The following is a 48,517-nucleotide window of genomic DNA, read 5'->3' as shown; positions in this document are numbered from 1 at the left end:
TCATATCAGCTTAACAGAATCACTTTTTTCATTATATTATTATTAATCTTTAAGATATGGTAAGAATATGTTATTACACCAACGTTCCATTGATTTCTCAATCATGGCTGATTATAAATTTCTATTCATCTTTCATTATTAAGTAAATTATCACAAATAGTTTTTAAATCCTCAATATAATTCAAAAGTGTTATAGAATATTCCTTGAGTTTTTCAGGATTTTTTTCATATCCTTGTAGCAATGTATATTGTCGCTTATAATATTCCATCAATTTTTGAAAATTAGATGAATAGGTGCTTATCTCTTGAATCTTTTTATTAATAACTACGTATTCAATGTGTTGCATAATTTCAAGAAACTGGTCAGCAGAATATCCTACTGTTTTCTTAAAGTCACGTAATACCCATTGACGTTCAAAAACATTTCTTTTCATCCAACCATAATATTGTTCTTTATAAACTTTTACCACATTCAGAACAGTTGGAATAATGTTTTGATAATCATTACTTTTATTGTTTTCACTACTATCTAATTTTTGTAGTAAGCCAGAATCAGACAAAACCTGTATAGCACCAATTTCTTGACCGTTATATCTATCAGCCATTAAAATTGATATAGCAAATCCAGTGCCAGCCTCTTCAACTCCAAGTATGTGATCTTCATTCATTTCATAAAATTCTTCTGTTGTTATTCCCATATGAGATGACACAAGCTCTATTCCCTTCATTGCCGTTTCTGTTTTAACGAGTCCTGGACCGATAGTATATACTTTTATATTTGAACTTTCCAATTCTCCATATAGTGTATTAGACAATTCCACCTGTGCTGTTTTAAAGACTTCATATGCTCCCATAAAGGGTGCTGCACCAGAAGATGAAACAAAAGCAATTGTCCCAGAACTCTTTTGTTTCATGAGTGGCAAAACTAATTGTGTTAATAGTAATGGAGCTTTGAAATTAACGGCATAACTCTTATACCATACATCAATAGAAACTTCTTCTACTGTTCCCATAGTAGCTATGGTCGCATTATTAAATAAAACATCTATGCAACCATATTTATCTTTCACATGAGAAACTAGAGTATATATCTGATTTTCATCGGATAAATCAATTTCATAAAATTCTACAGAGTTTTTACCAAATATACTATCTAAAGCGCTTTGTGCGCATAATATTTTTCCTTTATCTATTTCAGCGATAATAACCTTTGCGCCCATATAAACTAATGCTTTTGCAGTTTCAAAACCTATCCCACCTCCAGCACCAGTTAAAAGTATAACTTTACCTTCCAATTTATTTTTAAAGAATTTATTTTTTTCTATAAACATCAGAATTTCCCTCTTTATAATTGTTGCCCAATTTCATTTTTGGTTTTAAATACTTATCTTTATAATAAGAAAGCAACTTAACTCGACTTCATATTATGTTTACCAATGAGTCCATATTTTAATACAATCAAATCCAAATAGCATTCATTCTCGTGGATTTGATACATAATCCAGCCAACCTTATTGCCCGTTTCGATATCCAAGATTATATAGTTTTCCTTACATGATAAAAGTTCGAATCGTTCTTTCCATTCGTCTTCAGACGTATTGTTTTCAGCAAAATATAGTTCATACTCCTCATTTGTAAATAAAGAACGTATAAATTCAACATCACTCACCGTAGTCACACTAAATATAATACACATTAACTTCCCCCTCATAAAATATAAATAATTTTCACCTTTGTTTACATATACGATTTAAACCCCTATCGTTATATCTTCAAACACCTTAAATGCCATATAACTACCTGCATCACGATTGCATAAAACAGTACACACACTTTTGTTATGTGGATAATAAGCGCTTCTGAAAGAGACTCCAGGGTCGCCACCCATAACATGAATTTTCATAACCACGTTATTACATGTATCTAACCATACACCATATCCATAGGCACTACCATTTTCTCCAGTTTTTATTTGTGGAGTACACATAGCTTGTACATTCTGAACCGATAGCAGTTTTCCATTTATCAAAGCATCCCAGAATAAATACATATCACTTGCAGTAGTATATGCCCCTCCATCTCCACCGCCAATTATAGGCACAGAATAAATATTAGACTTTAAGCCTCCCTTTCCATTATCTGTATAACCAATTGCAGTATCACATGGAAGATTGTCCATCGAAAAATAACCGCTATTACTCATCCCACATTTGTCAAAAATGTATTTCTGGATAAAAAGTGGAAAATCCACTCCTGAAACTTTTTCTATAATCATAGAAAGTATTACAAATCCACCGTTATTATATTTGAAGCGAGAACCAGGTTCAAACTCCATTTTTTTATTTTTAAGCAATCTCAAAAAATCACTTGGTGATTTCATGACATACATCGGAATATTCTCCCATACCTTAGCATAGTAAACATCAGATTCATTATCTTCTTCATCAAAATAGTCGCTAAATCCCGATGTATGGGTAAGTAGATGGCGAATTGTCACCGAATTATCCATATATGGGAAAAAGTTCGGCAAACAATCTGTAACCGAATCATCTAATGACAATTTTCCCATTTCAATTAATTTTAATATGGCAATAGCGGTAAAAATCTTACATCCAGATGCTGTTGGAAATCTCGTATTAATATGATTTTTAATGTGTTCACTTATATTAGCTTCCCCCATAGCTTCTTGTATAATTTTTTTCCACTAATCGAGAGGAATATGACTCCAGAAAAATCAGGGTTATTGTTTAATATTTGTGATTTAATAATATGAGCATCCAATATTTTCACACTCCACTTCAAATTTTACAATTATATTTATAGTATTTTACAGTTCAACCTCACCTATCCATATATAAATTTTACCATTGAATTTATAATTTTTCACCAAAGGCATATAAAACAGACTTTGTATGTGGTATGCCTCCTGCTTCTTTCATTTCTCTAAGTTTTTCAAAAACTTCTGATTTAAAGTCTTCAAGCATATCTTTTGGTATCTTTTCTAGTGTGCTTATAGCACCATGAGTCCAAAGTTTATCCCACCATTCTTGTTCATCTTTGTATATAAAAACTTTTTCTTCACTTATAGCTTGTATATTTTTAAATCCAGCCTGATTCAAAATTCTATACAAACCTTCTTCTGTATCAAATTCTGGGATATCCTCTGATTGATATTCATCTAATTCATCTTCAAATACAGGTAAATATTTATCAAATAATTCATTTAGCCATATAAATTTTTCATCTTTTTTTCTAAGAAATGTAGTGAATGAGAATCGACCACCACTTTTTAGAACTCTCATGAATTCATGAAAGGCAACTTTATAATTTGGTAAGAAGAATACTCCAAATCCACAGAGTATATGCTGAAAAGTTTCATTTGCAAATTCTAATTTTTCAGCATCCATTACCATTACATGTACATTTTTTACACCTCGGCGTTGCATTTCTAAATCAATTTCATTAACCATTCCTTCAGCTATATCAATACCTGTAACAACTCCACTCTTTCCAACTTTCTCTGCTGCTGAAAAAAGTGAAGCTCCTTTTCCTGATGCAACATCTAAAACTCTTTCGCCTTCCTTTACATCTGCAAATTCAACCAATCTCTCTCCAAAATATGTAAAGTATCTTGGACCACTACCATCAAAAACTGCTGATACCTTATTAAATATATTAGTTATATCTTTTTTTATTTCTATACTTTTGTCTTTCATAAATTTCTCTCCTACCAAATAAGTTAATCAATTATTTTTTAATACTAAATATAATAAACTCATACTATATGTTAACCCTATATATTCATGCTTTTTTTGTAGAAATTCTTCAGTATTTTCTCCTTTTACCACAACCCCTTTTGTATAATTATTAATTTTTAAGATATGGTAAAAATATGTCATTACACCAACGTTCCATTGATTTCTCAATCCATGGCTGATTATAAATTTTTTCATGTTGACAGATGATAAATAATAGTACCTGTAAGCTTAAACATGTTTGAATAGCTTTTTCATCAACCTTTATACTGCAATAGGATTCATAACCCTTCAAAATTTCTTTATTTAATTGGTCATTATTGATATGACTGAATATTGATGCTAAATCCATTTCTGGAAGACAATATCCTGACAATGAGAAATCAATTGGAACTATTGCTTCATTACATAAAAGGAGATTTGATTTCCCAAGATCAGCATGAACAAAAGAAAATCTATTTTTATCTTTATCCATCTTCATTTTAATTTTTAATAAAGTACCTATAATAATTGCTCCATGCTCCTTATCATAATGCTTAGCTGCTATTGCATACCTGGCCTCTTCCAATAATTTATCAATCATTTCTGCTCCATATATATATCTATTTTCTATCTTTACCTTACTCATAGATTTATGAATACTACCAATCATCCTTCCTAGCCTCAAGGCTAATTCATTGGTAATTTCCACATTTTCTAAAGTCTTACCCTTTACCCATTCCAAAGCAGTAACCAGACTTCCATCCCTTAAAGTGGTAATAGGTTCTCCACTTTTGTTTCTAAATACTTTTTGTGTCCCTAATTGAGAAGTATTTTCCAGATAAGTAAGTACTTCCATTTCACTTTCTACAAACTTATCATGTGCAACTCCAAGACGCAAAAAATCCACTGAAAAACCATTTGATGGTTTATGTATCCTGATAACAAATTGTCCATTATCATCAGTAATACAATATGTCATATTTTCATTATGACGAACAAATCTTGATGTTGGATTTACAAAATTGTATTTTTTTATTGCTTCTTCAATCATAATTTTTTCTCCTGAATATTCAGTATTTAAGGACGTTAATTATTTTATAATTGCTTAATGTTGTATGAATATTGCTAATCTTTATTAAATAATAATTTAGTGAACTAAAGTATACATCTATAGCATCTATATCTTTCTTTAATATCAAAACCTGCATTCAACACAAAATTTAATTCATCGCTATTATCTTCATCAACGAAATATAATATTTCTTTTACGGAACCAAATTCATTATATAATTCCATGAGCATTTCATTGATTAAAATACTTTCAATACCTTTATTTTTATATTCATTATCAATAAATAAACCAACAACGTCTGATAAGTCTTTGTTACCCTTAGTAAAAATGCTTCCATGAATCTCTTCGTCTTTTCTAAAAACAAGTACTTGAAAATAATCCATATCATTTTTCAAATTTGTGCTATTGTAATAAATTCCTAATGGAATAGCATGTTTATCATGAAATATAGCATATTCTTCAAAATTATCTTTAGTAATTTTATCTACGTTATCATGCCTTTGATTCCAATGAGTTTTTAAATTGTATAAGTTTGCCACTATACTAGATTCGATACATTCTATATTCTTTTTCTTAAAATATTGGTTTGCATTTTCGTTAGAAAATGGTACCCCTATAAATAGCTTATATCCAGACAATTCCTTACTTATGTAATGAATCATTTCATCTGCAACTTGTTGATAATCTTCTCTTATTAAAAACTGTAGTGTTTGTGCATATTTTTCATCAGGTATCCAAAAATAAGTGCATACGCTCCATAGTACATCATTTTGATAATAGGCTATTATATTACGATTCTTCTCATTTAGAGCCTTTTCAAGTTCTCCTTTAAGCTCCTCTATTGAGTTTATCCTTGGATAACTTGCATGTATATTGTCCTGACTTAATTCCCATATAAAATCAATTACTTCCTCAGATGTATAAACGTTTTTTATCATTTTTATCCCCCATTATTAATTATTTTGAAATCCTATTTAAATATATTTATTAATCTAAACTCTAATTTCCTATTAAAATGTCACATAAAAAATTGAGGTGTAAATTGCTTGTTACTTCACTTGTAATATTAATATAATAGTTTCACTAATTCATTATAAGATGAACTACCATCAAGTATATTCTTATATGTGCTTATCCAGTAAGGTATCAACCCAGCTCTATGAGCTACTGCTTGTGAGGCAATATTAGATGATGATGCACAGTATATGGGTAAAATGTTTTTGCTTAATATTTTATGCATTAAATGATTTACAAGTACTGTAGCCAAACCACCTGTTCTATAATTACCTTGTACATCTATACCCATTTCCCACATATTATTGTATTCCTTAGATGCACCAGCAAGTCCTATGATTTCTCCATCCTTCATAGCAAAAAATACAATTGCAGTAGATGCATTTCCACATTCATCAAACTCTAATGAATTATTAAATCCTTTAATTTCTCTTAATTTATTTATCTCATTTCCTTCTAAATAGAAATATTCGTATTGTGGTAATAAATCACATAACTTCATTTCTTTCATATCAGGAATATAATAAATTGATTGACCATATATTAAAGGACATTCAAATACCTCATCTCTTGATTTTCCAACTAATAAAGTCTTCACATTTCCCATAATTTCATCTGAAGCTGATACAATAATTGTTTTTTCAATGCTCGTAATTTCCAAAAATGGATTTTGTTGAAATTCATTTAATTTAATTGGTTTATAAAAAATTAATCCATTATGATCAAAGATTTCTTGTTCACAATTTAAATGTTTTCCAAGATTCTCTTTCACAATTTTTTTAATTTGCATCTTATTCATTTATCTCATCTCCTAAGTTTTATCTATCCATGTATTATTTAATAATCTTTACTTCACCTTACCTACACGCAGTGAATTATTAATTTCTAATTTTCAAATTTTTCAACATAGATATATTCTCATTTTTTTCATCTCTAACTTCATATTCTAAACTTTTATATAGTGAATAAGCAGGTTTATTGTATTTAAAAACGTTGAGTAATATTTTATTAAACCCCTTTTCTATTGCTTCTTTTTCAAGCATAAGTAAGGTCTGTTTTCCATAACCTTGTTTACGGTACTTTTCAAGTATTAAAAAATCGCAAATGAACCCTATATCTTCCTTATACTTTTGATACCAGATAAATCCCAAACTTTCATTGTCCTTATTTACAATCGCATAAATATAATTATCTTTTGTGCCCTTTCCTTGTGGGAGCAATTCATTAAAACTTTTTTTTGCATCCTCCAGTGCATTTTCTTCACTAGATAGACCCGCCTTTATTAAATCTTTGGAATAATCTAGAATATCCCACTGAGCAAATCTATCAAATTCAGCATCACTCATTTCTCTAAATTTTATATTGAAGCCTTCCATGTTCTTCCTCCTTAAGTATAGTTTTAATTATACTAATTATAACATGATTTACAATATATTAAATTTATATTTTAAATGATAAAAAATTCAATAATATTACAGGACAAAATACCGCATATCCAAAGTGAATAATACGGTATCATAAATAAACTATTTAATTATATATTTGTCATATCAATAAAATCTTCTAATATGAAAATGTCTGCAGTAGTAGTAGTCCAAAAATTACTACTCCTGCTATACCAGAAAATCTATAGAAAAAAACTTTAGGGTCATCCTTGTCTAACTCTTGTAAGATAAATAAAGTTCTAATAGTGTTCATAATTTTCAAAGGTTTGATAATTATAAATATACTTATTAATATCAATATAATACAAAGAATTTGATCTAATAACATAAATACACCCCCTATAATTTTCCAAGTATATAGAATGTGATGAAGATCATTAAAGCAATAGCAAGTACAATTCCTACAATAATATTCCACATTAAATCTTCACCGGCTGTTTTAGATTTCTTTGCTATATAAATACAAATATAATTTGTTATAAATACTACTACTAAAGTCACTAATGCAAATGGTAAAAACTCATTAAAGCTAAATAATGATTTTGTACCCATTTCATTCATTAACCTTATTTGCATAAATCCATTGAATCCTGTTAAACCAGTCAATATATAATAACTTATTATAGTAGTAATTCTCTTTTTTCTAATGAAGTCCCTGCCTTTTTCTTTGTATGCATTATATAACTTTGGGTTTACTAGTACTAAATACTTATTATAGTATTCTGCTTTAAAGGTAAATAATATAGCTAATGCAAAAAGCATTGTTGCTAATATTAGTATAGTTATACCTGGTCCTATGGTGCAGTACAATAAAGATATAATTAATAGTAGTAATATAAAAATGCTAACTTGATTTACACTCATTTAAATCCATCCCTCTCGATTTTCAAGTCTACTCTTTCACTTTTTTTATCCCCATTGTATTTATACGGTCTGCTTACTTAAATAATCTTGTTTAGTTAATTCAACAATTTCATCTGAAACTCTTTTAAACCCTACTTTATTAAACACTTTATCTGCTGATATTCTGGATTTTGGAAAATCATCGAATACCTTATCTGCTCCTAACTCATTGAATGCAACATCAACTAATAATCTTAAAGCTTGTTCACTAAATCCATTGCCTCTATGTCTTGCTTCGACTATTATATTAACGCTGTAAGACTTTTTTTCACTGACATATCTTAGAGCGACCTCACCAACAGGTAAATTTTCATCAATCTTAATAATATATGCATAATATCTTTCTGGAATATTATTAATCCATCGTAAAAACCAGTCTCTCCAAGTATTTTCCTTAAAATCTATACATCCTGTTCCATCAGTTTCTCCATATCCTATATTGTAAGTCATTGTTTCTTTATCTGATAAAAGTTTCCTTCTATAATCTAACTCTTCAAACTTAGGTGTCTTTAATTCCACTTTGTTATTTTCCATTTATGCCCCCCCATATTAGATAAATTAGTGTAAAGTTTTATGCACTTTTAATTTTATAAATTATTTGTATATTAATATTTTTAGAATTTTTTGTATGGTGTGAAAATTATACTTCTCTATTACTTCTTACAGACAGTACATCCTTAAAGAATATTGTGTATTAAGTTCAAAGTGAATCATATTTAAACTTATGCTTTTAAGAAATTATTTTCTATAAGCCAAATTATTGAACTTTCCATATCATTTATATTTGTTTCTATTCCCCAAATTGAGTTTGGAGCATATTCCTCTAAAGCGTTACAAATTTCTAAAAAATCAATTGTACCTTTTTCAAACCCTAAGTGCTCATCTTCTTGTCCATAATTGTTGTGTAAATGAACAAATCCTATTTGTTTATTAAGTTTTTTAACCCAATCTAAAACAGATGTTTTTGAATTGCAATGAGCATGACCTATATCAAGACATATATTCAAACGACTATCATTTACTGTTGATGCTACTTCAGAAATCAAATCAGGAGTATGCTCAAGCAAATTTTCTATATAAAAAACTGTTTCATCATCTTTATTTCTTAAAAAGTCATCCCAAAATATTTTACTTCTTTTAACCCAATTAGGGGGATAACTTGTTCCAGGTACATAACCATGGTGAAGAACTATGTTTTTACAACCTAATTTACGAGATATTTCATATGAATATTCAAATCTGTTTTTTGTAGCCTCTCTTATAAGACTATCTTTACTTCCAAAACACAAATCGGTAAAAGAACCATGTATTGAGCAGACTTTTATATTTTTATACCTTTCTAATTGTTTTTCTATTTCATTTGGATAAGTATTAAAATATTCAGGGTCACTAAATGCATCAATATTTACATTTACATTAAATTTTTCACATAAATCAGCAACTCTTAAATATTCGCCATTGTCACATAATAATATTTCTTTCATTGTAATTACCTCCTGTGAGAAAATGATTGTAAATGCTTTTCATAAAAGCATTTTCATTAGGTTTCTAATTTTATTGTCTGTAATATCTCTAATGTCACCTTCGTTCATGCAACCACCACCTCATAAGAAATAAGTATCCATTTCGCAATATTCTACACTTTCATTTGCAACATAGTTTCATATACTTATTGTAACATAATTACAATAAAATGTATGTATGTAAAAAAGCACCCCTATAAAGAGATGCTCTAAAATAAACAGCCCTGATTTTTAATCAAAGCCGTTAAATAATTTTATTCCTAAATAATCCTGACAATCTTCTAAAACATACATTGGGTCTACAGTATGATAGATTTTATAATTTCGTATTAAATGTTTAACTCCCTCTTCTCCTAAAGCAGCTGCGATTTCCTCACCTGTTACCTTTGCTCTATTGCTCCAATCTTGTAGACAATATCCCAACCAATACATCATTTCCTTTTCATAGGTTATTTCATCCTCATTGTAGACTCTTTCTTTAACCTTATTTTCTTCCATAAATTCTTCAAAGTAGTAATATTGACTTTGTGAATACCATTGAGGTTGATATATTTCAATACCTTGCTTATATTCACTATTTAAGGCAGTTAAAGTAAAATCTACTTCATCCATATTATATTCCACTGCTAACTTGAAGAATTGTCCAAGGTGTCTACAAGCCATTGAATATTCATCCATTAATATCAACTCCCTCTAACTCATCAAAATATTTGCCTACCTTACCAAACTTTTGTCTTATAAAAGTCATCTTTTTATTCATTATATCTTTTTTAGCTCTTACTTCTTTAGAATAATATGCTTTGTCTAATTCATCTAACTGAGTAGCACTACTAAATTCCACTGCATCTATACCAGCTTGAGTCTTTATATTATATTGAACATCTAAATCCATTGAGTTTAGAGCATGAAGACAATGATCTATAGTTATATTATTATTAAAAAATAAATTTAAAGTATCAAACATTTTATCATCTGCAGTAGGACCAATTATAACATCATACTCATGAATATTTTCATATTTTTTATTTAGTATATTATTAATCTCATCATTTAATATAAGTCCTCTATTATAAGCTATAAACAATATCCAATGAATATCTAAATCAAAAGTTAATGAATTAAGACCATCTACATTGAACATATACTTATTAACATAGGATGGTTTATCTTTTTTACGAGTAGCCCAACTCTTAGCCATTTCTATATTAGTAGTTGCATAAAATCCTCTTCCAAAATCGCTAAATTTTCTTCCACCCTCATAATTAGGTTTATCTATAATATTATCACTTCCATGATATATAATAAGTTTCATTTAATTCACTTCCTATTCACTGTAAATAACTTAGAATTACATTCCATTGTTTCCATTTGTACATTTATTGAAGTATGTCTGTAACAAACTGTGTAACTATTATAACATATAATACAAATTAAAGTTTCGATGTTTGGTTACTCTATTCTCAATATTGTATTTATCTAATACTGATTGTTAAATAAAATCCTATAAACTACAATAGTCTATATTAGGAAATCTATTAAGGAAGTTGCTAACTAACGTATTATTACATAAATAAGTCCATTTCAAATTCAATTTCGTGTTTTACGGGTATATCAAAGTCTCCAATCAAAGGAATTGTTGGTTTAAACTTTCTTGAAATATCTAATGCATTATGGTAAAGTTTTGCCATATCAAATCCAAGTTTTTGGTAGAAACGTAAGGCATTTATATTATCATTTGTTGTAATTAATTTTATTTTCATGCATTTATTCTCTCTTGCTGCTTCAATAACTTTATTTATTAGGGCAGTTCCAATTCCTTGCCTTTCCATCAAACTATCTAAAGACATAATTTCACATTCAGTACCACTAATTTTATATGTTACTAATCCAATAATTTTTTCACCTTCGTATACAACAAAACCATCTAAAATTGTCATATCAAACAATTCCCCTCTAACAACCATGACAGTAGAAAACCAATGAGACCTTATAAAATTATTAATTTGTTTTCTGTTTTCAGACGATATTGTTTTTATATCCATACTATTTTCTCCTTCTTATTTTAAATAAATGTTTGGCCGTATCTACAATTATTCATTTACAATCATAATTATAATACTTATTGTAGCTCATTTACTATAAAATGTATTAAGGTGCAAAAAGCACCTCTGTGGAGAGATGCTCTATTAAGAATATTATTCATTTAATCTGCTCTATAAATTGAAATTTATCAATATACATTTATTGTCATTTTGCATGTAAAATAAGTTTTTGAAGTGGATAGTCAAATTCTTTAATAAGTTCATCTTCAACAAATCCTAATTTTTTATATAGTTCTCTAGGCGCAATTCCTTTTTCATCATATTCTCTAAAAGTAGTTACTGTAATATCTTTTGTAATATCAAGTTTAGTAAACATCAGGGTTATCATTTGTCTGGCAATACTTCTTCGTCTATATCTTGGATGAACAGCCATACAAGAAATCATATTATGTTTTGTAGAAAAAAGTAATATTCCAACAACCTTACTATTTTCTTTCGCACAAATAGCACTTCGTCTATTAATATTTTTATGCAATGTTTTTTCATAGTCTAATATATTTTCTTCTATTTCTAGTCCTGGAAAATTCCAACTTACAAGTCGCACTAATTCCATCCAAGATAAAAAATCAGACATTGTAGCAAATTCGACTTCAAGCATTTTTACACCTCCAAAGCAGATTTTCATTATAAATAATCTTTAGCACATAATTTTACACAATAGGTATTTATATTTAATTCTATTACCTCATTTAAGAAGATTACGATTTTAAATATTATGTTTATTGCTTTACATTATTTGTTTCTATTTACTGACGCTTCAACTATTCTTTTGTTAATAGAATAATTACATCCAAAATTAGAATCATCAAACAATTCTATTCTCGATAGTAAATCAATATCTTTTATATTACTCCAGTTAATTTCGCTGCTTAATTCTTTTAATATAATTTCTGAATCAAACCCAAGATAACCCCTACTATAATAGTTTATAATTTTAGGTTCTACATAATTTGTTAAGCCTATAGAATTATGTTTCTCTATAATTTTAATGTATAAGTTACATAAAGCTGCTTCCCGTTCTTTTCTTTCAGGTGAAGCTATCACCGTCTCTATTAAAGCAGATATAGCACTCGATATTTCAAGCCTTTCGAAAGCAACTCCGAACCACTTGCTATAGGGATAATATTTTTTTTCATAATAAAAACATATCTTCATCAGCTTATTTACTATTCTATTCGTAATAATACTTTCACCTATTCTATCATCCTTTTCTGCACATCTACCTATAAAAGCTTGTTCCTCATTAATTGATTTCCATAGTATAAATAAACGTAAGAGTAAAACATTCCTTGGGAAAAATTGAATAACTTGTCTTGCTTTAGTTAAATCTCCAATTCCATCATAAAATACTTCTCCACTTGTTAGTTCTAGTAGATGCTGTATTGGAAAGGATATCCAGTCCTTAAAATCTATTTCCCTATGTTGATTAAATACTATATCATTGTTAAAAAAAGAATTTACCGTATTTATTTCTATAAAATGGTTAATAGGATAGGTATTCTTATATTGCATATAACCATTATTAGTCCATCCTTCGACAGCCTTATAGTTAGTTGGAAACCCATTATATTCAAAGGGCAGGTTATATTTGAAGAGGGTATCTAACTTAGTTTTTACATCATTAAAGTTTTCTTCCTCTAAAAAAATTTGTAATCTGGGCCCCCAGACATGGTCAGTGGATTTATAGTCATCAAACCCCAATACATCTGAGCAATGTCCAATAAGCGCTGCTGCATATCGAAGATCCGGATATTGCTTATCTATTAGTGGTTTTATAATATCAAAGTAAAATCCTTTATTTAATTTTAATCCTGGGATAAATTCCTTCTCACTTTTACATACAAAGATATCACTCATATTCCTACTCCTTTTATCAATTAGTGAATAATATTCTACAATTTTTCATTTGAAGCATAGTTGTATATACTTATTGTAGCATAATTACAATAAAATGTATGTATATAAAAAAGCACCCCTACATAGAGATGCTCTAAATATTACCTTTTACTATTTTTTATATTAAATAACTATTTTAGCTCTTCCATAACCTTCCTAATATCAAAATCCTTATCTTGGATTTTATAATATTTTTCCCAATATTTATCTTGTTCTCGAAAACCAATTACGTTATCATCATAAAATGTAATAGAAAATACATCTTTAATATAAGTAATATAATCATCTTCATCATAGCTTGCCATAAAATTAAGTCTAAATTTAGACGAATCCTTAGGTCTCCTAGCTTTTTTATAAGATAACTCATCAATTATACTGACTAACTTATCTACTTTGCCATTTTCAGTATTATCTATCCAAGTTGAATAATCTATTAAATCTGAATCTATTTCATTTTCTTGTGTATAGCTAGAGTCATATGCATTTACTTGTTTATAGGTGTAGTCATAATTGTTTTTTGATATTAAGTTATTTGTAGGAAAAATATATGGTATGTCAATCCATACAATTATAGCAAAGAAAATGAAAATAACTATACCCCAAATGATTTTTTTCTTATTCACAAATAATCCTCCTAATTTTAAAGCGTGTTGCAGATTTTTTTGCAATACGCTTTCTTTATGTTGATTATATATTAAACTATTTTTCACCAAAAGACATAGTATACTCTATCTCTTTTGTGTCCTCATGAATACGTTCATCTACAACTATAAAATCATTTTTATCATAGAAGTTTATTGCTCTTTTGTTTTTTTTAAAGACATCTAATAGGAGATATGGATACCTAGATTTACAATGATCTATCAGTTTCTGTCCTATCCCTTCTTTTTGATATTCTTTTTTCACAAAAATTCCTGCTATATAATTTTGTTCTACAATTCCTATAAAACCCTTTATTATATTATTTTCTTCATAAACATAAATATCAGCAGATGGCAACATTTGTTTCACCATATCAAAGTTTTTAATCCAGTATTCTTCCGGTATAAAACTGTGAGCGTTAATGTTAGTTTCAAGCCAGATTGCCATTACATCATCTAATTTACTTATATCAAATTTTTTAATCATTCTATTCTCCTTCATTTTTAAAATATTAAAAGTAAGAGTAGAATACACTCATGAAGTTCACCTTTCTATTGCTTTTCTAATAATATATTTTATACTATTAGAAAACTCTATTAAGCTAAATTAATCCTTGTATCTCATGAAATATGTCTTCTAAAATAGTATTTCTATTTTTATTATTTATTGAATAAATTTCAATTCCAGGAAGTTTTTTTATCTCATCTATATCAGGATGTTTCTCATAAAAAATTGTTCCTATAACACAATTAGTACTACTTAGAATATTGCATATTTGCTGTTTGAATTTTGTTGATAATAATTGAATAGGACCTATTTCATCAATAATGATTATTTTATTTCTATTAGAATAATTGCTAATAGTTTGTAATGCAAAATCCTCAAATGCTTTTATATTGATACCATATCTGCCTATTCTAACATCACTTGGCATATCAACATCCGCTATTCTTTGCCGTTTACCATCTAAACTTACGCAATCAAATCCAATTCTATCAAAATCATTTTTTACTTCCTCAGTATAAAAACCTATACAATTGCATTCTCCTATAATTTGAATAATCTTTTTTAATATTGTAGTTTTTCCGATTCTAGGTTCACCTGATAATAATACTTTAGTCCCCATTTTATTCTCCTTATTATTAAAAATAATAGTTCTCAAATAGTTTACTGTAATTTGGATAATTATCAGCTTTACAACTAAGTGTAAATACTCCATTTGTACTTTTGGGTTACTTTTTTATATTATATTTTTTAATATAATAGTTAACGCTTAATTTAATACTATTAGGATGTAATTATAACATATTTTGCAAATACCGCATATTCAGTTTGAATAGTACGGCATCCACTTTATATTTAATTTCATAGTATAAGAACATTGCGAAATAAAGCCTATGCTAATTTTTGATATAAGATTTGTCTTTAAAATATTTAACTATAAGAGGGGATTAGCCAGTAGGTTTTGGTGCATCATGATTATTAAAATAAGACCAACCAATTATCGTAGCACTATCTCTACCTTTTTGTTTATGCACCTCATTAAAAACTCTTGATATATTTTGGGATATACTACTATCAAATGTTAGCATTTCACATAATTGTTTGCCATTTTCAAATGTTCTATTTCCACATTCTAATACTCCGTCAGTAAGTAAATATATGTAGTTCTGACCTTCTCTTAATAATCTCGTTCCTGTTGTATAGCAAGGAATATCTAAGTCAAAAGTATTTACTTTTCCAACCCACTCATAGAATTGTCTTTGGTTAAGTGCGAATTGATTTAATTCTATAAGTTCTGGATGAAATAAATATACAAGATTATCTCCTATAGACATCCACCAAAGATATTGTTCTTTTTGAGCTACTATTAGGCATGCAGTCTCGCCTTTTATATACTTACACTTTTCTTTAAATTCTTTACTGTTAAATATATCAAAAAAGAATTTATGCAATTGTGTAAAAACATTCTGAATTGGCATATCTAAAATTTGCTCTAAATGATATTGTTCTTTTTTTATTGTTTCAAGAACTAAGTTAGCACTTTCGCTTGTTGCATGTGCATCAAGTAGCAAGGCAAATCGCCAAGCATTGTCACTGCTACAAAGCATCAATGCACCATCCTCATTTTTATATGCACCACTATCAGAATTACCTCCATAGTACCCAAGAGTTATTTCTCCACATATTCTAATTGTATGTTTATTGAGAGACATATCTTCATTTCCAAGCCAATAAAGCCTATTGTTATCAGTCACAAGTCCACCCCCTAAAAGAGAATACATAAATTATTTAGTATGTCATATTTTACAATTTTCATTTGCAAGCATAGTTGCATATACTTATTGTAGCATAATTACAATAAAATGTATGTATATAAAAAAGCACCCCTACATAGAGATGCTCTAAATATTATCTTTTACTATTTTTTATATTAAATAATTATTTTAACTCTTCCATAATCTTTTTAATATCAAAATCCTTATCCTGGATTTTATAATATTTTTCCTTATGTTGATCTTGTTCTTGAAAACCAATTACGTTATCATCATAAAATGTAATATAAAATACGCCTTTAGTATAAGTAGTATATTCATCTTCATCATAGCTAGCTACAAATTCAAGACTATATTTAGACCAATCCTTAGGTCTCCTAGCTTTTTTATAGGACAACTCATCAATTATACTGACTAACTTATCTACTTCGCCATCTTTATTATTATCTATCCTAATGAAATTATCTAGAAAATCTGAATCTATTTCATCTTCTTGTCTATAGGTATAATCATATGCACGTACTTGTTTATAGGTGTAATCATAGTCGGTTTTTGACATTAAGTTATTTTTAGGAAAAATATATGGTATGTCAATCCATACAATTATAGCAAAGAAAATTAAAATAACTATTCCCCCAAATGATTTCTTTCTTATTCACAAATAATCCTCCTAATTTAAAAGCGTGTTGCAGAATTTTTGCAACACGCCTCTTTATGTTGATTATATATTAAACTATTTTTCACCAAAAGACATAGTATACTCTATCTCTTTTGTGTCCTCATGAACACGTTCATCTACAACTATAAAATTGTTTTTATCATAGAAGTTTATTGCTCTTTTGTTTTCTCTAAAGACATCTAATAGGAGATATGGATACCTAGATTTGCAATGATCTATCAGTTTCTGTCCTATACCTTCTTTTTGATATTCTTTTTTCACAAAAATTCCTGCTATATAATTTTGCTCTACAATTCCTATAAAACCCTTTATAATATTATTTTCTTCATAAACATAAATATCAGCAGATGGCAACACCTGTTTCACCATATCATAATTTTTAATCCAGTATTCTTCCGGTATAAAGCTGTGAGCATTAATGTTAGTTTCAAGCCAGATTGCCATTACATCATCTAATTTACTTATATCAAATTTTTTAATCATTCTATTCTCCTTCATTTTTAAAATATTAAAAGTAAGAGTAGAATACACTCATGAAATTCACCCTTTCTATTGCTTTTCTAAATTTATGTTGTTCTATGGATATACATTCTTGTCAGATTTTTTTCACCCTCGGCTTGGACCATACACAGAAACTCCCAACCATGACGCTCATAAAAAGACGTGTGATCTGTAACAAGATAAAGTGTATCAATATTTTTTTCTCTCATATCATCACATACATAGTTCAGCATTTTACCAGCAATTCCTTGACAGCGATAATCATCTTCCACATAAACAGCACATACATTAGGAGTTAAATCTTTTCTGTTATGAAAATCATTTTCTATTACACCAAGTCCACCTACAATTTTATCTCCTATTATTACTATATACCATTGTGGAACAGGAGTTTTATTTTTCATACATTCATCTATGCTTTCAAGATATGCTTCAAGGGGAATATTCCACTTTTCATGAAACCAATTTGCCGCGTAGTTTTTCAATTCAGGGTGTTCCTGTATTTTTATAATTCTATAATTGCTCATTTTTCACTCCTCAAAAATTAATATTATTACAAGATATTTTTAAATACCACATTATTCAATTTTCAAAAAAGAACTCTTGTCATATATTTTCTTAGATATTTTCATGTATATGATTCATCACACATTATAATATCCTCAGGGGTTCCCGCTGTTACTATCTGACCACCATTTTCTCCTTCATCTAGGCCCATATCTATTATATAGTCTGCAGTTTTTATAAAATCCAAATTATGTTCAATTATCCTTTTTAGTGGCATATTATCTTATACTCATAGCTTATGTCAACATTACTTTTTACCATGTTCCAAACAGGGCATAACGACTCTTCCATCAGTTTTATAGTCCTCTCAATCTCATCAGTCTGTGCGTCCTTTGATGCAATTTCAAATATTAAATGTATACTTTTAAAATATGTAGGATAGGTTTCTCTTCTTTCACCTGAAGCAATTACTTTTAATTCAGATACAGTCTTGTTCATCTTCCTAATCAATAAAGCTAAGGTCATCCCACTGCAGGTTGCCAGACTCATAAGAAATAGCTCAAGTGGAGTATACCCATCGCCTTCCACGGAATCAATAATTATCTCCTTATTATAACGTGATACCCCTGAAAATTTCACCTTGTCATTTATAAGATCTGCTGTTACTGTCAAATTATTACTCACAATAAAACCTCCTAAAATTACATTTATACTATTTGAGAATATTTCGAATTACCTCAACGATAAATTTGGAATTTATTGTTGTAAATATCCTTTTTGATTGAAATAGTTTAAATAGCGTTTCTTCTGTGTTTCTATCATTTCTCCAGAGTTTACAAAAGAAATGAAATCTGTTTCATTTAACCATTTATATGACATAGTTTCTCCCTTTTGAAGTGTTATAGATGTTTTATCACAATCCGTAACGCACAAGAAAGTATAGAAAATACACTTATCATCATCGAAAACAAAATGGTCAACCTCTTTATTTATATTGGTTCAGTAACTAAAAACTTTAATTACAGCATATTCTAAAAATATTTATAATTTTAAGTTCGCACTTTTCTTACAATTTTCTATTTACAAACATGGTTTAATATGATTATTATAGCATAATTACAATAAAATGTATGTATATAAAAAGCCCCCCTATAAAGAGATGCTATGTTAAATTGTCTAGTAACTCTGAATCTATTTCATTTTCTAGGATATAGGTATAGTCAAATGCACGTACTTGTTTATAGGTGTAGTCATAGTTGGTTTTTGACATTAAGTTTTTTGTAGGAAAAATATATGGTATGTCAATCCATACAATTGTAGCAAAGAAAATGAAAATAACTATTCCCCAAATGATTTTTTTCTTATTCACAAATAATCCTCCTAATTTTAAAGCGTGTTGCAGATTTTTTTGCAACACGCTTCTTTATGTTGATTATATATTAAACTTGTCCACTTTTGTTTTAAATTTCTTTATCAAGCATTATTTTTAAATCTTTGGCAATCTCTTGTGAAAAATTATGTTTTTTATCACTAAATGTCCACCCAAATCCGTCTCCCTTATATCTTGGAAAAACATGCATATGGTAATGTCCAATATCATTAAATTCTCCACCATTTTGCATTANNGGAGAATACTTTTCTTTAATTACCTTAACAATTCTTTTAGATAATACCATCATAGACGTTACTACCTCAGTTGGAATTTCATCAGTATCTAAATAGTGGCTTTTAGGAATTATAAGTACATGGCCTTCATTTATTGGCTCTATAGTTAAGAAGCACATAATTAAATCATTCTCATATACTAAGTTACATGGTAAGTCACCTTTTACAATTTTACAAAATATACAATCCATAGTTACCTCCTTAATTATTCTTAAACTTTCGTATTATAATACAATTATGATTTAAACCCCTATTGCTATATACATATAATAGCATATATTCCATAACTAAACTATTTGATTTTCAAAGATAATTATATAAGAATGTAGTGTGGTACTACCAATTGGTTATTTCGCTATTTCCTTGAAGTGTGAAATAACTCAACTACACATTATGCTTACACTTCAAAGTTATTAATCCAAAACTTTTTTGTAATACTGAATTGTATAATATGTTTCGTATCCAATCGCTTTATAAAATTCTCTGCTTCCTCCTATCATATATGTTGCACCCATTTTAGCGGTTCTGTTTATTGCTTCATAAAGTAATGCTTTCGCCAAACCCTTGCGACGATATTGTGGCACAGTAGACAATGGCTCGAGAAAGGCGTAATGATTAACCTCATCCAGCCAAATCAATCCATAAGAGCAATAATCTCCATTATCTGCTTTTGCAATAAAAAGCAAATCTTTTCGAAAATTCGGCATATTCAAACCAAGCATATAGCCATCAAGATCGTTATCATCTTCATGATCAAACCCCTTCCAAACGGCATTTGCTGCTTTTTTATAATTGTTTTCTTCATCAAAAGTAATTATTCTGAAACCATCTGGTAATTCAACTTTTGGCAATCCTTTTGAATAATCATAAACCGTTAAATCATAGTCCCATGAATGAGTGTAGCCTTTTGATAATAGCAGCTTTTGAAATTCAGGTTCAACTGTAGAAGTCCTAACTTGCAAAATTTTCTTTCCATCATCATTTATAGCATATAAATTTTTTTCAGCGTATTCAAGAAGTTCAGGCTTCATGTATTCATAGCTGTTTGCAGTAAAAATGTATGCTTCTCCAAGCTTTGACTCATAAGAACATAATGCAACAATCTCATCATTATCTTGCCATATACCAATTTTATAATGCTTTACAAAATCAAACCATGGCAATCCTTGAGTGTACTCCCAAGTGGCTTCAGCCCAGTGTCCATTTCTTAGATATGGTACATAATTATTTCTAAAAAACATAGAAACTTTTTCGAAATCAGTAAACATACAATAATTTTTAAACGAGATACCCATTTTTATCCCTCCTTGTTTAAAATCATATGGTAATTAATAAGTTAAGTATAGGTAATAAACAATATAGAAATAACTTTTATCTCTTAGATTCTTACTATTGTTCATTATTACTCTCCATCTCTATTTTCTATTTCAATGATAGTCATGATAGCGTAATTGGCTAAATCTAATAGTGTATCAATAATGCTTTCATCTTTTACTTCAGCATCCTGCTTAATTAATTGCTTATATCTTCGCAATTTATCTTCTAATCTTATTGCAGGCATAGTCAAACCATACTCTTGAAATCCTTTTGTAAAACTATCTCCATAATCTTTATTCTTTGTGGTATGTATTTAATTTAATTTTCCACATATTTTCTTATGTTGATCAATTTTTTCCATATAAAACACTCCTTTCATATGATTCGTAATTTCATGCTATTATAATGTAATTATAACATATTTTTCAAATACCGTACTATTCAATTTTCAAAGATCAATATGTCTTAATTAGTTCGCAATATAAGAAAATTACACACTAACATCACTTCAAATTATGATTATTCTACATGGTAGGTATCGTCATTACCTGAGCATATTTCAATAAGGTTTCCTTCTGGATCTGCAACATAACAGATTCGCATACCATAAGATTCAGTAGTAGGTTTATAAACTGGCTTTGCTCCTGCATTTACAACACGTTGAAATTCTATATCTACATCAGAATAATTAGGAACATCAAAACAAAGCTCCATATTGCCATTTATGCCTTTATTCCAATGGTATACCTCAGGTATAGATTCTTCAAAACCTTCTCTTGTGCATAAAATAAAATGATGAATTTGTCCTTCCATTTCAATAGCTGTAAATCCACTGCCATCCCAATTTATATTTAATCCCATTATATCTTTATAAAATTTAACCATAGTTTCCATGTTATTGACATATAATCCAATTGCTCCAAATCTCATTGTTATACCTCCGTTAATTCAAATAATCTTTTAGTTCACCACAAATTATAATTATTCACTTACATTTACAGTTTTATATACTTATTGTAGCATAAATACTATATATTGTATTTTAATATTTGAAAAAATCACTTCTATAAAGAGGTGCTCTAAGTAGCGTATGATTAATTTTTCATATTATTTAAGTCACAAAATAAAAAATACCGCATAATTCACTTCTGAATAAGACGGTATTTAAAATAATATTATCTTCTAGGGTTTTCAAAGGAAGGTGGTGTTGGGTTTGGAGCTTCATGGGAAGGGCCTGGAGTTGATAAATCAAAATATAACTTAGAATCTTCAGTAACTCCAAAATCCTTATTTGAACCGCTCTTTTGAACTTTATTTAAAGCCTCTCTAAATAATGCGTTATGAGCTTCTTCTCTATTAAGTAAAAAATCTATTGTTGCTCTTACTTCTTTATCCTCTATCTGTCTATAGAGATATTCATAAACAACCTTTGCTCTTTGTTCAGATGCTATATTAGATAGTAAATCTGCAACTAAGTCTCCCGTAACAGTTACATAATCTGCTGTCCATGGAGCACCTGATGAGTTAATAAGTACAGGCGATAAACCACATTGTACATGTGTTTGAATTTCTCCATTACATACTTCAGTATTATTAACATCATGACCATTCAAAAGATTTATAGTTTGTGCAACCATTTCCATATGGCTAAGTTCCTCAGCTCCTATATCTAAGAATAAGTCCTTTATTTCAGGATCTTTTATTCTAAAGCTCTGAGAAATATACTGCATAGCTGCTTTTAACTCACCATTTCCTCCTCCTAGTTGTTCTTGCATTAGTACTGCATACTGAGGATTTGGTCTCTCTACTTTAACTTCATGTAACAATTGCTTTTTATGTTCAAACATTCTACTTCCTCCTAATAATATATTTTTATTAAATTTATTATTAGCAAAGTTTCAGTGTAATATTCTACACCTTTACCATAATACGGTATTAAAAATAATAATATTTGATTATATCTTTATTCATCATTGAAAGTATCTACTTTCGAAACCTAAACTACCTATAGAAATAGATGATTTATTAATTGGAAGGATGGTCAATGGCTTGAACATCTAATTCCAATGATTTCAATGATTTCATTCTCCTTTCTAAAAATGGTCTTTGCCATTTAAAATAATATCAGCTAAAGCCTCTGCATTTTTATAATAATAAGTGAAACCTTCATCTCTTTCAAGAGATTCATCATTTAATTCTCTTTCAATAAATTCAATACATTCATTTAGCCGTGAAAGTGTCACATCCCAAAGAAACTGTTTGTAATCAGGTTTATATAACAATTTATCATATATGCTTTTTAGGAAAATCTCTCTATATTCATCTGTCATATAAAATGGAAAAGGAAAAAACTTCTCTGATCCGTGGGATATTAAACGCGCAATATCCAAAGAATAAGGCATAATACCTGCAAATGCCCAGTCTATTAAAACAATACCTTCATTGCTTTCTATTGCATTACACTGCAAGAAATCCCCATTACATAAGGTGCGTGGACATACTAACTGTCTATCTAAAAAAACACCATATGCAGAAGATAGTTTCTGCTCATTTATAAGACATTTTGACCTTCTATTTATTCTTGTCCAATATCTTTCAAATCGGTTGTCCAACTCATTATCTTTAAAGTCATTTTCCTGCCAGTACATATTAAAAATACTAGAAAGACTGTCTGCACATCCATAAGCCATGTCTTCATTAAATATTCGTAAATCTGTTCCAGCTATATATTCAATTAATATCCACCTCACGTTGTTAATATAAGCCCATCCCTCAAGTTTTGGCACAGGTAGATTTTTATTCTCAAGAAACTTTTTATAAACTTCTACCTCATATTTATCTGACTTTTTCAAAATATATGTCTTATCATCTGACATTATTTTATAGACATTATATGCCCTGTCTACACCTTCTCCGTTATCGTGAAAACGTTCAATATTAATTTTCTGTGAAAGTGTTACATTAATTACATCAAGAACACTCTTCAACATGTTTATATGGTTTATATCTCTTATTTTTTCTGTATATACCCCTTTCATTGGATATCCCCCTTTTGTTCTATGAATACAATCTATAAAACCTAAACTACCTATGCTAAATGATTATTTTTTCGATTTTCTATTATCCCAGAAAATATTACAATTAATATACCCCAAAATAAAAATTTAGTAAGAAAGTCAGGGATTTTTTCACCTAGTAACATAAGCATAATTATTACAACAATATTTAAAACATATATAATTAAAGCAATTTTTGAAATTTTATTCATTCATATACCTCCTTGAAATAGCTGATTTATTCATTTGAATAATGGTCAATGGCTTGAATAGCAAACTCCAATGATTTAATTCTTCTTTCTAAAAGTGTTCTTTGAGGACTTCCAACCTTAGACTTAGCATAAACTCTTTCAATTGATGGGAGTAAACCAGTAAGAACATTTCCAGCTTCAACTAATTCTTTCTCATTGTAATGGTGGGGTATTTGATTCCAAACTTTCTCTAGCATGTCCAACCCAATGTGAAGAGCTTTAAGTCGTTTCTTTATTAAGGTAGTATTTGACCCTTTCTCTGTCATCTGAGCCAAGGCCTTTTCGGATTTACTGATAGTTGACTGGAAGGATTTTATTGATTCCAATTTACATTCATCTGATATATTTTCCATGTTAGTGCTCTCCTTTTTTCGTCTATTAATTATTTTGATTCACGAGGTTAAACCATATTTGGTAATTTTTATAATATGTATTTATATTTGATTATATTAGCTAATATATTTAAAATACGGCTTAACTACCTCTTATTTATACTTTATAATCTTAGTATTTACTTATAATCTGCAAATATCAGCTAAAGCATTAGTAAATAGTTTCGGTTGATCAAGCATCATAAAGTGACCAGCTTCTTTTATAATAAACATTTTTTTGTTTGGTGCATTAATTGAATTAAAATAACGACTTGCTATTGTATGCGGGGCTTGAAAATCTCTGTCTCCAAGAATATAAAAAACAGGTATTTCATAATCACGACTTTCTTCATATAAACTATGTGAAAATAAAAAATCCCAAAGTTTTTTATTACTACTCATCCCTTTAAATAAACTCACAATATCTGACAACCTGAAAATTGGGCTTTTAAGTAATGTTTTTATTATAAGAATAAAATTCATTCCAACCTTATACTTTCCTTGCAGTATTCTAATTCTTTGTAATTTCTTTATCATAGGCTTTTCGTAATTTTTTTCGGGATAAACCCCTATTTTTTCAAGACTGTCTAAATCCTTTTTATTGCCCGCTTTTATTATTAATTCCCTTACTCTTTCGTAACCAATCTTTTCATTCTCCACTATATCTATTACTTGTCCTGCACCGATGTAGTATAATACCTCTTGAGGATATTTCAGCACAAATAATGTTCCCAGTACACTTCCCCAAGAATGACCTAATATAACAATCTTCTCCTTGTTATATTTCTTTTTCAAATAATTAACTATTTCAAATAAATCATCTATTAATTCTTCACAAGAAGGATAGTTACTATTTCTTTTCGATTTGGTTAATGTTTTTCCTGCACCTCTTTGATCCCAATGAACAATGTTAAAAAAACTTGATAATTCTTTTTGAAAAGCATATGCGAATGTTGACTCTGGCATTCCTGGACCACCATGTAAAAATAAAAGGACAGGAAGTTCAGCACTGATGGTGTGGTGTAACAAGTATTGTTCTATTCCATTGATTTTGATATATTCTGAAGAATAATCGTTCTGTTTTTTCATAACTTACACCTCCTCTATAAAAATAATCTCTATTTCTGAACATACTGGTATTTCAACATTATTACTTATAGTTGTACAAATTTTATTTTACTACCTCACCATTATATCCACCAGTAATTTCAATAATGTTATCATCAGGGTCTTTTAATTGAAAATAATAATATGGTGTTCTGGAATAAAAATATTTTATATTAGTAATCTTCGTTGATATATTTAAACTTATAATCCTATCGTATTCCTTTTGCAAATCTTCAATCCAAAAATTTAAAACAAACTTATTTTTATTAGGTGCACTTGTTACACCAGTGAAATCAAATTCTTTATCATATTTGCCTATACTTATTATCTTATCAGGATTTTCTTCATCGAAGTGTGGATTAAGCATAGATATGTTGTGTCCTTCAAAGTGAAATTCTGCAAACCTATTTTGATTTCTACAACTTACTTCTATATCAAGCAATTTACTGTAGAAATCTATAGATTTATTAATATCTGCTACAACAAGATAAATGGAACCTAAATGTAACATAAAAAAATCCTCCTCTACTTCTTTTTCCAACGTTTCAAATTTGGCATATTTTTTTCTCCATAGTTAATCTCTCCTATCAATATTTAAATTGTTAATTATGTATTATTATACCATTTAAAAATTGACACCTGTATGTCAACTTTAAAAATAATTTTCATAAGCTTCTTTAAATCTATTTGCAACTTCACTTTTTAATGATTCAGGAGAAATAACTTTAGCATGATTCCCAAATGACATAATCATCCCATAAAGCCACTCATCTTTAGGATAATTCAATGATACAGTAAAAGCTCCATCCTCATTAGATTTTATTTCATGTTCTTCAAAATAATCAAATACTTGATATGCCATACATTTATCTATTTTCATAGAAAACGAAATTTTATTTTGCGGAGAATCTATATATTTATCAATTTCTTCTTTATCCTCTATGTTAAGCTCCTTCTTTTTAAAAGACTCATCAAGACATTCAACTCTTTTCATTCTTGACAATTTAAATACTCTAATAGCCTGTTTTTCTTGACAGTACCCTCTTAAATACCATGCATGTCCTTTAAACCAAAGCTGTATTGGCTCCACTTTACGAGTTGAAATATCTCCAATTCTACCGTAATAATCAAATTTTAAAACACGTGTTTTCACTATTGCAAATTTTACTCTTTGAAATAATTCTTGATGTTGATTACTCCAATCAGAAAAATCTATCGAAATCCAATTTGGATTTTTTATTTGAAATAGCCCAGATAATTTAACTAATAAATCATTAATAGTGCCTTTTTCTACCTCTTGTATACTTTGAATGGCTGCTAAAATTTGAATCTGTTCATCTTCAGATACAATACTTTTTTCAAAAACAAAATTATCAAGGATTGCAATTCCTCCATACTTTCCTTTTTTAGCGTATATAGGAATTCCAGCCATACTTAACGTTTCCACATCACGATAAATAGTTCGTACAGATACTTCAAAATGTTCTGCTAATTCACTAGCTTTTATACATTTTTTTTCTGATAGCAAATACATTATTTCAAATAATCGCTTCAATCAATCTCCCCCCAAAATGGTGTACAACTAATCAATTATCAACATTAAATCCTCTCCTGCAGGATATCTATATTGTACATATATTGAATAAAACTTACCACAATAGAATTATATGGTAAGCTTTGTATAAGGTATCTTCTCTATATATTTTGTCATAACAAAAATATTTTAACCGTGATTATAAGCTATATGTTCTGAACCGAAAAATTTAGGATTCTCACTACTTATCATTTCAAAAATATTATCATTTAAAAAACTAGGTAATAAATATATTTTCTTTAAGTTATTTATATCAATCCATTCACTTTTAAGTTGCATATCATCTATTTCTGTAGGATTAATAGTTTTGTCATTTTTTAATTTACATATAAAAATATGATATATTTTATGAATATAATCAGGATATAACTCTCGTGTTTTAGGGCTATCACATATTTCTTCATATAAAGCAGAAAATCTTATTGGTACAACATTGTATCCTGTTTCTTCAAGACATTCTCTTATAACAGCCTCATGTAAAGTTTCATATATATCTTGTCCTCCACCTGGCAATGAATAATAATTCCCATTATTCTCATCAAAGCACTTGTTTAATAAAATTTTATTGTTATCTATAATAATTGCTTTTGCTGCACTTCTAATGCTCATTTTTACCTCCATAAAAAACTAACCGGTTGTTAAAATACTTTTTGTCTGACACTTAAAAAGAACTTCATCTTTTCATTTTAATATCTCACATAACTTATAAGCAATATAAGAATATTGTGTATTAATATAACTTCTGATTATGATTATTTTGCGAGTGTTAGAGGAAACTTATTCATTGATGTATATTTTGATACTCGAAATCCGAGATTTTCATATAATGGTTTCCCTTTTTCAGTCGCCATTAAATCAACTGCGGCAACGCCTAATAGCTTTGCTTCCGATAAAAGTTCAGTCATAACTTTAGTTGCAATGCCTTTTCCTCTATATTGAGGGTATGTAAAAACATTGTATACCGTACCTACAAGATATGATGAAAACGCTATCATCGGAGGTCTTTCCACGATTGACATAAATGCAGTTGCTAATACTTCATTTTCATTCTCGGCAATGATAGCAATAAATCCCTTGTTAAGGTGTTGAGTAAAATATTCTTCTAACTTCGTTCTAATATCTTGCACCTCTTCCGAAGAATACACACCTTTTTCTGCAAACAGGTAATCCATACGAATATTTATGAGGAGGTCAATATCCTCTTTAACCATTTTTCTTACTTTCATGTTTTGCACCACCTTATATTTATAATCTTCAGTTCGCACTTTTCTTGAATTGCGAAATAAAAAATTATTTAATTTTATTTTGTATTAAATTAATATTGTTTAGTTATTTCTTCTTCTTTAAGTCCAAAATGTAAAGCCAATGCACTCATCACCTCTTCCTTAGTATCAACTCCAATATTATCTCTAACTAGTGTAAAAAAACCACTATTTCTATATTTTTCATAATGTTCTTTGTTATTTACCCTCGCAATTCCTTCTAAATAATTAGCCATAACCTTTTCTGGATTTTTAGACTTCATGATTTGTTCTTTTATAAATTTTTTATCAGCATCATCTCTATTAAAAAACTGTTCTACAGCCATTGATTGCGGTGATAGCATAATAGCAACTTGATTGTAATCCGCAATATTTTTTAATAATTCTACTGGAATATTTGTATCAACGATAACTTTTCTGTCCTTAGACACTCTAATTAATTCTGCTACTTCAAATTCTGCTATCTCCAAATTACTTTCCTCAATCCATTTTTCATATGCTTCAGGACTTCTATTAACAAACTCCTGCCAATCTTTCATGGTTTCAAAATAACAAACATTAGGAAATAATTCAGGCTTTGCAATTTTACTAGTCATATTAAAATGGTAATTTTCCTCACGTGAAATTAAATTGTATTTTTCCGCAAGACGTTTAACCATTGTTGATTTTCCTGCATAAGCTGTACCAGTAATAAACATTGCATTTTTTAAACAATATTTAATAATACTATCATCTATTTTCATATTTTTAGCTCCTTAAAACTTAATAATCTACTCTAATACTATTATAATATATTCTACAAAATACGAATTAAAACACAGTAAAATTCACTTCTGAATTAATAGGATATCCTGGTTCCTTGACTTTATTTTCTCTCTACAATTTCACCATTACTTTTCAAAATACTCTTCTCTGGAATATAACCTCTTACAGAACTTAATGGATAAACAATACTATCTTTTCCTATTATTGTCCCTGGGTTTAAAACTGAGTTACATCCGACTTCAGCTGAATCGCCTAGAATTGCACCAAATTTCCTTAAACCAGTTTCAACAATATCTGTACCATATTTTACTTTTACTAATGTTCCATCAGACTTTAAATTGGAGGTTATTGCACCTGCCCCCAAATGGGCTTTATACCCTAATATTGAATCACCAACATAATTGTAATGGGGAACTTGCACTTTATTAAAGAGGATTGAATTTTTAATTTCAGTTGAGTTTCCAATTACAACATCATTACCAATGATAACATTGTCTCTAATGTAAGCAGAATGCCTGATTCCGCAATTGTAACCGATAATCGCTGGACCGTTTATAAGAACACTTTTTTCTATAGTAGTGCCTTTGCCAACCCATACAAATTCCTTTATTCTTTCAAAATCGCTTGGCAGATTCTTTGCATATTCAAAAATGAAATCCTTAATTTCTGTAAGAGCTTCCCAAGGATACTTAACCCCTTCAAATATGGCTCTTGCATCTAATTCTTCAATGTTTAATAGTTCGTTTACAGAAACTTTCATTATAATCCTCCTCTGATTTATTTCGTCATATCCTACAATTATTCATTTGTAAATTCAACCTACTAACGTATTGATAAACAAATTTTAGGTCACTTTCAAAAATAAGTAAACCCTGAAACCCGCATGAACACAACAACTAGTTTTATAGTTAAATATATACATAGTTAAATAGGTTCATATTTTTATATTTAAATAGTTCTCTATATCCATTTTTACCTATATAAATAGGTAAGTATATACCTATTTATATTTAAAACTAGTCAAGGATATTTTTTTCATTTTAATATCTCACATGACTTATAAGTAATATAAAAATATTGTAACCAGATTATAAAAATACAAAAATATATTACAGTTTTTTAACCATTATTATGAATTCCGTATATCCATCAGAAGTCTCCAATACATTTCTTTCAGTTTCTTTAAAACCTAACTTTTTATATATCTTTATTGCTCTTTCATTGAAGGATGCTACCATTAGCTTAACATTATTTCCTTTATAGTTTAGTCTTTTAATACCAAACTCAATGCATGCTCTGGTAAATTCTTTGCCCAAGCCTTGTCCCGTTAACTCAGGTTTGATCCCTAACCCTATGGTCATTTGTCCATCCTCTAACCAGTGGCAATAAAATCCTATCATATCTTCTCCATTAAAACAGGCAAAATATCTTACCTCGCTATCTGGTTCTAAAAATTCCTTTAAACCATCTTCTGATGGCATATCATAAAATGAATAAATTCCATCATAGTGCCACTTGTTAACTTCACGTATATGTTCTATTTTAAATTCCTTAAATTCTAAATTCATTTTTTATCCCCCCATTTTGGTGAAGCATATTTATTATTAAATATTATAAAATCATTAATTTCACCTCTTAATTATAAAAAGACTATGGGATATTACTCTCCCCTCAGTACTTGTCTTTATAAGATAATCATACTTATAATTTTTTACAGTAGTTATTTATATTAAATTTTATTACCTAATCTAAGAAAAATGCGAACAAGCTAACTGATAAATTGGAATTTGTCAGCTTAATATATTGCTTATTTTGAAAAGTACTACTTTAACCGCTTCCTCATGACAAGCCCTTGTTCAGTCTCAAAAGACACATTAAATCCACTTTTTTTATACATCTCAAAATAGCCGCCAAAATCTGATGATTGATAACTAGATTCTTTGTATGGGTATGCCTCCACAAAGTCAAATCCATCCTGGACCGCATCCTTACACACACGCTCCAATAGCAGTGTGGCAATGCCTTTTCTTTTCATCTCCGGCGCAATCACGAAACAAAATATGGATTTCACCTTTATGCCCGTGTTAAATCCCTCTAAAGGTACATAATCCATAAATCTTCGCCAACTAGCGCATTTCAAACAATCTGATTTCGTATTTGCGTTGCACCATCCAACGACCGTATCACCACTATAAACAAGATAACCTTGAATGTTATTGCCTTTAACATATTGTAAGGCACATTCTCTTCTTTTCGCTACTGTTGAAAGATCTTTGCCCTCATAATCATCGTTACACCAACACACACAATAACATTTATGCTCGTCCACATTGTTATCGTGTGGCGTAGTGTCAAAAAAATGCACGTAATCTTCTGCAAGCTCTGGTATTAACTTGCGTATCTCAATATCCATTCATTTACCTCCAGTAATATAAATAACTTACAATTCAAATTCCTGTTTATCTGTTTGTTAACTAGGTATCACTACTTCGCAATTTACTACAATTTACCAATTTACCAATTTTCCATATACAATCATAATTATAATACTTATTATAGAACAATTACAATATAATGTTTCAATATACAAAAAACACCTCTATAAAGAGATGCTCTAGTCAGTGTATGAATAACGTTTATTATAATTTGAGTTATTAAATAAAAAATACCGTCGTGATATATTAACCTTACTTATAATTATTATGATATTCTCGATCCAGCATACTAAAATAGAATTGGTCGACCCACTTACCTCCACATAGATACTCTTCCCTAAATACACCCTGCTTTGACATACCTGCTTTTTCCATTATTGATGCAGATTTTTTATTTTCGCAATGGCACATACCTAATACCTTATGAGCTTTCAATTCATTAAATGCAAAGGAAAGCAAAAGCTGTACACTCTCTAAACAATATCCATTACCTTGAAACTCCGGCAAGATAACATATCCAATTTCCCAGCTCTTTCGTGAAGTAATACATTCCCATATATAAACTACTCCCATCTGTACCCCATCTGAACTGCGTTTAACAATAAAATCAAAAACATCATTTTCTTCAATTCGCTTAATAAACTTCTTTCGAATACGATCTTCGTCAGTCTCAACATGTTCCTCATAACACCATAATTCTTCATCACTTTCTTCATTACATATAAACTCCATATGTTCTTCAGTTACAGGTACAAGTTCTATAGATTTTCCTTTTAATAGATGTTGTATTTGTTTTTCTATATTTATATTTTCCATTGTTATCCCCCACTTTTTCATTTTCCTCTGCTAATCTAATTTCATATAACATTCTAATACCTCTCTATATTTCCTATATCGGTGCAGACCTGTTTGCTTTTATTGCATAATCATCAAGGTAATCTGGTAATCTTTCCTCTATACTACATCCATCTAATGAATACCAAGTTACGTTTTCAATGACATCACACAAACTTTTGCCATGAAATACTTTAGAATTTAAAATATCCTCTAATTTAGCATAATCATAGGCTTGTAAGCCATCTGATGTTAATCCATACCAGTATACTTCTTTACCTAGATTATCTCTATCTGGCATTTTCCCAAGCCAGCAATCTTCATATTCTGTGTCATCATCAATACAAAAGTTCATTTCAATACATGAATTATACTTTACTACATCACTTTTTAGTACTGTTATTAAGTCTTGCAATTTGATTATGGCCAACAATCTCACCCCTAATACTTGTATTCATAAGATAGCCTGCTTTGTAATTTCTACTCCTCGATTTATACATAATTAGAATAGCTCATCTAATAAAATATAGTATTTTATTTTTCCATAATCAGGTTTTATTTCTAATTCTTCAAACAACATATCTGTATATCTTGAATCAAAATCCATTAATTCACGAACACATAATGCAATATCTTGATATAGATCGCCAACTCCTGCTCGTCCCATATCTATAAAGGATGTAATATCTTTACCATCTGTAAAGTAGTTATTAAAACAATAGTCTCCATGTGTAAACACTAATTGCTCTACCGGCTTATTCCTTAGGAGATAATTAAATACATCCCTAGATGTTTCAAGGCCTTCCGTATATTTATTTCTATCCACTCTTCCAATCAAATTATGATCAATCCTGCATTTTGCTTTTTCTAATTTTTCCTCTATTCTACTGTTAAAATTACATTCTGTGATATCAACACTCTGCAATTTCTTTATACCAATGGCTGCTAAATGAACTAATCTTTCTGGAGTTTTTCTATATGCTTCATCTTCTAGCATCTGACCTTTTGCATTCTCTATCAGCATATAAGAAATGTCATTTTCTATCACACGATAAATCACTTTTGGTACTGATAGTTTTCCATACAACCACTGGTACATCTCATATTCTCTGATCACTTCATCATTAACCTTTTCTATCTTTAAATAATAAGATTTTTCCATATCAAAGCACTTAATTACTTTTGCTTTGGACATACCTTCTTTATCTACTTCAAAGTGCATACCTTCAAGTATTTTTTCTAATTTATTTGGTAAATACATATATTTTCCCACCAATCCTTTTTCTATATAAATATCTGGTTTTCCATATTCATTTAAAACTATTCTTATGATCCTGTTGGTCTATTTATTTTTTCATCTCTCCATAGTCTTAACAACTTTTTCATTTTTTTTCTGCTATCAATAACGAAAAACGGTTTATTAGGATATTTTTTATGTAAATTCATTATAGTATGTTTACGTGTTTTAGAGAAACTCCATAAGCCTTTACAAAGACGTAAAAACTCCTTATCAAGTTTTTCTTCAAGATATTGGGGTATATCCGAACGCTTTTTACCATTTCTTGTTAATACACTAACCAAACATATGAAACGATTTATATCAAGAAATATTATTAAATCTGCTGCTTTAAATCGCAATTCCATTGTGTCAGTATGATTTCCCTCAATTATCCATTTTACCTTTGATGTAAGTTCCATTTGCTTCTTTATCCATTCTTCTCTCGGTGGTTGTTCCCAATTAGGACGCCAAAACTCAACATCAAGATGAATAAGTGGCAAACCCGTGATAACAGACAATTCTTTAGATAAAAAACTTTTTCCACTACCATTATTACCAACAATAATAATGCGATTGTATCCTAATATACTCAATACTATCACTTCCTAAAATATAAATAATCCTTGATTAACAAAACTTACAATTTTTCATTTGCAAACATAGTTATATATACTAACTATATTTTATAAGAAATAAATATTATAATTTCTATTTTTATTTTATCCATTAGAATAATAGCATACTAATAGCTACTAAACCTATAAAAATTGCAGCAATAAATAGCATAACTGCTTCTATGTTTCTATTATTCTTATAACTATCCCATGAATTTAAAATAGTTACTAAGGAAGCCAATAGAAACATAATGGGCGTATTCTCCCAAATCCCTGTTATGTGTAGTAATGACACAATAATAACTAAAACCCCAAACACTATTTTGGGATACTTCAATTTCTCAACACCTCCTTATTTAGCATTAAATTAGATTATAAATTATTAGTATATTTTTTATTATTTAACCCTTTCCTTAAAATATAAAGGATTAATAATATTAAAATAGAAAAAGTGATTATCCACCATAGTTTTATCATAAATGAATGAGTATATTGCCATATATGTCCTATTTCATCAGCATGCAAAACCTTATAATTCTTTGATTCATACCATGATAACGCATTTTCTGTACTAACCTTATAAGAGTTATTTAATAGTTGAATATCATTAGTTTTAACAATAACAACTGTTGGGTCATTAACAAACGTTATTTTAGCTGTAAATAGCTTTATATATGACAGTCCCATAAATAATACAATACCTATTATTAATGGGGTATGTCTAAAGAAATTATTCAGTTTCATATTTCTTAATCTCCTTCGATCAATTTATTATAATTACACATACCTATAAAATAATTATACATGAATATAAGCAAGTATACTCTAATTTTTCAAAATATCAATATTAATTAATTTATTAAATATTTCAATCAGAATCATCTTAATTTAAAAGTGAAATTTACCCTCGTCATATGTAGATAAAGCTAAATAAGTATTTAATTTTTTCTTTGAAAATTGAATAGTACGGTATAAAACAAATATATAAATAATGGTCAATTTAGAATATAATAGTATTATGTGAGTTAGTTGGCTATTAAACTACTGGAAAATAAGAATTTGTAATGGAGATTAGTTATATTTTCTGAGAGCTTAATTTTGAATTGGTAGAAAGCAAACATTAGGTGAAACGTAAAATCGTCCATCCATTAAAATTTAATGAATACTTCAAAATGTGAGGTGAAGAAATCATGACAGATAAAAAAATTATAGTACAATTTACCATGCTGACATTTTGCATTGCCTATGTTGTATCAGGTGCTTTGATTATTCTTGGGCAGTTCGGATACTCGGTTTACAATTGGGTTCACTCGTTACAGCAATTCGTGATGAACATTCCTTTTGCAATCTATATTTTGTCACCCGCTATTGCTTCATATATCGTTCTGAAGAAGAATAACAAAATAGCAGGTTTTAAGGAATGGTTGAAAACTGTTTTTTATTTTAAAAATAAAATTTTCCTCTATTTGTTTGTTGTTGCAGGGCTTGCACTGTATTTTTTGATACATATTGCAGTTTCAGGCCGCAGGGAAATGGTGCTCCCATTTTATACATTCTTCCTTTCTCTACCTGGGGGGCTTATTATCGGTGGCTTGGAAGAAGCTGGCTGGATGTACATATTGCAGCCTGAGCTTGACAAAGAATATGGCTTTGTTTTTTCTTCCATTTTTACAGGTATAGTTTGGATTTTTTGGCATATTCCTCTCTTTTTTATTCCGGGGACTAATCATGGAGAGGGACTCATTAACTTTTGGATGTTTGCAGTTCAACTCATGGCATTTCGTTTTTTTAACGGAGCAATCTACAAAATATCAGGAAAAGGCTGTGTGTTTATGTGCGTATTATTCCATACCATGTTTAATGCAGCATCCCCCCTCTTTGGCACCATGACTATGACTTGGTTAGGAACTATTGTGGCAAATACTGTGATTATTGTTGTTTCAATTATAACTGTTGTGATCTACAACAAAAGTGTAGTGTAATAGTACACCCCTGCATCCTTATTTAAATTTGTTCTTTAAAAATTGAATAGTACGGTGTTGGGAAATATGTTATAATATGGTCAAAGTAAGCGTGTTTAAATTAGTGGATAAAAAATAACAGGAGGTATTTTTATGGATTTTAGGATAATATCATTGCCACCATTCAAAGCAGCATCATCTGGGATAGATAAAGAATTTAACTTTTCCCCTGACGGTATTTTAGGAAAGTTCAATAAGTATTTTTCTGCAATTAATCTATCTGAACGAGATAGTTTTATGCCCAGAGATTTTTTATGTTTTGATGAAGAAAAACAAGGCCTAGTATGGTGGTGGGCATTGAGTGATGATATGGATGATGGCAGTAACGAAATTGTTGATTTTGAAGGCGGGTACTATGTAACTTATTTCTTCAAAGATGGAGATGAAGAAACACGTGGTAAGTTATATAATCAAGTCTTGGAATATATTAAGAATTCTGATATTTTCGAACTGGATATCCGTCAAAATCATTATGGTATGGGACATATTATTACACCACCAGAGATTATAAAAGCACAAGGATGGGCACAAATGGAAGCGTTTATACCCATTAAATTAAAATCAACCTCCAACTTGTAATGAAAGTTACAGTGAAGTAATTGAAATGTAAAGCTGTAAAAGATATATAGCTCACTAAAAATAAAATCAAATATTTTATGAAAATACCGTACTATTCAAAACTGAATATACGGTATTTTTAGTTCGCAATATAATTAAAATCCAATTTATTATTTTATGAAAAATCAGCAAATATTGAATTAACCATTTAATATAGTTTTTCTATTATTCTATAGATTCTATTAATCTTACATAATTTACCACTTAATTTAATTCGTATTCATTGTTGTTATTTAATACTTTAATTATATCTCCAGTTTCAAGTACTGTTGACCAAAAATATCCGGGGTGATGTATTAACCTTACTTATAATTATTATAATATTATCGCTCCAGAATACTAAAATAGAATTGCTCAATACACTTATTGTAAATTGTTTAATGGAAATGTATATTTAAAAACACTAATCATATAATCTTTTTCTTGAAAATCTCCGCAATAATCAAATCCCGCTTTAGAATAATAGTTTTTTAATTTTACATTTCCAGCCCAACAGTCTAAATATAGTGTTTTTCTTAAATTTCTTGAAATCTTAAAGGCATAATTAACAATTTTAAGTCCTATATCTTTTCCTTGATACCCTGGTAATATTGCTATTCTGTAAAGATATAAATTATTGGGTTTGTTGATGTGAAGTACAGCATTAACATCCATGTCTTTTATAGAAAATGTTCCAACTATTAGCTTGTCTATTGTTATCATATAGATGTTTTTATTTTTTACGTCTATGTTTATTTCTTCAATATCCCAAGGATATGTCCATTGATTAATACTTTTTTGATGTAAGTTTAACGTTACTTTATTTAGTAACTCAACTATTATCCTTATATCATCTTCCTCTGCTAATCTAATTTCATATAACATTCTAATACCTCTTTTATATTTCATTTATAGGTGCAGACCTTTTTGCTTTTATTGCATAATCCTCAAGTAATCTGGCAATCTTTCCTCTATACTACAGTTCCTTCTTATTGAAAATTTAATATTAAAGTTATATTTGATAAACTTTTGCATTTCCTAACAATGATAGGTTATAACCGTCAACAATTATTGCACTTTGTTGTTGTGTAGTATATACCATCTTTCCATTTTCTCTTATATATTTTTCAATACTTTTATTTTGTGAATCAGTATTTTTATAGTGTACTTCAACTGCAAAATTGTCTATACATCTTAGTCCTTTTTCATAAATAAACTCTGGATAATCTTTATCTGGAGAAATATAATACTGTGAGCATTGCATCATAGCACCAGCACTCCATCCCATTATTATTCCTTACTAAAGAACGTGCCAATCTACTTCTTCTTTTGCCTTTTTTAATATAGAATTAATAAATTCATTCTTTGCATTTGTATATGAACCTCTATCATTAGTATACTTTGCAGCTAAATTCTTCTTTAGCCTTGAATATTCCTCAACGGCTTCCTTATTTAGTCTAAGATAATCACGAAAATAGATATGATTTTTCCACAATTCTCCGTTAATTATTTCTATATGCAAATAATGAGTTCTTAAATCTTCCCTTCCTTTAGCAAACATTACACGACCTTCAATCCCTGCATTATCTCTAAATTGATATCCATTTGCTTCTAATAAGTTTCTATGCTTATCTACATCATCCAATGATTTAACTCCTACAGCAATATCTATAATTGGTTTTGAATCAAGTCCTTCTATTGATGTACTTCCTACATGTTGTATATCTATAGCAGTTTCGCCTAACAAATGATACAATAGTTTTTCTTCTTCCTTATAAATCTCTTTCCAATTAAAACTATATGGAACAACCTTAACGGTTCCCCTCGCTAATCCAATCATTTATTTAACCACCTTAAACTTATTCATGTTATATGAAGATTAGTTTTCTTCACCATTTCCTAAAATTCTTCATTTACAACCATAAATATAATACTTATTATAGCACGATTACAATAAAATGTATCTATATGAAAAAAGCACCTCCTTAAAGAGATGCTCTAAAATAAATGGCTATGATTTTTAATCAAAGCCGTTAAATTCAATATTATGCTTATACTATTTGTCTTAATATTGCTTCTCATATTGTATAAGCATAGTCCTCAAGATTCTTTTGAACTTCAAATCCTTCTGGCATTTTTTCTGCTAACTCAATACTTTCAATGGTTATATTCCCCTTATTCCTTTTAGTCTTCATTAAGGTCAAAAAAGTTAAAGTTAATATATCCTCTACTGTAAATTTAAAATTATTTTATTTTTCATTATTTTGTAGTAAACTATATATAGTATGATTAATCCATAAAAGGTTTTTTTAGTAAGTTTAATTTCTGATTTGAGTAATTATATTAATTACGAGGAGAGTAAGTAGATGAAAAAGAGAACAAAGATCATATTTGATGCAAAAAAAGGAAATACAAGAAAATAATAGATCGGATTAGTTAACTTTAATATATATTGGAGGTGTACCATGAATAAGATAGAAAAATTACTAAAAATTCGTAAAATTTCTTTGGCATGCTTATTTTTATCTGTTCCTCTCTGCTTTATAGGATGTTTTTCTACCTCTGCTTTATTTCCAATTATTGGTATAAGTTTATTCCTAATATTTATTTTATTATCTATTTTGTTTTGGAAATGTCCTTATTGTAATTACAGGTTACCAATGAAATTTGACAAAGATAGTGATATTGATTCGGTATATCAATGTCCATATTGTAATAAGAAGTTTAATTGAAGTAAATATATATTTATGGACAATATCCAGATATGAAACATCATATGTAAAAAATGAAATATAAAAACAAATGGAAGAGCAATCTTCCATTTGTTTTTTATCACTAATATAAATTAAAATTTAAATATCTAGTCACTTTATGCCTCAATAGTGTACTTTCCTAAGGCTGATTGTAAAATAAAATTCTATAAACTACAATAGTCTTTATTAGGAATTCTATTAAGAAGAGTGCTCATAAAATTCCATTCTAACAAATTCTCCATAACCAAGGGGCGTATCTTTCCTATAAGTATCTACTACATTAAACCCTGCACTTTTATAGCATTTAATCGCCCTTTCATTGAAAGACCGAACTTCTAAAGCAATCTTTTTACCTGGATATATCTTCTTGCATTGTTGTTTTACTATTTCCATTAAGACCTTTCCTAATCCTTGTCCACATAAAGATGGTTTTAAACCAATTCCAATAAAAACACACTGATTTTTATCCAGCAATCTTATGTATCCACATAAGCTATTACAATCATCAATCACAGCATTAAATTCACTCTTTCTCTTTTCTTCTATTGTAATCCCCCATTTTTCATTAGATGCTTTATCCCATCCTGGATAATTATATATACAATATATATCATCATATTTCCAATGACAAACTTCTTTTGCATATAACTCTGTAAGACCTGCCAATCTCAAATTCATTTCGTACACCTCTAGAAAATTTTCCATTTACATTACTATGTGATACTTTCATGAATAAATTCACCACATCCACCACAAGGTGGCATATTTTTCTTACTTATTTTACACTATTGCTATTTACTCTCTGGTTTCGTGATTAACTCTATTGCTTTTTCTATAACTTCATCCTTACCCTCTGCAATTCCTTTCACAGTTTGTTTTACAGTTATGTCAGGTTTAAGACCTATTCTTTGTGTCTGGCTTCCATCCATATATGTTACTGCTAGCCCTGATATAGATGTCTGTATACCCCCTGGAAGTGTAATGTCCATTTTATTGCCATTAGCTCCTGCAGAAGGAGTTCCTATTACCGTTGTATTTGGTGCATCCATAAAAGACATAACCATTGTCTCCAAGACGCTTTGGGCACATTCATTCATCAGTATTATTACCTTTCCATTATACTGATATCTATCTTTTACTTTTCCTAATGAGGTTCTAATAATGCCGTTATCAAATATTTTGCTAAATGTAGTTGAATCTATACCTTTGTCCAATTGTTTCTCTATGAATCCTCTGCCTGAACTATTGCTTGTTGATTTGATAAATTTCCCTGGTTCGAAACTATTACTTGAATAAAATTGTTGATATTCTGAAACTTCAGGTTTTATATATTCCCCTATAGGATAGTTTATATATTCACTCATTTTTGAATTACTGTATCGCACATCAATAATCAACCCTTCTGTCCCTTTAAATTTTTTCATTAATTTATCTAAATCTCCACTTTCAAGTGTAGCTACATTAATATAACCTATTTTTTTGTCTCCCATGAAGCCACTTTTCTCATCTTGCCCCAGTCTTTTTACATCATACTTGCTATTATAATAGCATGGAACATTCAAACTTAACTTTTCACCATTTCTTATTACCTCTATTTCAGCTATTTCTTTTGTAGAACGCAAAAGGTAATAGTCAAAAGCATTTGTAAAACGATTTTTATCTGATACTGATATATATTTGTTGCACTCCTCTATTATCTTTTCTATAGAAGTCCCATCAATAGATACCACAATATCTCCTAACTTTAAAGGGGACTTATCTTCCCTGCCAGCAATGACAATCTGACCATCTATATTAAATATAGTTGCTTTTGCTTTGTATGCTCCAAAGTGTTGTTGTAGCACCTTAAAGTTATCATTAAAAAAGCCATGAGAGTCATGGATATATGTGGTAAGATTTGCAATGGATAATACATATGATTCCTTATCACTTTGAAGTGCTAACTCAGGAATCTTGTCATAAAGTACTTGATCCCAATCTTCATCCATGAGATTTTTATATGGATAGAAATATTCTATAATATTCCAATAACGAAATAGCCCGAGCAGCCTCATTCCTGTGTCTTCATAGTTAATAGAATTGTCCATAAAAGAATCTGAAGATACATTAACAATATCCCCTTCTTCAAAAACAGCATATCCATTGTCATTATCAGTTACTTTTACCTCTGATAAATTTTCAAGATAGTCAGCAAGGTTATTCCCAAGGACTTGTCTATTCTTTATCCATGAATATTCTACATCTAAGTATGCCTTCTCTTTTACTTGACGATATAGATCTTCCTGTTCTTTACTAAGTGTATTAACCTGAAATGGAAACTGGTTTAACCATGTAGCCATGATATCTCCAGCTTCTTCCTTGGTAGTTGCCTCAAGCACCTTTGGTATAACTCTAAATAATTCTGCATCCCAATTAATATTTCCTGCTGTAATGTCTGGATGACGATACTTAGCAAATCCCCAGACCTTTGCTAAAGTATGCAAATTCTTCTGTTGAACTTCACTTAATTTTTCTATTCTAACTCCACTATCTGATGCAAACTCTGTATCTTGGGATCTTTTAAGATTCGTTTCTTCAGTTTTATCTGAACTAGTACAAGACACAAATGTTAGAACCATAACTATAAGTATAAAACTAATTACTACTTTTTTACTAAATACATTAATTTTAACTTCTCTTTTTTTCATACTTTCCACCTACATTCTTTAGTACTTAAAAATCTTTTTCAATAAGATTTTATCTTTGATAAAGTACAAATATATACAATATTGTCTATAATATTATAAATAGACCATAAAAACACTATATCACATAGTAACTAATGTGAAAACCATTTTTGGAATATATTATAATTTTTGTTAGGTGATTTGAAATATGATCACTTTAAAAAAGCAACAATTAACTTATTATTGATGAAAAATACTCTTTAATTATATGTCTATGTGTTTCAGCAATATTTAATTTTTCTAGCTCTTGGTAAGTAAAATACTTCAATTCTTCTGATTCGTCACTGCATACCAATTTATGATTCTCTGTTAAATTTACTATATAAGCAGCAGATATTATTCTAACAATATTTCCATCTGGATATGCAGCGATTCTCGATGGGTCAGAAAACATTTTCCAAAAGCCCAAAGACTCTTCTGATATTATAATTCCTGTTTCTTCATTAATTTCTCTAATTATTCCTTCTTCTAAACTTTCATCAATATTCAAACCTCCGCCTATTAGCGCCCAACGGTTACTATCTACTCTTTTTTCTAATAATATTTTATTATTAGACTTGATAATTGCACAGGCACCTATATGGTTTGGCTTATTAGGTTTTGGCGCATTTTCATTTTTATAATAAAATTTTGCTTCAATCATATTGTTCCATCCTCCAATATTTAAAATCTACAATGTTATGCACTATAACACAATTATTCATTTACAATCATAATTATAATACTTATTATAACATAATTTAAATAAATTATAATTTATTTACAATAGTTGATTTATTCTCCTAAATCACAAATCTGCATATTATTAGCTCCATTACACAAACTAAAGGTGAAAGGAGGCTGTGTTATGAAAAAGTTTACTGCTATATTGCTAATTTTAATTACATTGGGATTAAGTACTTTTGCTTCTACACGTGTATTTGCTGAAAATATATTTACAGAAGGTGTTTATAAAGCAACTGATTTCAATATATCCCCAAATGAATCTTATCTAGTTCAAAATGTTTCATCAAACGATAGTGTTTTTCTTACTCTTTATGATGAAAATCAACTTATATTACAATCTATTCGTCTTCAACCTAAGTCAGCTAAGTATAATTTAATTCCTCTTAAGCCTGAATATAGAATTGTTATAGTTGGTAATGGTCAAATATTTATTGATAAAGGGACACAATAGGGTGTCCTTTTATTGTTATTATCATTTATTATTTGCTCCAAGTGTTGATTTATAATTAAAAGTAGTTGACAATCTACACCAAGTATATTTTTCAGTTATTAATATGCAGTAAACTATGCTGAATGCTGAAGAGTTATAATATATTTTTTTCATTTATAAGCATAACTCTTCTAGTCATTACAATGGTAACTACCGCTTTTATATACAAAAAATAAGAGGTGCTGTCCCACCTAGAAATTACTTTCTATTGTGTAACAGCCCCTTACAATTAATTATAATAGATTTTTAAGTTATTATTCAGTTTGATCAGTTATAGTTTTTGATTCATTATAAGTGTCAGTCAATTGTTGCATAGGTGAATTATAAGGTTTAGCCCAACCTTTGTTTACAGCTAGTTCTGTAAGAGCGGTGTGCCCTCCAACTATTTGACTTAAACCAGAAGAATATATGGATCTTAACTCTGGAGTACTGCTTGTTAATGTAGCATTAAGATAAGCGTCAGCTGCAGCTTTTCCAGAAGAAAGCATATTTGTAGATATAACCTCATCATTGATATTAATGTTATTTTTAATTAGGTTTCCAACTAAATTTGCCATTCCATTATACCTCCCTTGGAACTGTTACTTGATTTTCGGTAATAAATTGTTGTAATCCTTTTATCCTACCCTCGCATGCTAGCGTGCTAGATTCACCTTGTCTTTTTAGATTTTCATCTGTTATTAGTGCATTCACTGCTCTTTGTACAATTAATCCATCTTGTTCCATCTTCAAAAGTGATGTTAAAGATAGTACTTCTGCTTCTGAAAGTTTTCTCATGTTCTTACCTCCTAAATATAAATTATAAGCACTTATATTATGTGATTTTAAGAAGACTAATAACCATGTTATATCTATCCATTTCATTTTCAAATAAGTATCATTTGCTTTTTTATGAGGTGGGTTTGTTAATATAATTCTTATTATAGCTCAACTACAATAAGATATATTAAAATACAAAAAGCACCCCTAAAAAGAGATGCTCAAATCAAGGTTTATTAAATATTAATCTATAGATTTATTAAATGTCTTAATAGAATCATATATTAATATAATTTCTTAATTTCATCAAAATATGAATTATTAATCACTTTAGTTATAGCTTTACTTACGTAAGAATAATTAAAATCTTTTAAATGAATATCTCCAACATAGTATTCATTTTCCCTTTCTTCTAAACAGAATAAATCATAGTACTGATTTAAGTCATTGAGCAATCCTTTCAAATCATCGATACTAGGATAACCATGAACTTCTTCAGCATCTATATTAACACTCCAATCCCTTACTATTTGAGCGTATTTCCTAAAAACCTCTACAAATGAATTGAAATATTCATCATTTTCATTATCACTAAATATAATTTTTGATTTATCATTATTATTGATTATTGGTAATATTTCTTCTATGCTAGTAAATTGTTCTGCTATGCTATTAAGTTCTAGTTCGTAATTCGCTAGATTTTCATAATCATTTATTATTTGCTCCAAGTATATTTTTGAGTCATTAATATGCACTAAATTATGCTGAAGCGTTGTAATATATATTTTTTCATTTGTCATCATAACTCTTCTAGTCATTACAATAGTAACTACAAGACTAAGAATCAAGATCACTATAGTACCTTTAATTATACCATTGCTTCTAGTATTCCCCTTATTTCCTAACACTATCTTCCACATCCTCATCTATGTCCTTCTAATTTAGCCTTAATATATCCCATATATATCATTGATGAACTATCAGATATTTGAGGAATCTCAAATCTACACTTCTTATAGAAATCATAATTTTCTGGAGTAGTATGCACCCACCAATTTCCATGGGGTAACTTTTCTAAACACAAGTCCACAAGTTTTTTACCTATGCCTTTTCCTCTATACTCTTCTTTTACAGCCAGGTCTTGGATTGTTGCTGTCATGACTCTATCTGATACAACCCTTACCATAGCTATCATATCTTCCTTATCCCATACAGTGAAAACCCATGATGAATTTTTAAAGCAGATTTCATACTTTTCATCTAGCCATAACGGTTGATTTGCAGACACCCAACCAACTTCATTGTACATTTTTTTAATTATATCTCCCTTAATTCCATCTGCACCTTCTCTAATAATCAATCCTTTATAATATTGATACATTAAATCCCCCCCTAAAATTAATTTGAACACAATTCCCTAAATTTTTTCATTTACAATCATAAATATAATACCTATTATAACATTAGTACAATAAAATGTATGCAAATAAGCACCTCTATATAGAGATGCTCTAAAATAAATAGCTTTGATTTTAAATCAAAGCCATTTAATGATAAGTATAATTAGTTTATAATAACTATATAAAAAATATAGGATCGCATTATTTTATGCCTGCATCAATATGTACTTCACCGTCACCAACTATTACGATTTTATATTCAGATTTAAGAGAAACTAAATAATGTCTTGATGATTTAGGTTCTAGATATAATACTTGTGTGTTAATGTTATTTTCATTAAAAACAATAACACAAACACTATACGATGACATATTTTCTACATGATAAGAACCATCTTTTGAAGGATTAAAATCCGATATTTCATAAAACCCCTCTTTGTACATATTTCGTGAATATGCATAAGTTGTAATAGATGTACCCAATATAGTAGTTACTAAAATTAATAAGATTACAATAAACTTTTTCATATAATAGTCACCTCTCGGTGATATTTTATGTAGTATTAATAATAATATACAATTATTCATTTACCCTAATGATTATATATACTTATTATAACATGATTACAATAAATTGTATGTAAATAAAAAAGCCTTGAAGGATTTCTCCTCATAGGCTCATATTATTTAATCTTAAATTATAATTATATAATATTATAAAAACATTGTGTCCTACATCTAATGCTCTAATTATCAATATCAATTATACACTTCTTACACTCCTCACAATAGTATGCAGTGGCTTCAGTATATTTTGATAATACAACTTCCTCATCTCTAATAATAAAACGAATTGGTAAATTTACTTTTTCTGCTGGGGTCCATATTAAATTGCAACGATAATTAGAAATATATCCTTTTCTCAAATCTTTATTACAATATGGACAAATCATAAAACTCCTCCTTTTTTGATTTATACTTAGTCGCTTGCATAACCTCAAACCCGTTAGGTTTTAAGGATTTACAAGCTATATCAAAAAGGATTTCCCCCACCTTAAGGTGAATATATTAATATCTAACCCAAAATATATCCAGGGGGAGTCCTTTATGATTATCCTCTTTTTCTACCTAAGTAATAATAACCGTTTGATTTATTTCCATTCATAGTTGTATATACCACCTGATTTAAAATCAATTTATCAAATAGCTGCACACATTCCTCAACCCATTTTATATCGTGATGCCTAACTACAGCACCTTCTGGTAATTCAAATACACCATATTTTTGGTATTTATCTTGAAATAACTTATAACGTTCTATATTGCGTTCATCTGTATTTAATAAAAAATCATTGATATACAGGATCCCATTAGGTTTCAAAACACGCTCTATTTCTTTTAGCAATGCTGCCTGTTCTTTATCGTTAACAATACACGTTAGCACTGCAAATAAAATAACCGCATCACAACTTTCACTATCTAATTCAATCTTATCTCCTTGCATTACCCTCAAATCTAAATGAGGATATTTCACCTTTCCTCGTTGTATCATTTTCTCTGAGAAGTCAATTCCTATTAAATTGCTGTACCCTTCTAGATTTAACTGTTCTAATGTTCTTCCATAACCACAACCCACATCTAGAATAATACCTTCCTTATTAACAAATTTAGCAAACTCTTCAAAGTGAAAAGGTGTTGTAAATTCTTTTTTTTCTGCGACTGTATTCCAATATTTCTTCTGCGTCATGACAACCCTCCTAGTTTCTTTTTATTGATAAATTATAATATATTTTTCAAAGTTCTAATTTCGTTACTTATCTGAAATTATAAGGATAATATGAGGTAAATGTTTTTTACCTACGCCAGTCATAGGGGAAAAGTTCTCTGAAGATAATGCTTATACTGCAAGCAATCTTTCAATTTCATTCTTAATTTTATTTATATAATCTTTTCTTACTACATCGCTTGGTCTTGTAGATTCATCAAACAATACGCTATTGGGCAGTTGATAAACTGAACTTACCATAGGAGTATCTCCCTTCACCCTCGGGTATAAATGCCAATTGAACCTCTGATACCATCCTAAGATAACATATCCAGTTTCAAGTTCCATAACAAAATATGGAGCATTTGTAATATTCTTTTGTAGTTCACACATCTTGCATTGCATATTATAACCCCCTTGTATAATGTAGTCA

67 protein-coding genes and 1 pseudogene are annotated in these 48,517 nt (G+C 29.0%); 4 read left to right on the top strand and 64 right to left on the bottom strand.

What is annotated here, in order from left to right; genetic code table 11:
- Window positions 1–125: 125 nt before the first annotated feature.
- From B2694_RS15845 to B2694_RS15600, 50 genes are all read right to left on the bottom strand, one after another.
- On the bottom strand, window positions 126–1,331 hold the full coding sequence (locus tag B2694_RS15845; protein WP_346886566.1) for an SDR family NAD(P)-dependent oxidoreductase: 1,206 nt from the start codon (window positions 1,329–1,331) through the stop codon (window positions 126–128).
- 419 nt (window positions 1,332–1,750) lie between these two features.
- On the bottom strand, window positions 1,751–2,680 hold the full coding sequence (locus B2694_RS15840) for a serine hydrolase (RefSeq protein WP_346886565.1): 930 nt from the start codon (window positions 2,678–2,680) through the stop codon (window positions 1,751–1,753).
- Window positions 2,681–2,873: 193 nt separating this feature from the next.
- Window positions 2,874–3,716 (bottom strand): class I SAM-dependent methyltransferase, encoded by an 843-nt coding sequence (locus B2694_RS15835; RefSeq protein WP_346886564.1) that lies wholly within the window; start codon window positions 3,714–3,716, stop codon window positions 2,874–2,876.
- A 151-nt stretch (window positions 3,717–3,867) separates the two neighbouring features.
- Window positions 3,868–4,788, bottom strand: a complete 921-nt coding sequence (locus B2694_RS15830) for a phosphotransferase enzyme family protein (protein ID WP_346886563.1) — start codon at window positions 4,786–4,788, stop codon at window positions 3,868–3,870.
- A 104-nt stretch (window positions 4,789–4,892) separates the two neighbouring features.
- A complete protein-coding gene (locus B2694_RS15825) occupies window positions 4,893–5,747 on the bottom strand; it encodes a hypothetical protein (RefSeq protein ID WP_346886562.1) in 855 nt (284 codons plus the stop codon).
- A gap of 128 nt (window positions 5,748–5,875) precedes the next feature.
- Window positions 5,876–6,622: a GNAT family N-acetyltransferase gene (locus tag B2694_RS15820; protein ID WP_346886561.1), complete on the bottom strand. Its 747-nt coding sequence runs from the start codon at window positions 6,620–6,622 to the stop codon at window positions 5,876–5,878.
- Between the two features lie 79 nt (window positions 6,623–6,701).
- A complete protein-coding gene (locus B2694_RS15815) occupies window positions 6,702–7,199 on the bottom strand; it encodes a GNAT family N-acetyltransferase (RefSeq protein WP_346886560.1) in 498 nt (165 codons plus the stop codon).
- 187 nt (window positions 7,200–7,386) lie between these two features.
- Entirely contained in the window at window positions 7,387–7,596 is a 210-nt protein-coding gene (locus B2694_RS15810) for a hypothetical protein (RefSeq protein WP_346886559.1), read from the bottom strand.
- Between the two features lie 11 nt (window positions 7,597–7,607).
- Entirely contained in the window at window positions 7,608–8,132 is a 525-nt protein-coding gene (locus B2694_RS15805; protein ID WP_346886558.1) for a hypothetical protein, read from the bottom strand.
- 60 nt (window positions 8,133–8,192) lie between these two features.
- Window positions 8,193–8,705, bottom strand: coding sequence for a GNAT family N-acetyltransferase (locus tag B2694_RS15800; RefSeq protein ID WP_346886557.1), 513 nt, complete (start codon window positions 8,703–8,705; stop codon window positions 8,193–8,195).
- Between the two features lie 188 nt (window positions 8,706–8,893).
- Window positions 8,894–9,655 carry a sugar phosphate isomerase/epimerase family protein gene (locus B2694_RS15795; RefSeq protein WP_346886556.1) on the bottom strand — a complete coding sequence of 254 codons (762 nt, stop codon included), beginning with the start codon at window positions 9,653–9,655 and terminating at the stop codon, window positions 8,894–8,896.
- A gap of 270 nt (window positions 9,656–9,925) precedes the next feature.
- Complete coding sequence (locus B2694_RS15790) at window positions 9,926–10,372, bottom strand: DUF3791 domain-containing protein (RefSeq protein WP_150844680.1); 447 nt, start codon at window positions 10,370–10,372, stop codon at window positions 9,926–9,928.
- Window positions 10,365–11,006 (bottom strand): DUF3990 domain-containing protein, encoded by a 642-nt coding sequence (locus tag B2694_RS15785; protein ID WP_346886555.1) that lies wholly within the window; start codon window positions 11,004–11,006, stop codon window positions 10,365–10,367. The genes B2694_RS15790 and B2694_RS15785 overlap by 8 nt, the downstream gene beginning before the upstream one ends.
- Window positions 11,007–11,256: 250 nt before the next feature.
- Window positions 11,257–11,736, bottom strand: coding sequence for a GNAT family N-acetyltransferase (locus tag B2694_RS15780; RefSeq protein ID WP_346886554.1), 480 nt, complete (start codon window positions 11,734–11,736; stop codon window positions 11,257–11,259).
- Window positions 11,737–11,941: 205 nt separating this feature from the next.
- Entirely contained in the window at window positions 11,942–12,394 is a 453-nt protein-coding gene (locus tag B2694_RS15775; RefSeq protein WP_346886553.1) for a GNAT family N-acetyltransferase, read from the bottom strand.
- 134 nt (window positions 12,395–12,528) lie between these two features.
- Complete coding sequence (locus B2694_RS15770; protein ID WP_346886552.1) at window positions 12,529–13,653, bottom strand: DUF4037 domain-containing protein; 1,125 nt, start codon at window positions 13,651–13,653, stop codon at window positions 12,529–12,531.
- Between the two features lie 170 nt (window positions 13,654–13,823).
- Window positions 13,824–14,315, bottom strand: a complete 492-nt coding sequence (locus B2694_RS15765; RefSeq protein ID WP_346886551.1) for a hypothetical protein — start codon at window positions 14,313–14,315, stop codon at window positions 13,824–13,826.
- A gap of 76 nt (window positions 14,316–14,391) precedes the next feature.
- Complete coding sequence (locus tag B2694_RS15760; protein ID WP_346886550.1) at window positions 14,392–14,820, bottom strand: N-acetyltransferase; 429 nt, start codon at window positions 14,818–14,820, stop codon at window positions 14,392–14,394.
- A gap of 115 nt (window positions 14,821–14,935) precedes the next feature.
- Window positions 14,936–15,460: an NTPase gene (locus B2694_RS15755; protein WP_346886549.1), complete on the bottom strand. Its 525-nt coding sequence runs from the start codon at window positions 15,458–15,460 to the stop codon at window positions 14,936–14,938.
- 325 nt (window positions 15,461–15,785) lie between these two features.
- Window positions 15,786–16,592, bottom strand: coding sequence for a protein phosphatase 2C domain-containing protein (locus tag B2694_RS15750; RefSeq protein ID WP_346886548.1), 807 nt, complete (start codon window positions 16,590–16,592; stop codon window positions 15,786–15,788).
- Between the two features lie 184 nt (window positions 16,593–16,776).
- A complete protein-coding gene (locus B2694_RS15745) occupies window positions 16,777–17,169 on the bottom strand; it encodes a hypothetical protein (protein WP_346886547.1) in 393 nt (130 codons plus the stop codon).
- Window positions 17,170–17,343: 174 nt separating this feature from the next.
- Window positions 17,344–17,772, bottom strand: a complete 429-nt coding sequence (locus B2694_RS15740) for an N-acetyltransferase (RefSeq protein WP_346886546.1) — start codon at window positions 17,770–17,772, stop codon at window positions 17,344–17,346.
- An 83-nt stretch (window positions 17,773–17,855) separates the two neighbouring features.
- Window positions 17,856–18,317 carry a GNAT family N-acetyltransferase gene (locus tag B2694_RS15735; RefSeq protein WP_346886545.1) on the bottom strand — a complete coding sequence of 154 codons (462 nt, stop codon included), beginning with the start codon at window positions 18,315–18,317 and terminating at the stop codon, window positions 17,856–17,858.
- A 101-nt stretch (window positions 18,318–18,418) separates the two neighbouring features.
- On the bottom strand, window positions 18,419–18,544 hold the full coding sequence (locus B2694_RS15730) for a hypothetical protein (protein WP_346886544.1): 126 nt from the start codon (window positions 18,542–18,544) through the stop codon (window positions 18,419–18,421).
- Window positions 18,545–18,564: 20 nt separating this feature from the next.
- The gene (locus tag B2694_RS15725; RefSeq protein WP_346886543.1) at window positions 18,565–18,981 is read right to left on the bottom strand and encodes an OsmC family protein; all 417 of its coding nucleotides are present in this window, start codon (window positions 18,979–18,981) and stop codon (window positions 18,565–18,567) included.
- Between the two features lie 72 nt (window positions 18,982–19,053).
- Window positions 19,054–19,176, bottom strand: a complete 123-nt coding sequence (locus B2694_RS15720) for a hypothetical protein (protein ID WP_346886542.1) — start codon at window positions 19,174–19,176, stop codon at window positions 19,054–19,056.
- 283 nt (window positions 19,177–19,459) lie between these two features.
- Window positions 19,460–19,666, bottom strand: coding sequence for a hypothetical protein (locus B2694_RS15715; RefSeq protein ID WP_346886541.1), 207 nt, complete (start codon window positions 19,664–19,666; stop codon window positions 19,460–19,462).
- A 91-nt stretch (window positions 19,667–19,757) separates the two neighbouring features.
- Window positions 19,758–20,153: an HIT family protein gene (locus B2694_RS15710; RefSeq protein WP_346886540.1), complete on the bottom strand. Its 396-nt coding sequence runs from the start codon at window positions 20,151–20,153 to the stop codon at window positions 19,758–19,760.
- A gap of 222 nt (window positions 20,154–20,375) precedes the next feature.
- Complete coding sequence (locus tag B2694_RS15705; protein WP_346886539.1) at window positions 20,376–21,257, bottom strand: GNAT family N-acetyltransferase; 882 nt, start codon at window positions 21,255–21,257, stop codon at window positions 20,376–20,378.
- Between the two features lie 107 nt (window positions 21,258–21,364).
- Window positions 21,365–21,592, bottom strand: a complete 228-nt coding sequence (locus B2694_RS15700; RefSeq protein ID WP_346886567.1) for a nucleotide modification associated domain-containing protein — start codon at window positions 21,590–21,592, stop codon at window positions 21,365–21,367.
- 206 nt (window positions 21,593–21,798) lie between these two features.
- Complete coding sequence (locus B2694_RS15695; protein WP_346886538.1) at window positions 21,799–22,209, bottom strand: VOC family protein; 411 nt, start codon at window positions 22,207–22,209, stop codon at window positions 21,799–21,801.
- Between the two features lie 245 nt (window positions 22,210–22,454).
- The gene (locus B2694_RS15690; RefSeq protein ID WP_346846838.1) at window positions 22,455–23,126 is read right to left on the bottom strand and encodes a manganese catalase family protein; all 672 of its coding nucleotides are present in this window, start codon (window positions 23,124–23,126) and stop codon (window positions 22,455–22,457) included.
- A gap of 246 nt (window positions 23,127–23,372) precedes the next feature.
- Window positions 23,373–24,317 (bottom strand): phosphotransferase, encoded by a 945-nt coding sequence (locus B2694_RS15685; RefSeq protein ID WP_346886537.1) that lies wholly within the window; start codon window positions 24,315–24,317, stop codon window positions 23,373–23,375.
- A 50-nt stretch (window positions 24,318–24,367) separates the two neighbouring features.
- Window positions 24,368–24,547: a hypothetical protein gene (locus B2694_RS15680; protein WP_346880350.1), complete on the bottom strand. Its 180-nt coding sequence runs from the start codon at window positions 24,545–24,547 to the stop codon at window positions 24,368–24,370.
- A gap of 26 nt (window positions 24,548–24,573) precedes the next feature.
- A complete protein-coding gene (locus B2694_RS15675) occupies window positions 24,574–24,939 on the bottom strand; it encodes a hypothetical protein (protein ID WP_346886536.1) in 366 nt (121 codons plus the stop codon).
- Between the two features lie 162 nt (window positions 24,940–25,101).
- A complete protein-coding gene (locus B2694_RS15670) occupies window positions 25,102–26,046 on the bottom strand; it encodes an alpha/beta hydrolase (protein ID WP_346886535.1) in 945 nt (314 codons plus the stop codon).
- Between the two features lie 82 nt (window positions 26,047–26,128).
- Window positions 26,129–26,575 carry a VOC family protein gene (locus tag B2694_RS15665; protein ID WP_346846834.1) on the bottom strand — a complete coding sequence of 149 codons (447 nt, stop codon included), beginning with the start codon at window positions 26,573–26,575 and terminating at the stop codon, window positions 26,129–26,131.
- Window positions 26,576–26,716: 141 nt separating this feature from the next.
- Window positions 26,717–27,619 carry a YafY family protein gene (locus tag B2694_RS15660; protein ID WP_346886534.1) on the bottom strand — a complete coding sequence of 301 codons (903 nt, stop codon included), beginning with the start codon at window positions 27,617–27,619 and terminating at the stop codon, window positions 26,717–26,719.
- 168 nt (window positions 27,620–27,787) lie between these two features.
- A complete protein-coding gene (locus B2694_RS15655; protein ID WP_346846832.1) occupies window positions 27,788–28,267 on the bottom strand; it encodes an NUDIX domain-containing protein in 480 nt (159 codons plus the stop codon).
- Window positions 28,268–28,410: 143 nt separating this feature from the next.
- Window positions 28,411–28,884, bottom strand: a complete 474-nt coding sequence (locus B2694_RS15650; protein ID WP_346886533.1) for a GNAT family N-acetyltransferase — start codon at window positions 28,882–28,884, stop codon at window positions 28,411–28,413.
- A gap of 89 nt (window positions 28,885–28,973) precedes the next feature.
- On the bottom strand, window positions 28,974–29,663 hold the full coding sequence (locus tag B2694_RS15645) for a hypothetical protein (RefSeq protein WP_346886532.1): 690 nt from the start codon (window positions 29,661–29,663) through the stop codon (window positions 28,974–28,976).
- Window positions 29,664–29,785: 122 nt separating this feature from the next.
- On the bottom strand, window positions 29,786–30,445 hold the full coding sequence (locus B2694_RS15640) for a UDP-N-acetylglucosamine pyrophosphorylase (protein WP_346886531.1): 660 nt from the start codon (window positions 30,443–30,445) through the stop codon (window positions 29,786–29,788).
- Window positions 30,446–30,794: 349 nt separating this feature from the next.
- Window positions 30,795–31,253, bottom strand: a complete 459-nt coding sequence (locus B2694_RS15635) for a GNAT family N-acetyltransferase (protein WP_346886530.1) — start codon at window positions 31,251–31,253, stop codon at window positions 30,795–30,797.
- A gap of 254 nt (window positions 31,254–31,507) precedes the next feature.
- Entirely contained in the window at window positions 31,508–32,098 is a 591-nt protein-coding gene (locus tag B2694_RS15630) for a GNAT family N-acetyltransferase (RefSeq protein ID WP_346886529.1), read from the bottom strand.
- Between the two features lie 274 nt (window positions 32,099–32,372).
- Window positions 32,373–32,936: a GNAT family protein gene (locus B2694_RS15625; protein WP_346886528.1), complete on the bottom strand. Its 564-nt coding sequence runs from the start codon at window positions 32,934–32,936 to the stop codon at window positions 32,373–32,375.
- Window positions 32,937–33,009: 73 nt separating this feature from the next.
- Window positions 33,010–33,384, bottom strand: a complete 375-nt coding sequence (locus tag B2694_RS15620) for a hypothetical protein (RefSeq protein ID WP_346886527.1) — start codon at window positions 33,382–33,384, stop codon at window positions 33,010–33,012.
- Window positions 33,385–33,456: 72 nt separating this feature from the next.
- On the bottom strand, window positions 33,457–34,215 hold the full coding sequence (locus B2694_RS15615) for an APH(3') family aminoglycoside O-phosphotransferase (protein WP_346886526.1): 759 nt from the start codon (window positions 34,213–34,215) through the stop codon (window positions 33,457–33,459).
- A 65-nt stretch (window positions 34,216–34,280) separates the two neighbouring features.
- The gene (locus B2694_RS15610; protein WP_346886525.1) at window positions 34,281–34,751 is read right to left on the bottom strand and encodes a hypothetical protein; all 471 of its coding nucleotides are present in this window, start codon (window positions 34,749–34,751) and stop codon (window positions 34,281–34,283) included.
- A 208-nt stretch (window positions 34,752–34,959) separates the two neighbouring features.
- Entirely contained in the window at window positions 34,960–35,184 is a 225-nt protein-coding gene (locus tag B2694_RS15605) for a hypothetical protein (protein ID WP_346886524.1), read from the bottom strand.
- 35 nt (window positions 35,185–35,219) lie between these two features.
- Window positions 35,220–35,591, bottom strand: coding sequence for a hypothetical protein (locus B2694_RS15600; protein WP_346886523.1), 372 nt, complete (start codon window positions 35,589–35,591; stop codon window positions 35,220–35,222).
- Between the two features lie 446 nt (window positions 35,592–36,037).
- On the opposite strand from B2694_RS15600, the gene B2694_RS15595 reads away from it, so the two are divergent.
- A complete protein-coding gene (locus tag B2694_RS15595) occupies window positions 36,038–36,829 on the top strand; it encodes a CPBP family intramembrane glutamic endopeptidase (protein WP_346886522.1) in 792 nt (263 codons plus the stop codon).
- 132 nt (window positions 36,830–36,961) lie between these two features.
- Window positions 36,962–37,447 (top strand): hypothetical protein, encoded by a 486-nt coding sequence (locus B2694_RS15590; RefSeq protein ID WP_346886521.1) that lies wholly within the window; start codon window positions 36,962–36,964, stop codon window positions 37,445–37,447.
- Window positions 37,448–37,849: 402 nt separating this feature from the next.
- Here the strand turns inward: B2694_RS15590 and B2694_RS15585 are convergent, their stop codons facing one another.
- The 3 genes from B2694_RS15585 to B2694_RS15575 all read right to left on the bottom strand — a co-directional run bounded on the left by B2694_RS15585 (window position 37,850) and on the right by B2694_RS15575 (window position 39,305).
- On the bottom strand, window positions 37,850–38,374 hold the full coding sequence (locus B2694_RS15585) for a GNAT family N-acetyltransferase (protein ID WP_346886520.1): 525 nt from the start codon (window positions 38,372–38,374) through the stop codon (window positions 37,850–37,852).
- Between the two features lie 103 nt (window positions 38,375–38,477).
- Window positions 38,478–38,753, bottom strand: a complete 276-nt coding sequence (locus B2694_RS15580) for a hypothetical protein (RefSeq protein WP_346886519.1) — start codon at window positions 38,751–38,753, stop codon at window positions 38,478–38,480.
- Window positions 38,754–38,765: 12 nt separating this feature from the next.
- A complete protein-coding gene (locus tag B2694_RS15575; RefSeq protein ID WP_346886518.1) occupies window positions 38,766–39,305 on the bottom strand; it encodes a GrpB family protein in 540 nt (179 codons plus the stop codon).
- A 625-nt stretch (window positions 39,306–39,930) separates the two neighbouring features.
- Between B2694_RS15575 and B2694_RS15570 the strand changes: the two genes are divergently transcribed.
- Complete coding sequence (locus B2694_RS15570) at window positions 39,931–40,197, top strand: hypothetical protein (RefSeq protein WP_346886517.1); 267 nt, start codon at window positions 39,931–39,933, stop codon at window positions 40,195–40,197.
- A 219-nt stretch (window positions 40,198–40,416) separates the two neighbouring features.
- Here the strand turns inward: B2694_RS15570 and B2694_RS15565 are convergent, their stop codons facing one another.
- The 3 genes from B2694_RS15565 to B2694_RS15555 all read right to left on the bottom strand — a co-directional run bounded on the left by B2694_RS15565 (window position 40,417) and on the right by B2694_RS15555 (window position 43,587).
- The gene (locus B2694_RS15565) at window positions 40,417–40,896 is read right to left on the bottom strand and encodes a GNAT family N-acetyltransferase (RefSeq protein ID WP_346886516.1); all 480 of its coding nucleotides are present in this window, start codon (window positions 40,894–40,896) and stop codon (window positions 40,417–40,419) included.
- 113 nt (window positions 40,897–41,009) lie between these two features.
- Window positions 41,010–42,905: a S41 family peptidase gene (locus B2694_RS15560; RefSeq protein ID WP_346886515.1), complete on the bottom strand. Its 1,896-nt coding sequence runs from the start codon at window positions 42,903–42,905 to the stop codon at window positions 41,010–41,012.
- Window positions 42,906–43,116: 211 nt separating this feature from the next.
- Window positions 43,117–43,587, bottom strand: a complete 471-nt coding sequence (locus tag B2694_RS15555; protein ID WP_346886514.1) for an NUDIX domain-containing protein — start codon at window positions 43,585–43,587, stop codon at window positions 43,117–43,119.
- A gap of 204 nt (window positions 43,588–43,791) precedes the next feature.
- Between B2694_RS15555 and B2694_RS15550 the strand changes: the two genes are divergently transcribed.
- Window positions 43,792–44,121, top strand: a complete 330-nt coding sequence (locus B2694_RS15550) for a hypothetical protein (protein WP_346886513.1) — start codon at window positions 43,792–43,794, stop codon at window positions 44,119–44,121.
- Window positions 44,122–44,414: 293 nt separating this feature from the next.
- Here the strand turns inward: B2694_RS15550 and B2694_RS15545 are convergent, their stop codons facing one another.
- From B2694_RS15545 to B2694_RS15510, 8 genes and pseudogenes are all read right to left on the bottom strand, one after another.
- Window positions 44,415–44,717, bottom strand: coding sequence for a spore coat protein (locus B2694_RS15545; protein ID WP_346886512.1), 303 nt, complete (start codon window positions 44,715–44,717; stop codon window positions 44,415–44,417).
- A 4-nt stretch (window positions 44,718–44,721) separates the two neighbouring features.
- The gene (locus B2694_RS15540) at window positions 44,722–44,937 is read right to left on the bottom strand and encodes a hypothetical protein (RefSeq protein ID WP_346846800.1); all 216 of its coding nucleotides are present in this window, start codon (window positions 44,935–44,937) and stop codon (window positions 44,722–44,724) included.
- 266 nt (window positions 44,938–45,203) lie between these two features.
- Complete coding sequence (locus B2694_RS15535; RefSeq protein WP_346886511.1) at window positions 45,204–45,845, bottom strand: hypothetical protein; 642 nt, start codon at window positions 45,843–45,845, stop codon at window positions 45,204–45,206.
- Window positions 45,842–46,300 (bottom strand): GNAT family N-acetyltransferase, encoded by a 459-nt coding sequence (locus tag B2694_RS15530; RefSeq protein WP_346886510.1) that lies wholly within the window; start codon window positions 46,298–46,300, stop codon window positions 45,842–45,844. The genes B2694_RS15535 and B2694_RS15530 overlap by 4 nt, the downstream gene beginning before the upstream one ends.
- Window positions 46,301–46,520: 220 nt before the next feature.
- Window positions 46,521–46,847 carry a hypothetical protein gene (locus B2694_RS15525; RefSeq protein WP_346886509.1) on the bottom strand — a complete coding sequence of 109 codons (327 nt, stop codon included), beginning with the start codon at window positions 46,845–46,847 and terminating at the stop codon, window positions 46,521–46,523.
- Window positions 46,848–47,065: 218 nt separating this feature from the next.
- Window positions 47,066–47,272, bottom strand: coding sequence for a PF20097 family protein (locus tag B2694_RS15520; protein WP_346886508.1), 207 nt, complete (start codon window positions 47,270–47,272; stop codon window positions 47,066–47,068).
- Between the two features lie 158 nt (window positions 47,273–47,430).
- Window positions 47,431–48,066: a class I SAM-dependent methyltransferase gene (locus B2694_RS15515; RefSeq protein WP_346886507.1), complete on the bottom strand. Its 636-nt coding sequence runs from the start codon at window positions 48,064–48,066 to the stop codon at window positions 47,431–47,433.
- Window positions 48,067–48,216: 150 nt separating this feature from the next.
- Window positions 48,217–48,517, bottom strand: a pseudogene (locus B2694_RS15510) (HIT family protein); the annotation flags it as partial.

The organism is Clostridium sp. UBA4395 (assembly GCF_002390995.1).
Classification (GTDB): Bacteria; Bacillota; Clostridia; order Clostridiales; family Clostridiaceae; genus Clostridium_J; species Clostridium_J sulfidigenes.
Note: the sequence above shows the minus strand (reverse complement) of the source record. Positions and strands in the feature narration are given on the sequence as shown.

Excerpts from the sequence above, each read along its gene's own strand:
- B2694_RS15845 (WP_346886566.1), bottom strand. The coding sequence starts at position 1,331 with ATGTTTATAGAAAAAAATAAATTCTTTAAAAATAAATTGGAAGGTAAA.
- B2694_RS15840 (WP_346886565.1), bottom strand. The coding sequence starts at position 2,680 with ATGGGGGAAGCTAATATAAGTGAACACATTAAAAATCATATTAATACG.
- B2694_RS15835 (WP_346886564.1), bottom strand. The coding sequence starts at position 3,716 with ATGAAAGACAAAAGTATAGAAATAAAAAAAGATATAACTAATATATTT.
- B2694_RS15830 (WP_346886563.1), bottom strand. The coding sequence starts at position 4,788 with ATGATTGAAGAAGCAATAAAAAAATACAATTTTGTAAATCCAACATCA.
- B2694_RS15825 (WP_346886562.1), bottom strand. The coding sequence starts at position 5,747 with ATGATAAAAAACGTTTATACATCTGAGGAAGTAATTGATTTTATATGG.
- B2694_RS15820 (WP_346886561.1), bottom strand. The coding sequence starts at position 6,622 with ATGAATAAGATGCAAATTAAAAAAATTGTGAAAGAGAATCTTGGAAAA.
- B2694_RS15815 (WP_346886560.1), bottom strand. The coding sequence starts at position 7,199 with ATGGAAGGCTTCAATATAAAATTTAGAGAAATGAGTGATGCTGAATTT.
- B2694_RS15810 (WP_346886559.1), bottom strand. The coding sequence starts at position 7,596 with ATGTTATTAGATCAAATTCTTTGTATTATATTGATATTAATAAGTATA.
- B2694_RS15805 (WP_346886558.1), bottom strand. The coding sequence starts at position 8,132 with ATGAGTGTAAATCAAGTTAGCATTTTTATATTACTACTATTAATTATA.
- B2694_RS15800 (WP_346886557.1), bottom strand. The coding sequence starts at position 8,705 with ATGGAAAATAACAAAGTGGAATTAAAGACACCTAAGTTTGAAGAGTTA.
- B2694_RS15795 (WP_346886556.1), bottom strand. The coding sequence starts at position 9,655 with ATGAAAGAAATATTATTATGTGACAATGGCGAATATTTAAGAGTTGCT.
- B2694_RS15790 (WP_150844680.1), bottom strand. The coding sequence starts at position 10,372 with ATGGATGAATATTCAATGGCTTGTAGACACCTTGGACAATTCTTCAAG.
- B2694_RS15785 (WP_346886555.1), bottom strand. The coding sequence starts at position 11,006 with ATGAAACTTATTATATATCATGGAAGTGATAATATTATAGATAAACCT.
- B2694_RS15780 (WP_346886554.1), bottom strand. The coding sequence starts at position 11,736 with ATGGATATAAAAACAATATCGTCTGAAAACAGAAAACAAATTAATAAT.
- B2694_RS15775 (WP_346886553.1), bottom strand. The coding sequence starts at position 12,394 with ATGCTTGAAGTCGAATTTGCTACAATGTCTGATTTTTTATCTTGGATG.
- B2694_RS15770 (WP_346886552.1), bottom strand. The coding sequence starts at position 13,653 with ATGAGTGATATCTTTGTATGTAAAAGTGAGAAGGAATTTATCCCAGGA.
- B2694_RS15760 (WP_346886550.1), bottom strand. The coding sequence starts at position 14,820 with ATGATTAAAAAATTTGATATAAGTAAATTAGATGATGTAATGGCAATC.
- B2694_RS15755 (WP_346886549.1), bottom strand. The coding sequence starts at position 15,460 with ATGGGGACTAAAGTATTATTATCAGGTGAACCTAGAATCGGAAAAACT.
- B2694_RS15745 (WP_346886547.1), bottom strand. The coding sequence starts at position 17,169 with ATGTCAAAAACCGACTATGATTACACCTATAAACAAGTACGTGCATAT.
- B2694_RS15740 (WP_346886546.1), bottom strand. The coding sequence starts at position 17,772 with ATGATTAAAAAATTTGATATAAGTAAATTAGATGATGTAATGGCAATC.
- B2694_RS15735 (WP_346886545.1), bottom strand. The coding sequence starts at position 18,317 with ATGAGCAATTATAGAATTATAAAAATACAGGAACACCCTGAATTGAAA.
- B2694_RS15720 (WP_346886542.1), bottom strand. The coding sequence starts at position 19,176 with ATGTCATATAAATGGTTAAATGAAACAGATTTCATTTCTTTTGTAAAC.
- B2694_RS15705 (WP_346886539.1), bottom strand. The coding sequence starts at position 21,257 with ATGGGTATCTCGTTTAAAAATTATTGTATGTTTACTGATTTCGAAAAA.
- B2694_RS15695 (WP_346886538.1), bottom strand. The coding sequence starts at position 22,209 with ATGAGATTTGGAGCAATTGGATTATATGTCAATAACATGGAAACTATG.
- B2694_RS15690 (WP_346846838.1), bottom strand. The coding sequence starts at position 23,126 with ATGTTTGAACATAAAAAGCAATTGTTACATGAAGTTAAAGTAGAGAGA.
- B2694_RS15685 (WP_346886537.1), bottom strand. The coding sequence starts at position 24,317 with ATGAAAGGGGTATATACAGAAAAAATAAGAGATATAAACCATATAAAC.
- B2694_RS15680 (WP_346880350.1), bottom strand. The coding sequence starts at position 24,547 with ATGAATAAAATTTCAAAAATTGCTTTAATTATATATGTTTTAAATATT.
- B2694_RS15675 (WP_346886536.1), bottom strand. The coding sequence starts at position 24,939 with ATGGAAAATATATCAGATGAATGTAAATTGGAATCAATAAAATCCTTC.
- B2694_RS15670 (WP_346886535.1), bottom strand. The coding sequence starts at position 26,046 with ATGAAAAAACAGAACGATTATTCTTCAGAATATATCAAAATCAATGGA.
- B2694_RS15665 (WP_346846834.1), bottom strand. The coding sequence starts at position 26,575 with ATGTTACATTTAGGTTCCATTTATCTTGTTGTAGCAGATATTAATAAA.
- B2694_RS15655 (WP_346846832.1), bottom strand. The coding sequence starts at position 28,267 with ATGAGCATTAGAAGTGCAGCAAAAGCAATTATTATAGATAACAATAAA.
- B2694_RS15650 (WP_346886533.1), bottom strand. The coding sequence starts at position 28,884 with ATGAAAGTAAGAAAAATGGTTAAAGAGGATATTGACCTCCTCATAAAT.
- B2694_RS15645 (WP_346886532.1), bottom strand. The coding sequence starts at position 29,663 with ATGAAAATAGATGATAGTATTATTAAATATTGTTTAAAAAATGCAATG.
- B2694_RS15640 (WP_346886531.1), bottom strand. The coding sequence starts at position 30,445 with ATGAAAGTTTCTGTAAACGAACTATTAAACATTGAAGAATTAGATGCA.
- B2694_RS15635 (WP_346886530.1), bottom strand. The coding sequence starts at position 31,253 with ATGAATTTAGAATTTAAGGAATTTAAAATAGAACATATACGTGAAGTT.
- B2694_RS15630 (WP_346886529.1), bottom strand. The coding sequence starts at position 32,098 with ATGGATATTGAGATACGCAAGTTAATACCAGAGCTTGCAGAAGATTAC.
- B2694_RS15625 (WP_346886528.1), bottom strand. The coding sequence starts at position 32,936 with ATGGAAAATATAAATATAGAAAAACAAATACAACATCTATTAAAAGGA.
- B2694_RS15615 (WP_346886526.1), bottom strand. The coding sequence starts at position 34,215 with ATGTATTTACCAAATAAATTAGAAAAAATACTTGAAGGTATGCACTTT.
- B2694_RS15600 (WP_346886523.1), bottom strand. The coding sequence starts at position 35,591 with ATGAAACTGAATAATTTCTTTAGACATACCCCATTAATAATAGGTATT.
- B2694_RS15595 (WP_346886522.1), top strand. The coding sequence starts at position 36,038 with ATGACAGATAAAAAAATTATAGTACAATTTACCATGCTGACATTTTGC.
- B2694_RS15590 (WP_346886521.1), top strand. The coding sequence starts at position 36,962 with ATGGATTTTAGGATAATATCATTGCCACCATTCAAAGCAGCATCATCT.
- B2694_RS15585 (WP_346886520.1), bottom strand. The coding sequence starts at position 38,374 with ATGAAATATAAAAGAGGTATTAGAATGTTATATGAAATTAGATTAGCA.
- B2694_RS15580 (WP_346886519.1), bottom strand. The coding sequence starts at position 38,753 with ATGGGATGGAGTGCTGGTGCTATGATGCAATGCTCACAGTATTATATT.
- B2694_RS15575 (WP_346886518.1), bottom strand. The coding sequence starts at position 39,305 with ATGATTGGATTAGCGAGGGGAACCGTTAAGGTTGTTCCATATAGTTTT.
- B2694_RS15570 (WP_346886517.1), top strand. The coding sequence starts at position 39,931 with ATGAATAAGATAGAAAAATTACTAAAAATTCGTAAAATTTCTTTGGCA.
- B2694_RS15565 (WP_346886516.1), bottom strand. The coding sequence starts at position 40,896 with ATGAATTTGAGATTGGCAGGTCTTACAGAGTTATATGCAAAAGAAGTT.
- B2694_RS15560 (WP_346886515.1), bottom strand. The coding sequence starts at position 42,905 with ATGAAAAAAAGAGAAGTTAAAATTAATGTATTTAGTAAAAAAGTAGTA.
- B2694_RS15555 (WP_346886514.1), bottom strand. The coding sequence starts at position 43,587 with ATGATTGAAGCAAAATTTTATTATAAAAATGAAAATGCGCCAAAACCT.
- B2694_RS15550 (WP_346886513.1), top strand. The coding sequence starts at position 43,792 with ATGAAAAAGTTTACTGCTATATTGCTAATTTTAATTACATTGGGATTA.
- B2694_RS15545 (WP_346886512.1), bottom strand. The coding sequence starts at position 44,717 with ATGGCAAATTTAGTTGGAAACCTAATTAAAAATAACATTAATATCAAT.
- B2694_RS15540 (WP_346846800.1), bottom strand. The coding sequence starts at position 44,937 with ATGAGAAAACTTTCAGAAGCAGAAGTACTATCTTTAACATCACTTTTG.
- B2694_RS15535 (WP_346886511.1), bottom strand. The coding sequence starts at position 45,845 with ATGAGGATGTGGAAGATAGTGTTAGGAAATAAGGGGAATACTAGAAGC.
- B2694_RS15530 (WP_346886510.1), bottom strand. The coding sequence starts at position 46,300 with ATGTATCAATATTATAAAGGATTGATTATTAGAGAAGGTGCAGATGGA.
- B2694_RS15525 (WP_346886509.1), bottom strand. The coding sequence starts at position 46,847 with ATGAAAAAGTTTATTGTAATCTTATTAATTTTAGTAACTACTATATTG.
- B2694_RS15520 (WP_346886508.1), bottom strand. The coding sequence starts at position 47,272 with ATGATTTGTCCATATTGTAATAAAGATTTGAGAAAAGGATATATTTCT.
- B2694_RS15515 (WP_346886507.1), bottom strand. The coding sequence starts at position 48,066 with ATGACGCAGAAGAAATATTGGAATACAGTCGCAGAAAAAAAAGAATTT.